Origin of the sequence: Cellulosimicrobium funkei, from assembly GCF_900155925.1 — a bacterium.
Classification (GTDB): Bacteria; Actinomycetota; Actinomycetes; order Actinomycetales; family Cellulomonadaceae; genus Cellulosimicrobium; species Cellulosimicrobium funkei.
The window spans coordinates 114549-171203 of the sequence record NZ_FTMI01000008.1 but is presented as its reverse complement, the minus strand read 5'-3'; the positions used below and the strand labels follow the sequence as shown (position 1 = coordinate 171203).

Sequence of the window (56655 nt, the reverse complement as noted above, 5' to 3'; positions counted from 1 at the left end):
CCCGTGCCCTGCGTCACTCCCCCGCCCCCTCCTGCGCCACGCCGAGCACCGTGCCGTCGGACAGGCGGACCATCGCCGGGTCCTGCGCCTCGACCATGCCGAGCCCGCGCGCGGTCTCCGGCAGCGCCGTCCTCTGCTCGGCGACCTGCAGCTGCAGGCTCTGCGTGTCCTGGGCCACGCGACTCACCTCCCGGCGCAGCTCCGACATCTCGTAGGAGTTGCGCGCCATCGTCGTGTTCACCAGGAGAGCACACAGGAGCGCGGCGCCGAGGATCGACATGCAGACGACGAGGAACGGGACCTTGGACCGCGCCTGCAGCGGCGCCCGGACGAGCTCGAGACGCGAGCGCAGCGCCCGCTCGGACGCGCCGCCCGGCAGGGCGGTCAGCGACGGGCGCGGTGCGGGCGCCGGCCGGGCCGGGCGCGGGAGCGGGCGGGCGGCGGTCGACCTCTGTGCGCTCATCGTGTCGTCTCCCCCGGGTCGTGCGGTCGGTCGGTCGGTCGGTGGCCGGGCGCCGGCGAGCGGCGAACGGCGGACGGGCGGCGGTGCGGCGGTGTCGGGCGGGTGCGCTCGGCGGCACGCAGGCGCACGGACGCGGACCGCGGGTTCGTCTCGCGCTCCCCGGCCGGCGCCTCCTCGGCCCCCCGGGTCAGCAGGCGCAGGTACGGCTCGTCCTGCTCGGGCACGACCGGCAGGCCGGCGGGCGCGCTGATCGTCGCGCCGGCGGCGAGCACGCGCTTGACGATGCGGTCCTCGAGCGAGTGGTACGACTCGACGACGATGCGCCCGCCCACGGCGAGCACGTCCACCGCGGCGGGGACCGCGCGCTCGAGGACCTCGAGCTCGCCGTTCACCTCGATGCGCAGCGCCTGGAACGTGCGCTTGGCGGGGTTGCCGCCCGTCGTTCGGGTGGCCGCCGGGATCGACGCGCGGACGAGGTCGACGAGGTCCGCGCTGCGCTCCCACGGCTGCTGCTCGCGCCGGCGCACCACGGCCCGCGCGATCCGCTGCGCGAACCGCTCCTCGCCGTAGTCGCGCAGGATCCGGGTGAGCGCGCGCTCGTCGTACGTGTTGAGCACGTCCGCGGCCGTGAGGCCCACGGTCGGGTCCATGCGCATGTCGAGCGGTGCGTCGTGCGCGTAGGAGAACCCGCGCTCCGTCTCGTCGATCTGGAGCGAGGAGACGCCGAGGTCCATGAGCACGCCCTGGACCGGTGCGCCGACCACGTCCGCGACGACGTCCTCGATCTCGTCGTACACGGCGTGCACGGCGCGGAAGCGGTCGCCGAACCGGGCGAGCCGGCGCGACGCGCGGTCGATCGCCTCGGGGTCGCGGTCGATGCCGACCACGCGCGCCGTCGGCACCTGCTCCAGGACGGCCTCCGTGTGGCCGCCCATGCCGAGCGTGCAGTCGACGAGCACGGAGCCCGGCTCGCCGAGCGCGGGCGCGAGCAGGTCGACGCAGCGCTGGAGGAGGACCGGGACGTGCCGCTCGGCGGCGTCGTCGGGGGTGCTCGTCACGTCCTCCTCCTCTCCGTGCTGGTCGTCGTGCTGCGGTGCTGCTGCTGGTCGTGCTGTGCTGCGGGCCCCGTACGGTCAGGTCTCCCTCCGCGTCCTTTCTGGCGCCGGGGAAGTGCGCCAGACCGGGCGGGAGGAGGCCTCACCGTGCGGAGCCGGTGGTGCTCGGCCCTAGAAGCGCAGGTCCGGGAACACCTCCTCCGCGGTGTCGGAGTACGCCGACTCCTGCTCCGCGAGGTACGTCTCCCACGCCTGCGCGTCCCAGATCTCGACGCGCGTGCCGGCGCCGATCACGGCGACGTCGCGGTCGAGCCCCGCGTACGCCCGCAGGGGCGCGGGGATCGAGACACGTCCCTGCTTGTCCGGGATCTCGTCGCTCGCCCCCGAGAGGAAGACGCGCAGGTAGTCCCGGGCCTGCTTGCTCGTCACCGGCGCCTGCCGGATCTGGTCGTACATGCGCCGGAACTCGTCCATCGGCAGCAGGAACAGACAGCGCTCCTGCCCCCGCGTCATGACGAGACCCGGTGCGAGCCGCGACCGGAACTTCGCGGGGAGGATGAGCCTCCCCTTGTCGTCCAGACGCGGCGTGAAGGTGCCCAGGAGCAGGCCGGAGGAACCGCCGAGCACGTCGTCCACGAAGCCGGACATGCACCTGGCACCTCCCCTCCTGCTCCCTTCTGCTCCACGGTACTCCACTTCCCTCCACCGCTCTCGGCGAAAGTCCCAGGTTTCACCCGTCTTCGCAGGATCTCCGCAGGTCAGACGGGCTGGAGCGCGGTGGAGGGGAGGACTCCCCAGGGCGCGTCGCGGCCGCGTCCGGCGGGACCGTCGTCGGGGGGCGACCGCTTCCAGGAGCCGTCCGACGGGTCCTGGGCGGCGGCGCCCGGCGCCCGTGGAGGGAGAGGGAGGGGCACGGGTCCGCCGACCCCGGACCGCGCGCCCCCTGGCCGGGGTCGGCGGACCTCCCACCGTCTACTAGGCTCTTCCCACCCGCGGTCTCGCCGGTCCGCGGCCCTGCGCCACCGACGACGGAGGTCCCCGTGCTCCCCGACATCGCCCCTGTCGCGCCCTCCGACGAGCCCGGGTCAGGACGCCTCGCCGGTCTCGACGAGCTGGTCGAGACCACCGGACGGATCCGCTCCGGCATCGAGTCGGTAGTCACCGGGCGACCGGACCTCGTGACCGTCACCGTCGCCGTCCTCCTGGCACAGGGGCACCTTCTCGTCGAGGACGTCCCCGGCGTCGGCAAGACGACGCTCGCCAAGGCGCTGGCGCGCACGATCGACTGCAAGGTCGGCCGCATCCAGTTCACGCCCGACCTCCTGCCGAGCGACCTCACCGGCGTCAACATCTACCGCGCCGCGAACCACGAGTTCGAGTTCCGGCCAGGCCCCGTCTTCTCCAACATCGTCATCGGCGACGAGATCAACCGCGCCTCCCCCAAGACGCAGTCGGCGCTCCTGGAGTGCATGGAGGAGGGCCAGACGACGGTCGACGGCACGACCCACATGCTCCCGAGCCCGTTCCTCGTCGTCGCGACCCAGAACCCGGTCGAGATGGAGGGCACCTACCCGCTCCCCGAGGCCCAGCGCGACCGCTTCATGGCACGGCTCACCGTGGGGTACCCCGACGCCGACGCCGAGCTCCGGATGCTCGACCGCCAGGAGTCGGACAACCCGCTCGCGCACCTGCGGCCCGTGACCACCGGGGCGGACGTGCTGCGGTTCGCCGAGGTCGCGCGCTCGGTCCACGCGTCCACGGCCGTCAAGCGCTACGTCCTCGCGCTGGTCACCGGGACGCGCGAGCACCCGGGCCTGCGCCTCGGCGCCTCCCCCCGCACGACGCTCCAGCTCCTGCGCGCGGCGAAGGCCCTGGCCGCGATGGCGGGGCGCGACCACGTCCTCCCCGACGACGTGCAGTACCTCGCGGTGCCCGTGCTCGCGCACCGGCTCGTCGTCACCACCGAGGCACGGCTCTCGGGCCAGGACGCCGAGGCCGTCGTCGCGTCCCTCGTGGCGCAGACGCCGATCCCCGCCCTGGACGCGACCGAGCGACGCTGACGTGCGCGGACCGTCGTTCCTCGCGCGGCTCCGGCGCAGGACCAGGAGCCTCGCCAGCGCGCGCCCGACCCGCCGCGGCGTCGTGGTCCTCGGTGCGGGCGCCGCGCTCGTGGTGCTCGGCGTCACGCTCGGCCTGCCGGACCTCGTCGGGCTCGGCGCGGCGGGGCTCCTCGCCGTGGGGGCCGCGTGGTGCTGGATGGCGGCCCGGCGCATCGACCGGGGGCGCGGCGCGCTGCACGTGACGCGCCGGGTCCAGCCCAACCCCGCCGTGCGCGGCCAGCTCACGACCGCGCGCCTGACCGTCGCGGCGGCGCGCACGACGTCGTCGACGGCCTCCACGCTCGCACGCCTGCGCATCAGCGAGCAGGCCGCGCACGAGCTGTCCGACCAGGGCTCGCTGCGCGCGCAGGTCGCGACGGTCGGCGACCACATCGCCGTGCGGTACCGCCTGCGGCCGCTGCGCCGCGGCCGGTGGCCGCTCGGCCCGCTCCTCACGACGCGGACCGACCTGTTCGGCCTCGTCAGCGCGACGCAGGAGCTCGGCGACCCGACGGCCGTGGCAGTCTGGCCGCGCACCGTCGAGCTGCCCGTGCGCGGGAGCCGCGCGTTCGGCGACCACGAGCGCTCGGCCTCCGGCGCCCGGCTCGCGTCGAGCGACGACTCGGTCCTGCGCGACTACGTCGCCGGTGACGACCCCCGCCGCGTGCACTGGGTCAGCGCCGCGCGCCGCGGCCAGCTCATGGTGCGCTCCGACGAGAGCGCGGGCCTGCCACCCGTGACCGTGCTCCTCGACCGCGGCCTCCTGCCCCACCCGGAGCTCGCCGCGTCGAGCCCGCGTGCGCTGGCCGACGGCGAGTGGGCCGTCGAGTGCGCGGCGTCGATCGGGGTGTCGCTGCTCCAGGCGGGGCACCCCGTCCGCCTCGTCCCCACGTCGCTCGCCGCGGTGGTCTCCGGCACCGGCTTCCGCGTCAACCGGTCCGGCGAGGGCCCGGCCGACCTGCTCGACGCCACGGTCGACCTGCACGGGCACCAGGTCGTGGCAGACGCCGACCGCTCCGTCGTGACGACCTCCGAGGCGCTGCGACGCGACCGCCGCCCGGGCGAGATCACCGTCGCCGTGCTCGGCCCGCTCGGCTCCGTGGCCCGGCACACCGTCGCCGCGATGGCCGGGGACGGCGTCCACCGCGCGCTCGTGGTGAGCACCCGGCCGTGGGCCCCCGAGCACGCCGACGCCGTCGAGACCGTCGCCGCGCTCCGCTCGACGGGGTGGCATGCCGCGCTCGTCGACCCGTCCGTGTCGCTCGAGCACGCCTGGACCCTGCTCGTGGAGGGCTCACGATGACCGCACCCCGGCCGGGAACCTCGGACTCCGCGGGCCTGCGCGTGCTCGCGACGAGCGCGCTCGTCGCCACCGCGGTCGTCGCGTCGGCGTACGCGCTGGGGAGCGTCGTCGGGCCGGGCGGCTGGACGGGCACGGTCGTGCGCGTCGTCGTCGTCCTCGCGCTCGTCACCGGTCTCAGCCGCTGGGCGCTCGAACGGAGCCACGCGGCGCGCGGCGAGGTGCTCGCCCCGCCGGCGGCGCTCCTGCCGTCGCTCGCGGGGCTCGTCGTCGGGCTGTGGGCCCTGCTCGGGCTGTACGGCGGGCCGACGGACCGGTTCTCGCTCCTCATCGGCCTGTCCAACGTGGACCGCGTCGTGTCCCGCCTGGGCACCGCGCGCGACCTCACGCTCGCGGAGGTCGCCCCGATCGACCCCAGCCTGCCCATCGCTCTCCTGGCGGTCGGCGGCGCGGTCGTGGTGTTCGTCGTCGCCGACCTCATGGCCGGCGGGCTGCGGCTCGGCGCGGGGGTCGCGCTGCCGCTCCTCGCCCTGTGGGTGCCCGGGCTCGTCATCGTCGGCGAGATCCCGCCGCTCGCGTTCGTCGTGACGGTCACCGCCCTCGTGCTCCTCCTCGCGGTGGACAACCCGCACCGCGCCGTCCGCCGCGGGGCGTCCGCGCGACGCCCGGAGGACCGCGCCGCCGGAGGCCTGCGTGCCGCGGGCGCGCTCGTCGTGGCGGTCGCCGTGGCGGTCACCGCGCTCGGCCTCGGGTCGGCGAGCGCCTCGCTCCCCGAGGTGGCGTCGGCGTCGTGGTCGCGCCTGTTCTCCTCGACCGGCCAGACGGTCCGGCTCTCCGACGACCTGGACATGCGGCGCGACCTCGCCGAGCGCTCGGGCGAGGTGGTCCTGCGCTACCGGACCGACGGCGAGGGCGTCGGTCCCCTGCGGGTCTTCACGCTCACCGGCTTCGACGGCACCAACTGGCGCCGTGGCGCGGACCGCGACGGCACCCCCATCGACGGCGGCGAGCAGGTCCTGTGGCCCGACGACCCGGGCGCCACCGGGGACCCGACGTCGCTGCGCGTCACGCTCGAGTCGCTGCGCGACACCAAGCTGCCGCTGCCGACCGAGCCGCGCGCCGTCGGTATCGACGGCGACTGGGCGTACGACGACGTGCGCGACGAGGTGCTCGGCGAGCAGCCGACGGGCGCGGGCACGTCCTACGAGGTCACGGTCTTCCCGCGGCCGCTCGACGCCGACGCGTTGCGCGGCGCCAGCGGCGCGGACCCCGACGACCCCAACTACCTCGACGTGCCCGCGACGGAGCACGAGCAGGACATCCGCGACCTCGCGACGTCCGTCGTCGACGGCGCGACGACGCGCTACGACCAGGCGCTCGCGCTGCAGACCTACTTCCGCGACATCTCGCAGTTCACGTACTCCACCGAGGTGCCGCCGGGCACCTCGGGCGACGCAGTCTGGGACTTCCTCCAGGACCGGACGGGCTACTGCGTCCAGTTCGCGACGTCGATGACGATGATGGCCCGCACGCTCGGCATCCCCGCGCGGCTGGGCGTCGGGTTCCTGCCGGGCGAGCGGGTCGACGAGTCGACCTACCAGGTCACGGGTCGCGACTCCCACGCATGGCCCGAGCTGTACTTCCCGGGCCAGGGCTGGGTGCGTTTCGAGCCGACGCCCGCCCAGCAGACCGGTCCGACGCCGACGTGGGCCACCCCGGTCGCCGTCACGCCCGGCGGCCCGGCAGACCCGGGGAACGTCCCGACGCCGGGCGCCACCACGGCCGCGCCGTCAGCGCCGGCGACGCCGGCACCCACCGCCCCGGGGGCCGGCACGACGGGCGGCACGCAGGAGGACTCCACCTCGTGGCCGCTCGTCGTGGGCGTGGCGCTGCTCGTCGCGGCGGTGCTCGCCGCAGGGCTGTGGTTCGTGCTGCGCCGACGCACCGAGGCGGAGAGCCTGCGGGACGCCGAGGACGCCTGGGCCGAGCTCGTGGCACGGCTCGGTGCGCTGGACGTGCGGTGGCCGTCGTCCACGACGCCGCGCCGCGTGCCCGCCGTCGTCGTCGCGACCCTGCAGGCGCGACGCGGGACCGATGCCGGGGACGAGGACCTGGCCGAGGCGCTCACGGCCCTCGCGGCGGCGCTCGAGGCGGAGCGCTACGCCCCGCGTCCGCGCGAGACGGCCACCCCGGAGCGTCTCCAGGCGCTCGTCGACGCCGCCGTCGAGGGGATCGAGAGGTCGCTCAGCGACCGTCCTGCTCGCGCCGACGGTCCCAGCGCTCTTCGAGTCGGCTGAGGAACGGCTTGCGCGACGTCCTGCTCGCTGCGGCCGGCCGGACGGTGCCGTCGGCCTCGACGGTGCCGACCGGTCCCTTGCGGGAGGCGCGCGGTGCCTGGAAGACCAGCACGACGCCGGCGAACATGAGGACGAAGCCGATGACGCCGAGCCAGGTCTGCGAGAGCGCGGCGCCCAGCACCAGCAGGAGCAGCCCTCCCACGACGCCGACACCGGCCAGGACGTAGCGCAGCGCAGAGCGACGTCGAGGGGCCTGGAGCGTGTTCGCCAACCGCGGATCGTCCGAGGTGAGCGCGCGCTCCATCTGCTCCAAGACCCGCTGCTCGTACTCAGACAGAGGCATGAGCACCCCGATTCTCCACGGTGGTCGTGTGACACCCTCAGGATAGATCGACATCCGCGGGGGTGGTAGTCGAGCGGGCCCGGGCGGGCCCCATCGCGATGGATCTCACCCCGAAACGGCCGCGGACGGCGTCGACGGCCTCCTCCGCGCGCCGTCGGACGGCGTTCGTCCCCACCACGGCCTCCTCGAGCGTGGGCTGGACGACGGCCTCCGCGCGCGGCTCGAGACCTTCCGCACGCACCCCCACGAGCCGGACCGCGAGCCCTCGCAGGTCGACCCCCGCGACGAGCTCGCGCGCGACGAGGTAGATCTCGCGCGCGACGTCCGTCGGGGCGCCGAGCGTGCGGGCGCGCGTGACCGTCCGGAAGTCGCTCGTGCGGACCTTCACGCTCACCGTGCGGGCGACGAGGCCCTGGTGCCGGAGCCGCCCGGCGCACCGGTCGGCGAGCTCGAGCACGCGCGCCTGCACGGCGGCGAGGTCACGCAGGTCGTGCTCGAACGTCGTCTCCGCGCCGACGCTCCGCTCCGAGCGCTCCGGCTGGACGGGGCGCGGGTCACGACCCCACGCGAGGTCGTGCAGGTGCGCCCCGGACACCTTGCCGACCGCCGTCTGCAGGGACGCGACGTCGGTGTCGGCGAGCTCGGCCACCGTCCGGATGCCCCACTGCGCGAGGACGGCCTCCGTGCGCTCGCCCACGCCCCACAGCGCCCCGACCGGCAGGGTGCGCAGGAACGGCACCGTCGCCGCGGCGGGCACGAGCAGCATGCCGTCGGGCTTGGCGTGCGTGGACGCGAGCTTCGCGACGAACTTCGTGGTCGCGATCCCGACCGAGCACGTAATCCCGTGGTCCGCCTGGACCCGACGCCGCAGCGCGGCCGCGATCCGCGTGGGCGGCCCGAGGCGGCGCCGCGCGCCGCTGACGTCGAGGAACGCCTCGTCGACGCTCACCTGCTCCACGAGCGCGGTGATCTCGCCGAGCGCGGCCATGACCGAGCGCGAGACCTCGTGGTACCGCGTGTGCTCCGGCGGCACGACGACCGCCTGCGGGCACAACCGGCGTGCGGTCGTCATGGGCATCGCCGAATGGACGCCGAACGCGCGCGCCTCGTAGGTGGCAGCCAGGACGACTCCCCGCTCGGCAGCGCCGACGATGACCGGTCGCCCGACGAGCTGGGGACGCCGCGCGAGCTCGACCGAGGCGAAGAACGCGTCCATGTCGACGTGCAGGATCGAGCAGCCGCTCTCGTCGTCGCCCCAGTCCCGGCGGACGACGGCACGAGGACCCCGGCTCATCGGGCGCTCACCGTGCCCGCGGGCCGACCGGCCGGGTCGTCACGACGCCACCGTACGCAGCCCGGGGAGCCGGACGAAGCCGGCGTCCGGGTCGACCAGCATCGCGACCTCGTCGCGGAAGTCCTCGGCGCACGCGACGAGCTCGTCGGCGCGACGCGGGTCGACCTCGTCGAACCGCCCGGCGTCCACGGCGGCGCGGACGCGCGCGCCGCTCGCGAAGTACACCGACCACGCGGCGAGCGCGGGCTCGGCGTCCGCGAGCTGCTCCCACACCGAGCGGGCGCGCCCACGGCGCACGGGGCGCGCACGGAGCGCGACGACCGCGGCGGCTGCCCGCAGCGCGCCGAGGTGGGCGTGGACGAACCGCTCCCCCGCGTCCTGCGCGAGCGCCGCCGCGACGAGCTCCGCGTCCGCGCGGGCGAGCAGCCGCCGGACCTCGGCGGGAACCACGACCTGCGCCCTCGCGCCTGCTTCGTTCGACATCGCGCACCTCCTGCTCCACTATCGAACACCTGTTCGATCCTGTCAACGTGCCGGACGCCGACAGCCCGTACCGTGGGCACATGGCTCGCCGTACCTCCCGACGCCCTCCAGGGTCCTCCGCACCACCCACACCGCCCCGGCGTCGGGGCCCCGCGCGTGGTGGGCCTGCGGCGTCCGACCTCCCGGACGAGCCCGTCGCGACCACGACGGGCACCGCGCGCGTCGAGCGCGACCCCGACCGCCCGTCGGCGGTCACCCTCTACGTCAACGGGGTGCCGAGCTCGTACCTCGACCTGGACGACCCCGGGATGCTCGCGTTCGAGTACATGCAGCAGATGGCCGCGGTGGTCGACGAGCTCCACCCCGGGCCCGTGCGTGCGCTGCACCTCGGGGCCGCCGGGTGCAGCCTGCCGCGCTGGGTGGAGCACACCCGCCCTGGCTCGACGCAGCTCGGGGTCGACCTCGACGCGCGCCTCCTGGAGCTCGTGCGCGCCTGGTTCGACCTGCCGCGCTCCCCGCGGCTGCGGCTGCGGCCCGACGACGCCCGGCACGCGGTGGAGGGGCTCGCCGACGCGTCGTTCGACGTCGTGGTCCGGGACGTCTTCCACGGCGACCGCACGCCCGACCACCTCGTGACCCTCGGCATGGCCGAGGAGGTGCGGCGCGTCCTGCGACCGGGGGGCGTCTACCTGGTCAACTGCGCGGACCGGCCGCCCCTCGCGTCGGTGCGGCGCGAGCTGACGACGCTCGCGGCCGCGTTCGGGGAGCGCACGGGCGCCGGCGCCCTGGAGGAGGGGCGCGTCGCGGCGATCGCCGAGCCCGCACAGCTCAAGGGCCGCCGGTACGGGAACGTGGTGCTCGCCGCGGTCGCGCCGGGAGGCGCCGGCCCCGGCCTGGCCGGCCCGGGCCTCGCGCGCGCCGTGCGCTCGCTGGCCGTGCCGGCGCGCGTCCTCGTGGGGGGCGAGCTGCGGACCTTCGTCGGCCCGGCGGCGCCCCTCCTGGACCCCACGCCCGCGGACCCCGGGTCCGCCGACCCCACGTTCGAGGGACCCGCTCCCGGGGACGCCACGACCGCGCGGCCGGCGACCGACGAGCACGCGCGGGCACCGCGCGAGGGCTGACACGCCAGGAGCCGCGCCCCCAGGAGGGGACGCGGCTCCTACGCTGCTGCTACGACCGGGCGACCCGACCGCAGGACGTCGTGGACGTCAGAGCGGGCGGACCTTCTCCGCCTGCGGGCCCTTCGGCCCCTGGGTGATCTCGAACTCGACCCGCTGCGCCTCGTCGAGCGTGCGGTACCCGTTCGACTCGATCGCCGAGTAGTGCACGAAGACGTCGGCACCGCCGCCGTCCTGCGCGATGAAGCCGTAGCCCTTCTCGGCGTTGAACCACTTCACAGAACCCTGCGCCATGCTGTTCCTCTGACCTTCTGTCCATCCGGGGACATCAGCAGGCGGACCCTTCGTCCACCCCCGTGCGCCGCAATGCCATGTCCCACGTCCTTCGCCGGCATCCCGGCCGTGTGCGGCCGGCGAGGCCCGACGTCGGACCGCCCCGCCGGGCGGACCCACGTTCCGGCCCTGTACCGGGTCGTGCGCAAGTACGTCACTGCAACGGGTCACAGTGTGGCATGGACCACGTCAGGTCCGCCATGGAGAACGGGCCCTCTCGTGCCGATTTTTCGGCACATAGTCCCCGGCTCTGCGGAGGGCGCGGTCACTCCCCCGACTGCTGCGCGAGGAAGCGCTCGAACTCCGCGCCGAGCTCGTCGGCCGTGGGGATCGGCGCCGACTCGGCGAGCAGGCTCGTGCGCCCGACCGAGCGGGCGAAGGCGTCGTACTGCTCCTCGAGCGCCCGGACCACCGCCGCGACCTCCTCGGAGTCGCGCACCTGGCGCTCGACCTCGGTCTTCGCGTCCTGGACCGCGTCCGCGAGGCCGCCCGTGGCGAGGTCGAGACCCGTCACGCGCTGGACGTGCTCGAGCGCGACGACCGCCGCGGGCGGGTACGACGACTGGGCGAGGTAGTGCGGCACGTGCACGGTGTAGCCGACGGCGTCGTGGCCCGCGCGCCCGAGCCGCAGCTCGAGCAGCGCGGCGAGGCTCGCCGGGACCTTGACCGTCCCGAACCACGACGTGTGCTCGCCGAGCAGCTCGGGGCGCGTGGCGTGCGCCGTCACCGAGAGCGGCCGCGTGTGCGGGATGCCCATCGGGATGCCGTGGAAGCCCACGACGAGCGAGACGCCCAGGCGCTCGACGACGTCGCGCACCGCGGCGACCACGCGCTCCCACTGGACGTCCGGCTCGGCGCCGTGCAGCAGCAGGAAGCCGGTGCCCTCGGCGTCGCGCACGTGGTCGACGACGAGGTACGGCTCGTCGTAGTCGGACCAGCGGTCCGTGCTGAAGGTCATCGTGGCCCGCTTCGAGCGGTAGTCGATGAGCTGGTCGGCGTCGAACGTCACCAGGCGGGTGACCTCACCGATCTCCAGCAGGTGGTCGACGGCCACCTCTCCCGCGCTGCCCGCGTCGACGAACCCCGCGACCGCGTGCAGCAGCACCGGCCCGGAGCCCGCCTCGGGCGGCGTGGGCCACAGGCGCGCCACGGCCTGCTCGTCGAGCTCGTAGATCCCGCGAGGGTCCAGCATGCATCCTCCTCGTCACGTCCTTCGCCCGTGCGCCGCCGGTGGCGCGCTGCGGGCCTGACGAGGTAACGCGACCCGGGCCGGGGATCATTCCCGGCCGGGCGGTGGCGGCGGTCAGCGACCGGGGAGCCGCACCACGGAGACGAAGAAGTCGTCGATCTGCCGGACGACGTCGATGAAGCGGTCGAAGTCGACGGGCTTGGTCACGTAGGCGTTGGCGTGCAGCGAGTAGCTGCGCACCACGTCCTCCTCGGCCTCCGACGTCGTGAGCACGACGACGGGGATCTTGCGCAGCGCGTCGTCGGCCTTGAGCTCGGCCAGGACCTCGCGCCCGTCCATCCGGGGCAGGTTGAGGTCGAGGAGGATGAGGTCGGGCGTCGGGGCGCCCGCGTGCTCGCCCTCCTTGCGCAGGAACTGCAGCGCGCTCACGCCGTCGGACACCACCGAGAGGCGGTTGGTGACCTTGTGGTCCTCGAACGCCTCACGGGTCATGAGCACGTCGCCCGGGTCGTCCTCCACCAGGAGGACGTCGATCGGCTTGCTGCCGTGGCTCATGCGGGGCTCTCCTCGTCGTCGGGGCGCGCGGGGGCCGGAGCGTCCGGACCGGCGCCGCCGGGGTCGGAGCGAGCGTAGCCGACCTGCGCCTGGACGTAGGCGTGGGCGAGCGTGAAGCGGATGGTCGTGCCGCCCTCGCGCGGCTCGATCCAGATGCGCCCGCCGTGATACTCGACGATGCGCTTGCACAGCGCGAGGCCGATGCCCGTGCCCTCGTACACGTCCTTGGCGTGCAGGCGCTGGAAGATGACGAACACGCGGTCGGCGTACTGCGCGTCGATGCCGATCCCGTTGTCCTCGACCGACAGCTCCCAGTGGGTGTCGCGCGCGAGCACGTCCACGTGCACGGCGGGCGCCCGGTCGGGGTGGCGGAACTTCAGCGCGTTGCCGACGAGGTTCGCGAGGAGCTGGTGCAGGAGCGCCTGCTCTCCCACGACGACGGGGAGCGGGTCGTGCGTGACGCGCGCCCCGGACTCCGCGATCTTCTCGGAGAAGTCCTCGAGCACGCCCCCGAGCTCGTCCTCGAGGTCGACGTCGACGCGCTCGGTGCCCGTCCGGCCGACGCGGGAGAACCCGAGCAGGTCCTGGATGAGGCGCTGCATCCGCTTCGCGCCGTCGACCGCGAAGTCGATGTACTGGTCGGCGCGGTCGTCGAGCTCGCCCCCGTAGCGCTTCTTGAGGAGCTGCGTGAAGCTCGCGACCTTGCGCAGCGGCTCCTGGAGGTCGTGCGAGGCGACGTACGCGAACTGCTCCAGGTCGCGGTTCGAGCGTTCCAGCTCGCGCGCCTGCTCGGCGAGCAGCTCGTGCGAGCGCGCCGCGTCCTCGTGCGACGCCTTGATCTCCGCGACCTGGCTGACGAGCTCGACGCGCATGTGCTCGACGTCCTGCGCGAGGTCCGCGATCTCGGCGGGCCCGGACGTGACGACCGGCTCGTCGAGGCTCCCGGAGCTCACGCGCCGCACGCGGTGCGCGAGCTCGGCCATGGGTTCGGTGACCCAGCGCTTGAGGCAGACCCACAGGATGATGCCGACCGCGAGCGCCGAGCCGACGAGGACGAGGACGCTCCCGAACAGGGCGCGGCTCCACCGGTCGAGCGCGTCGAGGCGTTCGACGCGCTCGTCGCGCAGCTGGTCGACGTACTGCGCGGTGTCGGCGCGCGCCGCCGCGAAGAGCTCGGCGCCGCGCGCCTGGTCGACGGCGCGCACGCGCCCGGGGCCCTGGGCCTCGGTGGTCGCGATGGCGGGCTCGGCCGCGTCGGAGACCCAGGCGCGCACCGAGGACTCGGCCTGGGTGAGCGTTCCGGCGAGCTCGTCGTCGAGGCCGAGGCGGTCGACGAGCGCGGCCTCGGGGACGACGCCCTCGGCGTCGACGCCCACCGCGCGCGTGTAGGCCTCGAGCGCCGTCGCGTCGCCCGTGGCGACGTAGGCGCGCACCGCGACCTCGGCGTCGAGCAGGCCGACGTACGCGCCGTCCGCCTCGCTCACCGCGTCGAAGAACGGCCCGGTCACGTCGGTCTGGAGGGTGAGGACGCGCGACAGCGCGATCGCGGACGTCGCAAGCACGCCGAGGAGGATCACCCCGGCGACGACGAGCGCCCAGCCGAGCCGCCGACGCAGCGTCGGGGCACGACGCTCGCCCGCGCGCCTGCGGTCGCCGGCGGCGCTCACCGGGCCCACTCGTCCGAGTCGGCGAGGGTGGCCGACCGCTCGCCCGGGGAGGTGCCCTTGCCATCCCACCCGAGCACGAGGAGGGCCGCGTCGTCCGCGAGGGGGCCGCCGTGGAGGTCGCGCACGCGACGGAAGACGCGCTCGACGACGCCCTCGACGCCCTGCTCCAGGGCGCTGTCGACGGCGCGGCGCAGGCCGTCGACCCCGACGCGCTCGGGGCGGGTCCGCGCGTCGCCCGCCCCGGCTCCCGCGACGGTCGCCTCGACGAGGCCGTCGGTGTAGAGCATGAGGGCCCAGCGCTCGCCGAGCTCGACCGGCTGCGACGTCCAGCCGCCCGCGACCGGGATGCCCAGGGCGCGGCCGCGCGACGTCGGCGTGATCTCCGACGCCGTGTCGCGCAGCAGCAGCGGCGCGAGGTGGCCCGCGAGGTAGACCTCGGCGCTGCGGCGGTCCGCGGAGACGACGACCTGGCAGAGCGTGACGAACACCTCCGGGCGCGCGCGCTCGGGCACGAGCACGCGCTCGAGCAGCGGCAGGATGGCCTCCGGCTGGGTCTCGCTGAGGACGATGGTGCGCCAGGCCGTGCGCAGCGTCGCGCCGAGCGCGGCCTCGTCCGGGCCGTGCCCCGCGACGTCCCCGATGACGCACAGGACCGTCCCGTCCGGGCGCTCGACCGCGTCGAAGAAGTCGCCGCCCAGCAGGCCGTTGCCGCCCGGCACGTAGCCGACCATGACGTCGAGGCGGTCGTCCTGCACGAGCGGGGTCGGCAGGAGCGCGCGCTCGAGGCGCGCCGTCTCGGCCGCACGGACCTCGCTGCGGTACAGCGCGCGCTGCTGCTCGACGGACATGCGGCGCTGGACCGCGTAGCGCACGGACCGCCCCAGGAGGTCGCCGTCGACCTCCCCCTTGACGAGGTAGTCGTCGGCGCCCGCGGCGACCGCCTGCACGCCGAGGTCGATGCCCGAGTGGCCGGTCAGGACGACGAGCGCCGGCGGCCGCGACCCCGCGCGCACGCGCTCGACGGCGGACAGGCCTACGGAGTCGGGCAGACCCAGGTCCAGCAGCACGCAGTCGACGTCGTGGGAGACGACCATCTCGAGGGCGCCGTCCAGGGTCGTCGCGCGGTGCAGCTCGACCTTGAGGTTGCCGTCGGCCAGCAGCTCCTCGACGAGGATCGCGTCCCCGTCGTCGTCCTCCACGAGCAGGATCCGGAGCTCGTCCGTCGGGGCCAGCACGGCGCGCCCCGGGTGCGCCTGGTCCGGTCCGGCGGCGTCGTCGCCGCGCGCGGAGGGTCGGCCCGGGGCCCGCTGCTCGCTCCCGGTCACGACGCCCGCTCCCCTCTGGTCGCCATGGGCCACGATCCTAGCCGCAGGCCCGCGTCCGGCCCGGTCACGGCGCCGGGACGCGCCGGTCGCCGGTCCCCGGGACGGCCGTCGTACGCCATAATGGACGGCCGCGCGGGCGGCGCGGCGCCGGTCGAGGAAGGGACAGCGTGGGACGCAACGACGAGCTCCGGCTCGAGCAGGAGGTCGTGGACACCCTCTACGCGCGCCTCGACGAGCTGCGGGCGGCCGCCCGGGCACGCCTCGACGAGGTCCGACGGTCCGGCCCGTCGGGCTCGCCGCAGAACCGCAGCGAGCGCGACGCGTTCGCGACGCTGTACGAGGACCGTGTCGCGCAGCTCGACGCGGTCGAGGACCGCCTCGCGTTCGGCCGCCTCGACCTCGACGACGGCACCCTGCGCTACGTCGGGCGCATCGGCCTCACCGACGAAGAGCACTCGAGCCTCCTCACGGACTGGCGCGCGCCCGCCGCCCAGGCGTTCTACCGCGCGACGGCGGCCCACCCGGACGGCGTCGTGCGCCGTCGGCACCTCGTGACGCGCGGTCGTGCCGTGACGGGGCTCGAGGACGAGCTCCTCGACCTCGACGCCCCGGAGGCCGTGACGGGCACGACGCTCTCGGGCGAGGGCGCGCTGCTCGCCGCGATGGCCGCGGGCCGTACGGGACGCATGGGCGACATCGTCGCCACGATCCAGTCGGAGCAGGACGCGATCATCCGCTCCGAGCTCGCGGGAGCGCTCGTCGTCCAGGGCGGGCCCGGCACGGGCAAGACGGCGGTCGCGCTGCACCGCGCGGCCTACCTGCTGTACGCGCACCGACGGCTGCTGGAGCGCTCGGGCGTCCTGCTCGTCGGCCCCAGCCTCTCGTTCCTGCGCTACATCGACCAGGTGCTGCCGTCGCTCGGCGAGACCGGCGTCGTGAGCACGACCATCGCCGACCTCCTGCCCGGCGTCGTCGCCGACGGCGAGGAGGACCCGCGCGTCGCGCGGGTCAAGGGCCGGGCGGTCATGGCCCGTGCGGTGCGCCGGGCCGTGCGCGCCCGCGAGCGCGTGCCCGCGGCCGACGTGCCGGTCCGGCTCGACGGCCACGACCTCGTCATCCGCCGCCGCGACGTGCGCGACGCCATCGCGAAGGCGCGGCGCACCCACAAGCCGCACAACCTCGCGCGGGTCACGTTCGTCCGCGAGATGCTGTCGCGCCTCGTCGAGCAGTACGGGCGCCAGCTCGGCGAGCCGCTCGTCGGCGAGGACCGCGCGCTCGCGCTGGAGGACCTGCGCTCCCACCGCGACGTGCGCGTCGCGCTCAACCTGGCCTGGCTGCCGCTCACGCCCGAGCGCCTCGTCGAGGACCTGTGGACCAAGCCGCACCGGCTCGCCGAGGCCGCGCCCGAGCTCTCCCCCGAGGACCGACGGCTCCTCGAGCGGGCGAAGGGCGCGCCGTGGACCCCCGCGGACGTGCCGCTCCTCGACGAGGCGGCGGAGCTCCTCGGCGAGGACGACCAGGCGGAGCGGGCCGAGGCCGCCGCGCGCGCGGCGCAGCGCGCGCAGGACCTCGAGTACGCGCGGCAGGTGCTCGAGTCGTCCGGTGCGGGCGGCGGGATCGTCGGCGCCGACGTGCTCGCCGAGCGGTTCGCCGCGAGCGGCCCGCGCCTGACCACCGCCGAGCGCGCCGCGCAGGACCGCACGTGGACCTACGGCCACGTCGTGGTCGACGAGGCGCAGGAGCTGTCCGCCATGGCGTGGCGCATGCTCGTGCGCCGGTGCCCGACGCGGTCGTTCACGGTGGTCGGCGACGTCGCCCAGACGTCCTCGCTCGCGGGCGCCCGGTCGTGGAAGGGCATGCTCGACCCGGTCTTCCGCGACGCGTGGCGGCTCGCCGAGCTCACGGTCAACTACCGCACCCCGGCCTCCGTCGCGGACGCGGCCCGACGCGCGGCCGTCGCGGCCGGCCTCCCGGTCTCGCCGCTCACGTCCGCGCGCGACGTCGAGGACGCCCTGCGCGTGGTCGAGGTGGCACCGGGCGCGCTGGAGGCACGTGTCCGGGCCGAGGCCGAGGCCGCGCGCGCCGAGTTCGTCGCCGCGGAGTCCGGCCGCGTCGCCGTCGTCGCGGCCGCGCCCGCGGTCCCCGCGCTGCGGGCCGCGCTCGGGCTCGCCGACGCGGGCGGCGAGGACCCGGTCGTCGTGCTCGACCCGGTGCAGGTCAAGGGGCTGGAGTTCGACGCCGTCGTGCTGGTCGAGCCCGCCGACGTCGCGACCGGGCCGTCGGGCCCGTCCGACCTGTACGTCGCCATGACGCGGCCGACCCAGCGGCTCGTCGTCGTGCACACGCGCGCGCTGCCCGCCGGGGTCGCCCCCGCGCCGTCGGACGACGCACGGGGCGCCGGAGCCTGAGAGCGGTCGGGTCCGGGCGCGGGGTCACCTCGTCCCGAGGGTCAAGACCCGTTTGGTCCGGACCGCGGGACGGGCGCACCATGGGGACGTGCTACGCGCCCTCCTCCTCGAAAACCTGCACCCCCTCGCCGCCTCGAACCTCGAGGCCGCGGGCATCGACGTCACCGTCCGCACCGGGGCCCTCGACGAGTCCGAGCTGATCGAGGCGCTCGACGGCGTCCACCTGCTCGGCATCCGGTCCAAGACGAACGTCACGGCGAACGTGCTCGAGAACGCCCCCGACCTGGTGGCGCTCGGCGCGTTCTGCATCGGCACGAACCAGATCGACCTGCGCTCGGCCGCGACGCAGGGCGTCGCCGTGTTCAACGCGCCGTTCCAGAACACGCGCTCCGTCGTCGAGCTCGCGCTCGCCGAGATCATCGCGCTCACGCGCCGCCTCACCGAGCGCGACCGCGCACTGCACGAGGGTCGCTGGGACAAGTCGGCCGAGGGCGCCCACGAGGTCCGTGGCCGCACGCTCGGCATCGTCGGCTACGGCAACATCGGCACGCAGCTCTCGGTGGTCGCCGAGAACCTCGGCATGTCGGTCGTGTTCTACGACACGGCGGAGAAGCTCGCGCTCGGCAACGCGCGCCGCATGGACACGCTCGACGAGCTGCTCGAGCAGGCCGACGTCGTCACGCTCCACGTCGACGGGCGCCAGGGCAACGCCGGGCTGTTCGGCGCCAAGCAGTTCGCCCGCATGCGCCCGGGCTCGATCTTCCTCAACCTGTCGCGCGGCTTCGTGGTGGACTACGGCGCGCTGCGCGAGGCGATCGTCGAGGGCCGTGTGGCCGGTGCCGCGGTCGACGTCTTCCCGCACGAGCCCAAGCGCAAGGGCGACGCGTTCGACTCCGAGCTGCGCGGCCTGCCGAACGTCATCCTCACGCCGCACATCGGCGGCTCGACGGAGGAGGCGCAGGAGGCGATCGGGCAGTTCGTGTCCGCGAAGCTGCGCGACTACCTCACCACCGGCTCCACGACGCTCAGCGTCAACGTGCCGAACCTCGCGCTCGAGCAGACGACCGGCATCACGCGCATCACGCACCTGCACCGCAACACCCCCGGTGTCCTCGCCGCCGTCAACGCGACCCTCGCCGAGCACGGGACGAACATCGAGGGCCAGCTCCTCGCCACCCGCGGCGAGATCGGCTACGTCGTCACCGACGTCGGCTCGCGCGTGGAGCCCGCCGTCATCGAGGCGCTGGCAGCGATGGAGCAGACGATCGCCCTGCGCATCCTCGACTGACGCAGCCCCGCACCCCGGGACCCTTCGCCGCGCGCGGCCCGTCCGCACGCGGCGAAGGTCCTCGGCGGCCGTGACCTTCGCCGCTGAGCGCCGCTCGCGCGCCGGTGCCACGATGAAGCATGACCGGATACTTGCACGACGCGCCGCAGATCCTCGACGCCGACGCGTCGTGGGACCTCGTGGAGGGGACCCACGTCGCACGCCTCGCCGTGAGCGTGCGGGGCGAGCCGGACATCTACCCCGTCACCGTGCGGGCGCACGAGCGCACGCTCGCGTTCCGCACGGTCCCGGGCACGAAGCTCGCGACGCTCGCGATCAACGAGCGGGTCGCCCTGGAGTGGGACCACGTCGACGACGACGGGGCGTGGAGCGTCGTCGCGCGCGGCACCGCCCACCGCCTGCGCACCGAGCATGAGGTGGATCCCGTCCGGGAGGGTGCGGACCCGCTCGTCCCGACCGTCGACGTCCCGACCGAGGAGTGGGTCGTGGTCGAGGCCCACGAGCTCACCGGGCGACGCTTCGCGCGCGCGGAGCCGTAGACCCCCCGACGCACGACGTCCGGCCGCCCCGCAGGGGACGACCGGACGTCGGAGGTGGCGCTCAGCCGGACTTGCGGCGGAACGTGCGCTGGACCGGTCCGACGGTCTCCGAGCCGTGCACGGAGCCCGTGTTCGACTCGCCGTCCGCCGTGCGGTGGCGCGCGGCGTTCTTCCGGTCGAGCGCCTCCCGGAACTTCGCCTTGGCCTCCTCGGTCGGTGCGGTCTCTGCAGCGGGTCGCTGCGGGTCGGACGCCATGGCGGTCTCCTCGTCGACGGGGAACTCGGTGGGGTACTGCGGTCGGCCCGACGCTGCGGGCACCCCGCCAGCGTCCCCCACCGGGCGGTCCGACGCCACCTGATTTGTCCGCTCGGCCCGGCCGTCCCGGCCCTGCGGGCGGTGGCGCAGGCGAACGCGCTGCGAGCGCCCTCGACCGCGCGGCGAACGCCGTCGGGTAGCGTCGGGACGTGTCGCCCGATCCCACGCCGCAGGCCTCCCCCGCTCCTCCCCACGCCACAGGCGCTCCCGCGCCGGCGCGCGCCGAGCTCCCGCACCGCACGCTCGGCCGGAGCGGCCTGCGCCTGCCGGAGGTCGCGCTCGGGCTCTGGCAGAACTTCGGCGTCGCCGACCCCTTCTCGACGCAGCGCGAGATCGTGCTGCACGCCGTCGACCGTGGCGTGACGCACCTCGACCTCGCGAACAACTACGGACCGCCCGGGGGTGCTGCGGAGGAGTCGCTGGGCCGGCTGCTCGCGCGCGAGCTCCGACCCGTGCGTGACGAGCTGGTCGTGACCACCAAGGCGGGCTACCGCATGGGACCCGGCCCCTACGGCGAGGGCGGGTCCCGGAAGTACCTGCTCTCGTCCCTCGACGCGTCGCTGCGCCGGCTCGGGCTCGACCAGGTCGACATCTTCTACTCGCACCGCTACGACCCGTCCACCCCGCTCGAGGAGACCATCGGTGCGCTGGCGACGGCGGTCCGGTCGGGGCGCGCCCGCTACGCCGGCATCTCGTCGTACTCCGCCCGGCGCACGCGTGAGGCCCTGCGGGTCGCGGCCGACGTCGGGGTCGAGCTCGTCGTCACGCAGGTCTCCTACTCCATGCTCAACCGGTGGATCGAGGCGCCCGACCCGCACGACGAGGCGGGGGCCACCGTGCTCGACGTCGCGGGCGACGAAGGGCTCGGCGTCGTCGCGTTCTCCCCGCTCGCCCAGGGCATGCTCACGGACCGCTACCTCCACGGGGTCCCGGACGGGTCGCGCGCGGCGCGCGGCGGGCCGCTGCGCCCGACGTTCCTCTCGGAGGAGAACCTCGACCGCGTGCGCCACCTCGACGAGCTCGCGCGCGCCCACGGGCGGACGCTCGCGTCCACGGCGATCCGCTGGGCGCTGCGCGACGAGCGCGTCACGTCGGTCCTGCTCGGCGCGAGCTCGACGCGCCAGCTCGACGACAACCTCGCGGCCCTCGACGCCCCCGGCCTCTCCCCCGAGGAGATCGCGGCCGTCGACGACCTCCCCGTGGACACGGGCATCAACATCTGGGCGTCGCGGTCCAGCGACCTGTAGCCGCCTCCGGCTGCGGGGCCCCGCATTCTGGGACCGGAGTCACGAGGCGCGGAATCTCGTGAGCGTCAGGCCTGGGGTGCCGCCTCGCGGTCGGTCGCGGCGTCGTCGGCGGCCTCGGGCGCCGCACGGCCCGCCGCCGCCTCGCGCTCCTCCCGGTCGACGCGCAGCGACGTGATGGCGCTCTCGAAGTCCTCGAGCGAGTCGAACGCCTGGTAGACGCTCGCGAAGCGCAGGTAGGCGACCTCGTCGAGCTCGCGCAGCGGCCCGAGGATCGCGAGGCCGATCTCGTAGGCGTCGAGCTCGGCGCTCCCGCTCGCGCGGATGGTCTCCTCGACGCGCTGCGCGAGGACGGCGAGGTCGTCCTCGTTCACCGGGCGCCCCTGGCAAGCCTTGCGGACGCCGTTGACGATCTTCTCGCGCGAGAAGGGCTCGGTCACCCCGGACCGCTTGACCACGGACAGGCTGGCGGTCTCGATCGTGGTGAAGCGGCGGTTGCACTCCGGGCACTGGCGTCGCCGGCGGATGGAGGCACCGTCGTCGGACGTGCGGGAGTCGACGACGCGGGAGTCCGCGTGACGGCAGAACGGGCAGTGCATGGCGGGGCTCCTCCGCGGGTCGCGCCGACAGGTCGGCGCGACGAACGTATGTCGTCGCGGGCGCGCGGTGCAACACGCCGACGGCGCACCCGACCGTGGACGGCAGAACGGGGGCGGTCGAAGTCGACCGCCCCCGTCGGGACGCCCCCGTCCCCATCTCGCGCGCGACTCGCCTCGCGCGCGGCGACGTGCACAGGAGTCGCGGTTGTCCGCACACTCCTCGCCTCGTCCGCCCAGCCCCCCAGCCGGCGTGTGAGGTGACACTAACTTAGGCGGACCTAACGGAGCGGCGCAACCCTCGGTCGCGACCTGTCGCGCGTCGGCACCGTGTGCTGCGTCACAGGACCTGGGCCACGGCCGAGCGCCGCGTCACCGCTCGGCGACCGGGAGCAGGATCGTCTGGCCGGCCTGCACGCCCGACGACGACAGGCCGTTCAGCTCGACGAGCCCGCTGACCACCTCACGGAGATCCTCGCCCGGGGCCGCGACTCCCTGGGCAAGCTCCCACAGGGTCTCCCCCGTGCTCACGACGTGGACCCGGACCTCGACCGGCTCCCCGGGCCCGCCCGCGACGGCCAGGCCGACGCGCGCCGCGAGGACGAGCACGACGGCCACGAGGAGCACGAGGACCGCACGGCCGCGTCGCGTGAGCCGCAGCGGTGCCTGCGGGCGCACGCCTCGCTCCGCCGCAACGCCCCGCCCGAGCGCGGGCGGCGCTGCCGTCGCCATCGCCACCGTGTCCATGTCCCCTCCGTCCCGGCCCGCGAGCCCGATCGCCTTCCCCGGTCGATCGGACCCGCGTGCCCGTCTCATCTCCACGCCGACCCGCTGCGGTCGAACACCTGTACGTAGAACATCTGTACGAAGGTCTATCACGAACGACCGACAGAGTCGAGACATGCTCGAACAGGTGTTTGATTCGTGTCGCATCCTCCCCTAGCCTGGGCTCAGGTCGGTTCGCCGGACATGTCCGCTCGGACCCGGAGGGGCGACCGAGCTCCCGGGGCGCACGCTCCGGGGAGGGGAGGCCGCAGGCCCGGCTGGCGCCGGCGGCACGCGACGGACGAGGGCGGAGCGACCATGGCGGGACGAGGCACGGACAGGGCACGGGGGCTCGCCGAGGTGCGCGAGCTGCCGGACGGGTCGGCAGGGGGTGACGGGCTCACCCCGCGCCAGCGGCTCGTGCTCGAGACCATCCGCGCGTGCGTCGAGCAGCGCGGCTACCCGCCGAGCATGCGCGAGATCGGCGAGGCCGTCGGGCTCACGAGCCCGTCCTCCGTCAAGCACCAGCTCACCACGCTCGAGCGCAAGGGGTTCCTGCGGCGCGACCCGAACCGTCCGCGCGCCATCGAGGTGGTCCAGCCCGACGACGCCCGCCGCGCGACCCCGCTCGCGCCAGCTGGCACGGCCCCCGAGCCGGCGTACGACGAGGCCCACCCCGCGCCGTCGTACGTCCCCGTCGTCGGCCGTATCGCCGCCGGTGGCCCGATCCTCGCGGAGCAGGTCGTGGAGGACGTCTTCCCGCTGCCGCGCCAGCTCGTCGGCGAGGGAGAGCTCTTCCTCCTGCGCGTGCAGGGCGACTCGATGATCGACGCCGCGATCTGCGACGGCGACTGGGTCGTCGTGCGGCGCCAGCCGGTCGCGGAGAACGGCGAGATCGTGGCCGCGATGATCGACGGCGAGGCCACCGTGAAGAGCCTGCGGCGCGCCGACGGCCACGTCTGGCTCATGCCGCACAACGCCGCGTACGACCCGATCCCCGGCGACGACGCCCAGGTGCTGGGGCGCGTCGTCTCCGTCCTGCGCAGCCTCTGAACGGTCCCCGAGCGGCTCCGGGCGCCCCTGCGGGCAGGCTCCGGACAGCACGAGAGCCGGGCGGTCCCTCGACCGCCCGGCTCTCGTCGTGCCAGGCCCGACGAGCCCGTGGGCTCAGAGCCCGAAGCGTCGCGCGACCGCGCGCAGCGACTCCGCGGACGAGCGCAGGCCCGCGAGCTCGTCGTCCGCGAGCGGGACCTCGACGCGCTCCGTCGCGCCCCGGCGGTCGACGAGCGTCGGGAGCGACAGGCAGACGTCCTCGAGCCCGTAGATGCCGTCGAGGAGCGTCGACACGGGCAGCACCCGGTGCTCGTCGGCGAGCACCGCCTCGATGATCCGGGTGCCCGCGAGCCCGACCGCGTAGTTGGTCGCGCCCTTGCCCTCGATGATCCGGTAGGCCGACTGCACGACCTCCCGCGCGATCTCGTCGCGCACGTCGCCCGTGAGCGGTCCCCGACCGCCGATGCCCTGCCACTCGAGCAGCGGCGCACCGCCGATCGTCGCGGAGCTCCAGAGCGGGATCTCGCTGTCGCCGTGCTCCCCCGCGATGTACGCGTGCACGTTCTGCACCGCGACGCCGCAGTGCTGCGCCACGAGGAACCGCAGCCGCGAGGAGTCGAGCACGGTGCCGCTGCCGAAGAGCTGGGTCGGGGGCAGCCCCGAGAACTTGAGCGCCGCGTACGTGACGATGTCGACCGGGTTGGTCACCATGACGTAGACGGCATCCGGGGCGACCTCCACGAGGCCCGGGAGGATCGTCCGCATGAGCCCGATCGTGCCCTCGGCGAGGTCGAGACGCGTCTGGCCCGGCTTCTGCTTGGCGCCGGCCGTGACCACGACGACGTCGGCGCCCGCGCACACCGCGACGTCGTCGGACCCCTCGACGCGCGCCATGGGCATGAACTGGATGCCGTGCTGGAGGTCGAGGACCTCGGCCTCGACCTTCGCGCGGTTGACGTCGAGGAGCGCCACCGTGCGCGCCGCGCCGCGCATGAGCGCGGCGTAGGCCAGCGTCGAGCCGACGGCACCGGCGCCGACGATCGCGAGCTTCGTGGTCCGCGCTCCCCCTCCCGGACCGCCCGTGGTCGCGTCGCCGGTGCCCTGCGGTGACGTGCTCGTCATGTCGCCTCCGTGAAGTCGCTGGAAAGGGCTCAGCCTAGGGCGGCGAGGCGGCGGAGCGCAGCGGTGGCCACGTCGCGGTCGGTCGTCTGCCAGAACCCTGGCATGGACCGCGTGAGGAACGACCCGTAGCGCGCCGTCACGAGCCGCGGGTCCAGGACCGCGACGACCCCGCGGTCGGCCGTGGACCGCACGAGCCGCCCGGCACCCTGGGCGAGCAGGAGGGCCGCGTGCGTCGCGGAGACCTGCATGAACCCGTTGCCACCCGCGGCCTCGACGGCGCGAGCCCGCGCCGACTTCACCGGGTCGTCCGGGCGCGGGAACGGGATGCGGTCGATGAGCACGAGCTGGCACGACGGCCCAGGCACGTCCACGCCCTGCCACAGCGACAGCGTGCCGAACAAGCACGTCGCCGGGTCCTCGGCGAACTCCCGCACGAGGGTCGGCAGCTGGTCGTCGCCCTGGCACAGGACCGGCACGTCCAGCCGCTCGCGCATCGCCTCCGCCGCGGCCACCGCGGCGCGCCGCGAGGAGAACAGGCCGAGGGTCCGACCGCCGGCGGCCTCGACGAGCGCCGCGATCTCGTCGAGCTGGTGCTCGGTCGACGCCTCGCGGCCGGGCGTCGGCAGGCGCTTCGCGACGTAGAGGATGCCCTGGCGCGGGTAGTCGAACGGGCTCCCGACGTCGAGCCCGCGCCAGCGCGGCGCGTCGCCGTCGCCCGCGTCCGCGGCTCCGCCCGTCGCCGCGGGGCCGAGCCCGAAGGTGCGCGCGACGGCGTCGAAGCTCCCGCCGAGCGCGAGCGTCGCGGACGTGAAGACGCCGGTGCGCTCCGCGAGCAGGTGGGTCCGGATGAGGCCCGCCACGCCGAGCGGGGCGGCGTGCAGGCGGCTCGCGCCGTCGCCGAAGCGGTCGCCGGACCAGCCGCCCTCCCCGGGCCGCGAGCACCACAGCACGTCGTGGCCCGTGGGGTCGGCCGCCATGCGCTCGGCGACCTCGAAGAGCTGCAGCATCGTCGACTGCGCCATCTTCAGGCCCGTGTCCGGCTGGGCCGGCTTGGTCACGCCGGTCTCGGGCTTGAGCGTGGAGAGCACCTCGCGCGCGGCGTCCCGGACCGCCGCGACGGCCGAGCGCGCGGCGTCGGGCAGGCCGTCCGGGAAGCGCTCGGCGGGCAGCGACCCGACGACCGTGCCGAACGCCGCGGACGCGGCGTCGAGCGCGTCCGTCGTGACCCCGCCGTGGCGGCGCGCGAGGCGCGCCGCGCCCTCGATCGCCGGGACCGACAGGTCCACCGTCGCGGCGGCCGTGACGCGGTCGGCGAGCTCGTGCGCCTCGTCGACGACGAGGACGTCGTGCTCGGGCAGCACCCCGGGCGACCCCATGGCCGCGATGCCGAGCATCGCGTGGTTCGTCACGACGACGTCGGCCTCGCGCGCCGCGGCGCGCGCCCGCTCGGGGAAGCACTCGGCGAGCAGCGGGCAGCGCTGGCCCAGGCACTCGAGCGCCGTGACGGAGACCTGCCGCCAGGCCTTGTCGCTCACGCCGGGGACGAGGTCGTCCCGGTCGCCCGTGGGCGTCTCGTCCGCCCACTCCCGCAGGCGCACGACCTGCTCGCCGAGGGCCGCCATGCTCGTCCCTCCGCGCGCGGCGGGGTGGTCGGCGGCGCCCGCCGCCTCGCCGGGGAGGTCGAAGAGCGTGGGCTCGTCCGCGGGGTAGCCGCCCGCGATCTTGTGGACGCACAGGTAGTTGTGCCAGCCCTTGAGGAGCGCGATCGACGCGGGCCGCGGGAGGCGGTCCGCGACGGCGTCGGCCACGAGCGGGAGGTCCCGCGTGATGACCTGGCGCTGGAGGGCGAGGGTCGCCGTCGAGACGACGACGCGCTCGTCGGTCGCGACCGCGTGGCGCACGGCCGGCACGAGGTACCCGAGCGACTTCCCCGTCCCGGTCCCGGCCTGGACCACGAGGTGCTCGGAGCCCTCGATGGCGTCCGTGACGGCACGCGCCATGGTCCGCTGGCCGTCGCGCCGCGCGCCGCCCAGGCGCGTGACCGCGAGGTCGAGGAGCTCCTCGACGGCGGGCACGTCGCCGGACGCCGACGCAGCCGCGTCCGCCCCGGCCCGGCCCGTCGCCTCCGTGTCCGGACGGTCGGGCACGGGTGCGGTTCGGGTGGAGGGGGGCACGCGACGAGTCTACGGTCGGGCGCCCACGCCGCGGGCGAGGGCTGTGGACGCGGCGAAGACGGGACGACCCCGCGCGGCGCAGGCCGCACGGGGTCGTCCACGAGGTCGGACGGCAGGTCCGCGCGAGGTCGGGCCGCCCGGTCCGCCGGCGGTCCCGGCGGGAGGAGCTCAGCTCGCCGCGGAGGCTCCGACGAGCTCCGTCGCGAGCGCCTGGGCGACGCGGCCGCGCAGGAGCGTGCCCTCGGGCGTGTGCTCCTCGTGGTCGATCTCGCCCTCGGTGTGCACGCGGTGCACGAGGTCGCCCCGGTGGTACGGCACGACGACGTCGATCTCCACGTCCGGACGCGGGAGCTCGTGCGCGATGAGCTCGCGCAGGTGCTCGATCCCCTCGCCCGTGTGCGCCGACACGACGACCGTGCGGCGTTCGCGCAGCCGGATGCGCGCGATCGTCTCCGGGTCGGCGAGGTCCGCCTTGTTGAGCACGATCACCTCGGGCACGTCCTCCACGCCCGGGATGTCGGCCAGCACGTGGCGCACCGCCGCGATCTGGCCCTCCGGGTCCGGGTGCGAGGCGTCCACCACGTGCAGCAGCAGGTCGGCGTCGCCGACCTCCTCGAGCGTCGAGCGGAACGCCTCGACGAGCTGGTGCGGCAGCGCGCGCACGAACCCGACGGTGTCGGCGAGCGTGTAGACCCGGCCGTCCTCGGTGCGCGTGCGGCGCACCGTGGGGTCGAGCGTCGCGAACAGCGCGTTCTCGACGAGCACGCCCGCGCCGGTGATGGCGTTGAGCAGGCTCGACTTGCCCGCGTTCGTGTAGCCCGCGATCGCGACGGACGGCACGGCGTGCCGCTTGCGCGACGCACGCTTCGTCTCGCGCCCCGGGGCCATCGCCTGGATCTCGCGGCGCAGCTTGGCCATGCGGTTGCGGATGCGCCGGCGGTCCAGCTCGATCTTCGTCTCACCGGGACCGCGCGACCCCATGCCAGCGCCGGCGCCGCCGACCTGGCCACCGGCCTGGCGGGACATCGACTCGCCCCAGCCGCGCAGGCGCGGGAGGAGGTACTCGAGCTGGGCGAGCTCGACCTGCGCCTTGCCCTCCCGCGACTTGGCGTGCTGGGCGAAGATGTCGAGGATCAGGGCGGTCCGGTCGATCACCTTGACCTTGACGATGTCCTCGAGCGCGCGCCGCTGGGAGGGAGCGAGCTCGCCGTCGATCACGACCGTGTCCGCGCCGCTGGCGGCGACGACGTCGGCGAGCTGCGCGGCCTTGCCGGAGCCCAGGTACGTGCCCGGGTCGGGCTTCGCGCGGCGCTGGATCACGCCGTCGAGCACCTGCGAGCCCGCGGTCTCCGCGAGGGCGGCGAGCTCGCGCAGCGAGATCTCGGCCTCCTCGGCGGACGTGGGCGCGCCGTCCTCGCGCGGGTCGGAGCCGGGGCTCCAGAGCCCGACGAGCACGACCTTCTCGAGGCGCAGCTGCCGGTACTCGACCTCGGTGACGTCCTCGAGCTCGGTCGACAGGCCGACGACGCGGCGCAGCGCGCTGCGCTCCTCGAGCTCGAGCTGCTCGCCGTCGTGCTCCGTGTGGACCGTGCCGCCCTCGGCGCGTGCCGTCCCGGCCCGAGCGAGCACCCGCGCCACGACGTCGCTCGCGATGTCCCGCGTCGCGCCGGTCGGCTCGTCCTGAGCCGAGGTGGGGTTCGGAGTGTTCGCAGGGGTTGGGCTCATGTGCCGCCTTCCGTCGGTGGTGGGCGCTCGTGCGTCCGGGTGTGACAACAAGCGTGGCACGCGAAATCGTCCCGAGGCCAGCGGTTAAGCGCACGACGAGCGGCCCGGGCGCGCCGCGCCGCCTCCCGACTGGGCGCGCCCGCGTAGGATCGGCCGACGTGACCGAGGACCAGGACCCCGCCGTCGACGCCGCGCCCGACGGCGCGGCGGACCACTACTTCACCGCCCGGCCCGCGTCCGCCGCCGAGCGCCGCACGATCTCCGTGCGGCTCGCGGGCCGGGACGTCGAGGTCGAGGTCGCCTCGGGCGTCTTCTCCCCCGGCCGGCTGGACCTCGGCACGCAGGTGCTCCTGCGCACCACCCCGCCGCTCGACGACGTCCTCGCGGCCCGGCCCGACGACGGACCCGCCCACGTCCTCGACCTCGGCTGCGGCTGGGGCCCGGTCGCCCTGACGATGGCCCTGGAGGCGCCGGAGGCGACCGTGTGGGCCGTCGACGTCAACGAGCGCGCGCTCGACCTCGTGCGCCGCAACGCGCAGCGGCTCGGGCTGGACAACGTCCGGGCCGTCCTCCCGGACGACGTGCCCGACGACGTCGCGCTCGCCGCGCTGTGGTCGAACCCGCCGATCCGGGTCGGCAAGGACGTCCTGCACGGGATGCTCCTGCACTGGCTGCCCCGGCTCGCGCCGGGCGCGAGCGCGCACCTCGTGGTGCAGCGCAACCTGGGCTCGGACTCTCTCCAGCGCTGGCTCGCCGAGGCGCTGCCCCCGCTCCTGCCGGGCGCGGTCGTCGAGCGCGCCGCGAGCGCGAAGGGGTTCCGCGTCCTCGAGGTCGTCGCGCCACGCTGAGCCGTCGGTCAGACCGGCGCGCGGTCGCCCTCGGACGCCGCCGCGACCGGCTCGGCGGGCTGGGCGGTCACAGGCCCGTCCGCGCCGTGGTGCGCGTCGTCGTCCGCCGGGCGCGGCGTCGCCGGGACGAGCGCGGCGAGGTCGATCTCCCCCGCGTGGACGAGCACCGCGGGACCTGCGAGCTCGACGCGGCCGCCCGGGAGCGCCCGCACGCGCACCGTGCCGCCCGGGACGTCGACGAGGTAGGTGTCCGGCGCGTCGGGACCGCCCCACACGCGGACCGCGAGCGCCGCCGCGCACGCGCCCGTGCCGCACGACGGCGTCTCCCCGACGCCGCGCTCGTGCACGCGCATGCGCACGTGCCCGACGACGGTGCCGTCGTCCGCGGTCGTCTCGCCGAGGGGCACCACGAGCTCGACGTTCGTCCCGTGGGACGGGTGCGGCTCGACGACGGGCGCCTCGGTGAGGTCGGCGCGCTCGAGCACGTCCTCGCGCGCGACGGCGAGGACGGTGTGGGGGTTGCCGAGGTCGACGCTGAGCGCCGGGCGCGGGACCTCCCAGCCCCGCACGACGACGGTCGCGTCGTAGCCGTCCTGGAGCGCGGGGCGCCCGCCGGGGAGGAACCACGGGCCCATGTCGACGGCGAACCAGCCGTCGTCCTCCTTGCGCACGCGCTTGACGCCCGCGCGCGTGCCGACCGGGACCTCGGTGCCCCCCGCGAAGCTCACGAGCCCGAGGCGCTCGGCGAAGGCCGCGAAGACGCGGACCCCGTTGCCGCACATCTCGGCGACCGAGCCGTCAGCGTTGCGGTAGTCCATGAACCAGATGGCGTGCGGGTCCTCCGCGAGCACGTCGCGCGACTCCGGGACGAGAGCGGTCGGCACGAGGCGGATGACGCCGTCCCCCCCGACGCCGCCGCGGCGGTCGGCGAGCGCGCGCACGAGCTCGGGCGTGAGGTCGAGCTCGCCCTTCGTGTCGGCGAGGAGCACGAAGTCGTTGCGGGTCCCGTGGCCCTTGGTGAAGCGGGTGCGCGTCATGAGCCCAGACTACGGCGCACGGGCGCGCCGCCGTCCGCCTCGTCCGGCCCGACGGCGGTGCCCGGCACGGTCGCGGGCTCGTGCCCGTCCGTGCCCTGCGGGGCAGCGCGCTCGTCCGCCGCGGCGACGAGCGCGAGAGCGTCCTCGACGCGCGTCGACGACTGCGCGTCGAGCCACCCGACGCGCGGGTCCCGGCCGAACCAGCCCATCTGCTTGCGCGCGAGGCGCCGCGTGTTCGCGGTGACGGCCTCGCGCGCGGCGTCCTGCGTGGTCTCGCCGTGGAGCGCGGCGAGCACCTCCGCGTAGCCGACGGCGCGACGGGCCGTGCGGCCCATGCCGTGCGCCTCGACGCGGCGCACCTCGGCCACGAGGCCCTGCTCCCACATCCGCCCGACGCGGACGGCGACCCGCGCGTCGAGCACGGCCCGGTCGCAGTCGAGGCCGATCTGCACGGTCGGGCGGACGTAGACCTGGCGCGGGAGGTTCGCCGTGAACGGCTCGCCGGTGAGCTCCATGACCTCGAGCGCCCGGACGAGCCGGCGGGTGTTGGCCGGGCCGATGCTCGCGGCCGCCGCGGGGTCGCGCCGGAGGAGCTCGTCGTGCAGCGCGCGCGGGCCCTGCTCCTCCGCGCGCGCCTCGAGCGCCGCCCGCACGGCGGGGTCCGTGCCCGGGAACCGCATGTCGTCGAGGAGGGCGCGGACGTACAGCCCGCTGCCGCCCACGACGACGGCACGCGCGCCCCGCGCGGCGATCTCGTCGAGCACGCGGCGGGCCTCGGTCTGGTAGCGGGCCACGGACGCGTCCTCGGCGGGGTCGAGCACGTCGAGGAGGTGGTGGCGCACGCCGCGGCGCTCGGCGACGGGGACCTTCGCGGTCCCGACGTCCATGCCGCGGTAGAGCTGGTAGGCGTCGGCGTTGACGATCTCCGCGGGCGCCCCGGGGACGGACAGGCGCTCGGCGAGGTCGAGAGCGAGGTCGGACTTCCCCGTGGCCGTCGGGCCGACGACGGCGACGACGACGCTCGGGCCGGGCCGGGGCGGGCCGGCGGGGTCGTGCTGGGTTTTCACCCGCGCAACGGTACCGTCCGGGCGGCCGACGGCCCGAGGGGTGTGGGCGGGGATGCGTAGTGTGTCCGTGGTCGGTCCGCCCTCGCGCGTACCGCCGCGTACGACCTCAGCACGACGACCTCTCAGACGACAAGGACTCGAGAACATGGGTTTCTTCACCAAGCCGGACGCCGCACCGACGAGCCAGAACGCGCCGCTGACGCGCGAGCGCGTCGAGGCGTTCCTCACGAGCCGCGAGTGGCGGTACTTCGTCGACTCGGACGGGGACCTGGGCGGCAACTGGGACGGGAAGGTGTTCTTCTTCTTCCTCATGGGTGAGAAGCAGGAGATCCTGCAGGTCCGCGGCCGGTGGAACCGGACCCTCCCGGCGTCGGCCGAGGCGCAGGTCGCGCTCGTCGCCAACGAGTTCAACCGCGACAAGATCTGGCCGAAGGTCTACGCGCGCGTCGAGGACGACCAGCTCGCGGTCTACACCGAGGTGGCGACGGACCTGGAGTTCGGCGTCGCGGACGACCAGCTCGGCCAGCTCATCGAGTGCGGCCTGTTCACGGGCCTGCAGTTCTTCGACGCGCTCGACGCCCGCTTCCCCGACACGGCCGCGCAGACCGTGGCCGAGGGCGGCGCCGACGTCGACGCGCGGTGACCGGCACGCACGAGACCACCGCGGGCCGCACCGCCCCGGGCGGCGGCACCCCGGGCGAGGCGACGACGGCCTTCCAGGTCGACCTGCGGGGCGTCGTCGACCTCCTGGCCCGGCACCTGTACTCGAGCCCGCGCGTCTACCTGCGCGAGCTGCTGCAGAACGGCGTCGACGCGATCACCGCGCGCGCCGGGCTCGAGGGACCGCAGGCGCCGGCGCGGATCCTGCTCCGTCCGCTGCCCGACGGCGGCCTGGAGGTGCACGACTCGGGTGTCGGCCTCACGCGGGACGAGGCGCAGGAGCTGCTCGCGACCATCGGGCGCAGCTCCAAGCGCGACGTCGAGCTCGGGACGGGTCGCGAGGAGTTCCTCGGTCAGTTCGGCATCGGGCTCCTGTCCGCGTTCATGGTCGCCGACGAGATCGAGCTCGTCTCGCGCTCCGCGCGCCCCACGGCGGCGGGCGACGCGCCCGTCCCCGTGCGCTGGCGCGGCCGCGCCGACGGCCGGTACGAGCTCGTCGAGCTCGCGCCGGACGACCCGGCGGCACCCGCCGAGCCCGGGAGCGTCGTCCGGCTGCACCCGCGGCGGGACACCGAGCACTGGCTCGCCCCGGAGTCGGTGGTCGCGCTCGCCCAGGACTTCGGCTCGCTCCTGCCGGTCGAGCTGCTCGTCGAGACGCCTCTCGACGGCGGGCCCGGCGAGGGCCGCGACGACGGCGCGGGGGGCGGCGCCCCGGTCGCGGTGCGCCGGCTCAGCGGGGAGGACCTGCCGTGGCGCGCTGCGCACGCGACGCCCGCGGCCCGCGACGCCGCGCTCGCCGGCTACGCCGAGCGCACGCTCGGCTTCACCCCCCTCGCACGGATCGACCTCGACCTGCCGCTCGCCGGCCTGACGGGCGTCGCGTACGTGCTCCCGGCCGCGGTCGCGCCGACCACGACGTCGCGGCACCGGGTCTACCTCAAGCGCATGCTCCTGGGCAGCGCGGTCGACGACCTGCTGCCCCCCTGGGCGTTCTTCGTGCGGTGCGTGCTGGACGCGTCCGTGCTGCGCCCGACGGCGTCGCGCGAGGGGCTGTACGAGGACGAGGTCCTGCTCGCGACCCGCGACGCGCTCGGGGCGCAGGTGCGCCGGTGGCTGCTGGAGACGCTCGCGACGGACTCTGTCCTCGCGCGGCGCTTCCTCGAGACCCACCACCTCGCCGTGCGCGCGCTCGCGCTCACCGACGACGAGATGCTCGACGTCGCCGCGCGCGTGCTGCCCTTCGAGACGACGGCCGGGACCACGACGCTGGCGGACCTCGCGACGGACCACCCCGACGGGCGCCTGCTGTACACGGCGAGCGTCGAGGAGTTCCGGCGCATCGCGCCCGTCGCGGCGGCGCAGGGGCTCGCGGTCGTCAACGGCGGCTACGTCTACGACGCCGACCTGCTCGAGCGCGTCGCGGCGCGGTTCCCGCAGTGGCGGCTGTCGCCCGTGTCGGCTGCGGACGTCGCGCACGTCCTCACGGAGGTCGAGCCGCTGCGCGAGCTCGAGGTCGCCGACGCGCTCGCGTCGGTCGACGCCGCGCTCGCCGAGCAGGACTGCGACGTCGTGCTGCGCCGGTACGAGCCCGACGCCCTCCCGGCCATGCTCCTGCACGACCGCGAGAGCGACCACGCGCGCGAGGCTGCCCGCGTCGCGGAGACGGACGACCTGTGGGGCGAGATCCTCGCGGGCCTCAGCGCCCCGGCCCGCCCCCGCCGCCTGGTCCTCAACGACGCCAACGCCACGGTGCGCGACCTGCTCGCGAGCCCCGACGCGCAGGTGCGCGCCGCGGGTGCCCGCTCCCTCTACGTCACGGCGGTGCTCGCGTCCGGCAAGGCGCTCCAGCCCGTCGAGGCGACCCTCATGAACGACTCCCTGTCGCTCCTGCTCGCCCGCGCCCTCGCGGCCGGGCAGGACCCCGCCACGGAACCCGATCCCCCTGCCGACGAGGAGAACCGATGACCCGGTCCGTGGACCAGGTGAACGCCGCCCTGTACGACGTCCGCCGCATGCCCTACGGCCTCGCGCGCTCCACGGCCGCCGCGGCCGAGCTCGAGCGCGTCGAGGCCGAGGGCCCCGACGCGGCGCGCGCCTACGCGCTGTTCGTCCTCGTCGAGTCGTACGTGTGGGGCGGCGAGGTGACCAAGGCGTACCTCCCGTTCACCAAGATGCTGCGCTGGTGGGACGAGCACCCCGAGCACTTCGACGCCGAGGACACGCACTCGCTGTTCTGGTCGTTCAAGTGGATGGTCGGGCACCTCATGGAGTTCCCCGACGTCCCCGCCGCGCAGATCGAGCGCACGCTCGACGACATGGCGCACCGGTACGCGCTCGCGGGCAACGGCACCAACGCGGTCGCCCTGGAGCGCTTCGAGTGGGCGCGCGAGCGTGGCGGTGCGGACGTCGAGGACGCGTACCGCGCGTGGGTCGCGACCCCGCGCGACGACTACTCGCAGTGCGAGGCGTGCGAGCCGGGCGACCGCGCGGCGTACCTCTTCGAGACGGGCCGCCACGACGAGGGCATCCGGCTGCTCGAGGGCGTGCTCCAGGGATCGCCGTCGTGCGCCACCGAGCCCGGCGACATGCTGTCCCACCTCCAGCTCGCGTACGTCGAGGTCGGCGACGCGGAGGCCGCTGCGCGCACTCACCGCCGCGGGCTGCGCCACCTCGACACCGGGGTGACGATGACGGGCCCGAAGGGTCGTCACGTGGAGTTCCTCGCCCGGACGGGCAACGCGTCGCGCGCGCTGCGCCTGCTCGTGGAGCACCAGGCGTTCCTCACGGAGGCGGACTCGCCGGGCGACCGGCTCGGCTTCCTCACGAGCGTGAGCGTCGCGACGGGCGTCCTGCGGGCCGACCACGGCGACACCGCGCTCGCCCTGCGGGACGTTCCCGCCACGACGCTCGCCGAGCTCGACGCGTGGGTGCGCGGTGAGGCTGCCGCCCTCGCGCAGTCCTTCGACGCACGCAACGGCACGACGGCGGCGTCCGAGCGGCTGCGCGCCGCGTGGGAGCGCGGCGCGCGCACGCTCCCCGTCGACCTGGCGGTGCTCTCCCTGGACGCCCCGCCTGCGTCGCCGCGGCCCGTCGCCGGGGCCGATGGCGCGCCGAGCGGTCCGTCGGACCTCCCCGCCGGGCTCGCGCCGGAGGAGTCCGCGGTCACCGGCGGAGCCCCGGCGGAGGGCACCGACGAGCCCACCGACGCCGACGGCCTGCTCGCGCTCGCCGACGACGTCGCGGGTGACGACCCGGTCCGGGCGGCACGCCTCCTGCGTCGCGCGTCGTCGCACCTGGAGAGCTCCGGCCACCTCGACCGCGCCGGCTTCGCGCTCGCCGAGGCGGCGCAGCTCGCCGCGCTCGAGGGCGACGACGAGGGCGCCGCGCCCGCGTTCCTGCACGCGCTCGCGCTCCTGCGGGCCGGTGGTGTCGCGCCCCGGTTCGTCGGGCAGGTCGTGCGCGCCTACGCGCGGCTCGAGGCCGGGCGGGGCGACGTGACCGCCGCCCTGGCCCAGGTCGAGCGCACGCTCGACGACCTGTCCGCAGCGGGCGAGGGCACCGACGTCGCACCGGCGCCGCGGGCCGCCGAGCTCGTCGAGCGCGACGCGGCGGCCGACGCGCGCGAGCGTCGCGACCTCGACGACACGCGTGCCCGCCTCCTCGCGACCGCGGGCGACCTCGACGCGGCTGCGACGCTCGCGGAGTCGGTCGCCGAGGAGTTCGCCCGTGCGGGGGACGTCCGCGACGCGGCGCACGCCTTCTGGCTCGCGGGGCGCTCGCGCTACGCGGCGGGGAAGGACACGGACGCGGTGGAGCTGCTCGAGTCGGCCATGGAGGGCTTCGCGATCGTCCACGACGCGGAGTCGCGCGCGATGGTCGGCAACGAGATGGTCGCGGCGCTGCGCCGCCTCGGGCGCGACGACGAGGCGGCCGCCGTCGGGACGGGCCTCAGCGGCTGACGACGGGCCCCGCCGGGCGGGCGGCGGCTGCGGGGGCGCGGACCTCGTACCGCCGGACCGCCACGGCGGGGTCCGGCTCGTCGGCCGTTGCGACCGGCGCGGCCTCGGCGCCCGCCGCGGCGACGAACCCGTCGAGCACGGCCTGCGGCAGGGGCGCACGCGGGTCGTGCACGACGACGAGCCGCGCCCCCTCCCGGGCGAGCTCCGCACCGAGCTCTCGGGCTGCGTCCAGGGCGGTCTCCGTCGCCGCACCCGCCTCCGTGCTCGTCCCCGAGCTCGTCTCCGTACTCGTCTCCGTGCCCGTGCCTGCCGCCGGCCGCGTCGCCGCGCCACCGAGCTCGACGACGTCGACGGGACCGGTCCAGCCCGCACCGGCGAGCGCGAGGAGCGCCACGGAGGCGGCCGTCCCGGCGACGGGTCGGTCGAGCGGTCGCGTGGCGGCCGCCCACGCGGGATCGATCCACCGGTCGGCGACGCCCGCCGCGGCGAGCGAGGCCCGGGCAGGGCCGCGCGTTCCCTCCACGCCCGGGGCGACCACGACCACGGCCGGCGCCGCCGCCACACCGAGCCGGTCCGCCACGAGGTCGGCGAGCGCCGCCAGTGCGGCGTCGCGCACCGGTCCGAGGACCGAGGCGGCGCCGGCCGCTCCCGGGACGAGCAGGACGGTTCCGGGGAGCACGACGGCGCGGACGGTCACCGTCCCACCGTAGTGGTGCCCGCTCCCCCGCCGTCGCCGCGGCCTCCCGACCGGCCCGCGATGCGGCGTCCGCGGGCGCGCGCGAGTACGGTAGGGAGGTGAGGTTCTTCGGGGCGCGGGACGACGACGACCGGCGGGACGGGAATCCCGGCGGGGCGCAGGACGGGGGCCGGTCCGGCGCGGCCCGGCCGGCGGACGACCTGCAGTCGCAGGTCGAGGACCTGCTGGCACGCGAGCTGGGTCAGGTCGCGACCGACGTCCTGCGGCCTCCCACACCGCTCACGCTCTCGCGGGTCGTCGAGTGGATCACCGACAGCGGGTACAGCTACTTCGTCGACTCCGACGGCGACGTCGGCGGGCTGTGGCACGGCCGCCTGTTCTACTTCCTGCTCTTCGGCAACGACGACGAGATCCTCCAGGTGCGCGGCCAGTGGAACCGCGACCTCGCGCTCGAGCGCCTCGAGGAGATCCTCGAGTTCTGCAACGAGTGGAACGCCGACCGGATCTGGCCCAAGACGTACACGCGCGTCCGCGACAACGGGATGATCCAGGTCTTCACCGAGGTCACGGTCGACCTCGAGCACGGCGTGACGGACGACCAGCTCGACCAGCTCCTCCAGTGCGGTCTGAGCACGGGGTCGATGTTCTTCGACGCGCTCGACGAGTTCTACCCCGACCCCGCGAGGCAGGCGCCATGACGCAGGCCCGCACCAACTGGTTCACGCGTCTGTTCGGCAACCGTCGGCCCAAGGCGCCGGACTCGCTGCCCCGCGAGGAGGAGCTGCCCCGCGCGCTGTCGATGGCGCGCATCGGCGACCATCTGACGCGCCGCGGCTACCACTTCCGCGTGGACGACGACGGCGACATCACGGGTACGTGGGACGGGCACCGCTTCTGGTTCCTGCTGCTCGGCGACCGGTCGGAGATCCTCCAGGTCCGCGGTCGCTGGTCGACGACGCTCCCCGTCGAGTCGCGCCTCGTCACGCTCCAGACCGTCAACGACTGGAACCGCGAGCGCATCTGGCCCAAGGTCTACGTGCGCGAGGAGGGCGGACGGCTCGCGCTCTACGCCGAGGTCTCCGTCGACCTCGAGCACGGCGCGACCGACGACCAGCTCGCCCAGACCGTCTCGTGCGGGCTGGGTACGGCCGTGCAGCTCTTCCACGCCATCGGCGCCCAGCTCCCGCCGGGGACCCTGGACGACTGACGTCCTGGCGCCGTCGTGCGCGCCCGCCGTCGGGGTCCTGGACCCCGCCGCTCAGGCGCGGAGCGTCGGGAGCCCCAGGACGACCGGGCCGGACGGCGCGCCGCCGCCGTGGCCGTGGTCGTCGTCGCCCCCGCCCAGGCGGGCGCGCTCGCGCCGCGCCCACGCGTCGCCGGAGCGGGTGCGGCGCACGGCGAACGTGCCGCCCGCGAGCGCCGAGTCCGCGATGAGGTGGTGCGGTGCGGAGCGGGTGACCTCGACCGTGACGACGTCGCCGGGACGCGGCAGGCGGACGTCGAGGTCGTCCGCGAGGCGCGGGTCGACGGACCCGGGCGTACCGGTCCCGTCGGTCGGGGCGTCGTCGGGCGCCCCGGCCACGACGGCCGCGGGGAGCGCGAGGTGGACGAGGCGGTTGTCGGGGGCGCGACCGGTGACGCGGTGCGTCGCGCCGTCCTTGCGCCCTGCGCCCTCGCCGACGAGGACGTCGATCGTCCGGCCCACCTGGCGTGCGGACTCTTCGCCGGCGATCCGCTCCTGAAGCGCCTGGAGCCGCTCGAAGCGCTCCTGGACGACCTCCTTGGGGAGCTGGCCGTCCATCGTCGCGGCGGGCGTCCCGGGGCGCGGGGAGTACTGGAAGATGAACGCGGAGGAGAAGCGCGACGCCTCGACGACCCGCATCGTCTCCGCGAAGTCCTCCTCGGTCTCGCCCGGGAAGCCCACGATGATGTCGGTGGTGATCGCGGCGTCGGGCATGACGGCCCGGACGCGGTCGAGGATCCCGAGGAACCGCTCGGATCGGTAGGAGCGGCGCATCGCACGCAGCACGCGGTCGGAGCCCGACTGGAGCGGCATGTGGAGCTGGGGCATGACGTTCGGCGTCTCGGCCATGGCCGCGATGACGTCGTCGGTGAACGCGGCCGGGTGCGGCGACGTGAACCGCACGCGCTCGAGCCCGTCGATCGTCCCGCACGCGCGCAGGAGCTTGGCGAAGGCGCCGCGGTCGCCGAACTCGACGCCGTAGCTGTTGACGTTCTGGCCGAGCAGCGTCACCTCGATGGCACCGGCCTCGACGAGCGCGCCCACCTCGGCGAGGACCTCGCCCGGACGGCGGTCGCGCTCCTTGCCGCGCAGGTGCGGCACGATGCAGAACGTGCACGTGTTGTTGCAGCCGACGCTGATGGACACCCACCCCGCGTAGACCGACTCGCGCTTCGTCGGCAGCGTCGAGGGGAACACCTGCAGCGACTCGGCGATCTCGACCTGCGCCGCCTCGTTGTGGCGCGCGCGCTCGAGCAGGACGGGCAGGGCGTCGAGGTTGTGGGTGCCGAACACGACGTCGACCCAGGGGGCCTTCTCGACGATGGTGCCGCGGTCCTTCTGCGCGAGGCAGCCGCCGACGGCGATCTGCATGCCGGGTCGCGCGGCCTTCACCGAGGCGAGCTGGCCGAGGTTGCCGTAGAGGCGGGTCGCGGCGTTCTCGCGCACGGCGCACGTGTTGATGACGACGACGTCGGCGCGGTTCGCGGCCTCGTCCTGCGCGCTCGCCCGCGTGTAGCCCGCCTGCTCGAGCATCCCCGCCATGTGCTCGGAGTCGTGGACGTTCATCTGGCACCCGAGGGTGCGCACGACGTAGGTGCGGGGGTGCGCGTCGTCGGCTGGCGCAGCGGCGGTGGCGTGCGGTGCGGGGGCGGCCGGGACGGGGGCGGGGGCGATCGTGGACATCACCGTCCAGGGTACGGCTCCGGGTGCCGTGTTACTGAACTGTTGCCCGGTTGTTGCCGGGTGAGGTGGCACCGTGCAACAGAAGGGACATAGTGTCCAGGAATGGCCGACGAAACCCCTTCGCCGTCCGACGCGCAGCGCAGCGCTCAGGACGCTCAGCCCCTCCCCGCCGAGCAGGTCCTCGGTGAGCCGCTCGTCGAACTGCGCGACGTGAACAAGCACTTCGGCGAGCTGCATGTTCTGCGCGACATCAACCTCACGGTCCGGCGCGGCGAGGTGCTCGTCGTCATCGGGCCCTCCGGCTCGGGCAAGTCGACCCTGTGCCGGGCGATCAACCGGCTCGAGACGATCGACTCGGGCGAGATCCTCGTCGACGGCGAACCGCTCCCCCAGGAGGGCAAGGCGCTCGCGCGGCTGCGCTCCGACGTCGGCATGGTCTTCCAGTCCTTCAACCTCTTCGCGCACAAGACGATCCTCGACAACGTGACGCTCGGGCCCGTCAAGGTGCGGCGCGAGCGGAGCAAGGACGCGAAGGAGCGTGCCCTGGCCCTCCTCGACCGGGTCGGCGTGAAGAACCAGGCGCAGAAGATGCCGGCGCAGCTCTCGGGCGGCCAGCAGCAGCGCGTCGCCATCGCCCGGGCCCTCGCGATGAAGCCCAAGGTCATGCTCTTCGACGAGCCCACGTCGGCGCTCGACCCCGAGATGATCAACGAGGTCCTGGACGTCATGGTCTCCCTCGCCAGGGAGGGCATGACGATGATCGTCGTCACCCACGAGATGGGCTTCGCCCGGAAGGCCGCGAACCGCTTGGTCTTCATGGCGGACGGCCAGATCGTCGAGGAGGCGCACCCCGAGGAGTTCTTCACCGCGCCGAAGAGCGAGCGGGCCAAGGACTTCCTCTCCAAGATCCTCACGCACTGAGGTCCCGGGCCCTCACCACGCACCGACCACCACGGACCGGACCGCCCGGCCCCCCACACCCGGCCGACCGACGAGGCACACCGTCGTCGGACGACCACCACTCACGAAGGGTAGGAACGATGCGCACACGACACGCAGGTGCTGCCGTGCTGGCCGCTCTCACCGCGCTCACGCTCGCAGCGTGCAGCAGCGGCGACGTCGGCGACGACAGCACGACCACGGACCCCGAGCAGTCCGCCGGGGGCAGCGGCGACGGCGGCGGCGAGACGGTCAAGATCGGCATCAAGTTCGACCAGCCCGGCCTGGGGTTCCAGGACGGGTCGTCGTACACGGGGTTCGACGTCGACGTCGCCACCTACGTGGCGGGCGAGCTCGGCTTCTCCGAGGACCAGATCGAGTGGGTCGAGGCCCCGTCCGCGCAGCGCGAGACGATGCTGCAGACCGGGCAGGTCGACATGATCTTCGCGACGTACTCCATCACGGACACGCGCAAGGAGACCGTCGCGTTCGCGGGGCCGTACTTCGTCGCCGGTCAGGACCTGCTCGTCGCCGAGGACAACACCGACATCACCGGCCCGGAGTCGCTCGAGGGCAAGAACCTCTGCTCCGTCACGGGCTCGACGTCGGCGCAGCGCATCAAGGACGAGTACGCCGCGGGCGTGCAGCTCCTCGAGCGCCCCGGGTACGCCGAGTGCGTCACCGCGCTCACGGCCGGCCAGGTCGACGCCGTCACGACTGACGACATCATCCTCGCGGGCCTCGCGGCGCAGCCGCAGAACCAGGGCAAGGTGAAGGTGGTCGGGGCGCCGTTCTCGACCGAGCGCTACGGCGTCGGCCTGCCCCAGGACAACGACGTCTGCGAGGACGTCAACGCCGCGATCGAGAAGATGATCGAGGACGGTTCCTGGGAGGAGTTCGTCAGCAAGAACACCGAGGGCACCGGGTACACGCCGAACGCGAGCGAGAACCCGCCGACGGTCGACCCCTGCGCCTGACCTCTCTGCCGGGGAGTGGAGCGCGGCGTGCCGCGCTCCGCTCCCCGGCCTCGTCCGGTCGGTCCACGACCACGCCCTCCCGGAGGATGACCAACCGTGGGTGACTACCTCTCCCAGTTCACCGAGCTCCTCAGCACCTACGACGTGCTCGGCGCGTTCTGGGTGAACATCCAGCTGACGTTCTGGGCTGCGATCTTCTCCCTGATCCTCGGCACGGCGCTCGCGCTCATGCGGATCTCCCCCGTCTCGAGCCTGCGGTGGGCCGGCTCGACCTACGTGAACCTCCTGCGCAACACGCCGCTGACGATCATCATGACGTTCATGGTCCTCGCGGTGTGGACCCAGCTGCAGATCAGCCTGTCCCCCGACTTCCCGACGAACTTCTTCCGGTTCGCGGTCATCGGCCTGACCGTCTACCACGCCGCCTTCGTGTGCGAGGCGATCCGCTCGGGCGTCAACACGGTGCCGATCGGCCAGGCCGAGGCGGCGCGGGCGATCGGCCTGTCCTTCGCTCCCGCCGCGCGCCTCGTCATCCTCCCGCAGGCGTTCCGCGGCGCCATCGCCCCCCTCGGCAACACCCTCATCGCGCTGCTGAAGAACTCCACCGTGGCGGCCGCCGCGAGCGTCACGACGGAGACGTCGAGCCTCATGCGCACGATGATCGAGTTCAACTCGAACTACATCTACGCGATCTTCCTCACCTTCGCGATCGGCTACGTGATCCTCGTCATCCCGATCGGCCTGCTCACCACCTCGCTCTCGACCCGATTGGCGGTCCGCCGATGAGCGCCCCGCGTCAGTCCGTCCTCTTCGACGCCCCGGGGCCCCGGGCCCGGCGCGCGATCGCCGTCGGCAACGTGATCGGCGCCGTGATCGTGATCGGGATCGCCGTGCTCGTGCTGCTGGAGCTCGGACGCAAGGGCCAGCTCTCGTGGGAGCAGTGGGGTCCTGTCTTCACCGCCAACGCGTGGGAGAACTTCTTCCTGCCGGGCCTCCAGAACACGCTGCGCGCCGCCGGGTTCGCGATCGTCGGTGCCGTGATCTTCGGGCTGGTCTTCGGCTCCGGCCGGCTCTCGCACGTGCGCGCGCTGCGCTGGGCGTGCGGTGTCGTCGTCGAGTTCTTCCGCGCCGTGCCGGTGCTCCTCATGATGATCTTCTTCTGGCTCCTGCTGGGGCTGCAGAAGGTCCCGGACGCCCCGTTCCTCGCGGTCGTGATCTCCCTCGTGCTCTACAACGGCTCGGTGATCGCCGAGCTCGTCCGGTCCGGCGTCGGCAACCTGCCGAAGGGCCAGGGAGAGGCCGGCGTGGCGATCGGCCTGACGCGCGGGCAGACCCTGCGGTCGATCCAGCTCCCGCAGGCGCTCATCGCGATGCTGCCCGCGCTCGTGTCCCAGCTCGTCGTCGTGCTCAAGGACACCGCGCTCGGGCAGATCATCACGTACCCCGAGCTGCTGCGGGCCGCGCAGATCCTCGGCACGGCCTTCGGCAACACCCTGCAGACCCTCACGGTCGCCGCGGTCATCTTCATCGTCATCAACTACGCCCTGACCGCCCTGGCCCAGTGGCTCTCACGCTTCCTCAGCGGGCGCACCGCGGGCGCCACGGCTGCAGGACCGGGCATCGGCAACCCGACAGCCGTCGCGGGCGGTCCCGCGGACGAGGCGCCGGCCGTGTCCACCGCGCGCTGACGCACCCGTCGCCCGCCCGGTCAGTGGCGGGCGGCGGGCCGCTGCCGCCGAGCGGCCCGCCGGTCCGCGACCGGGTCCGCGGGGCGGTCACTCCTCCGCGTCGAGCTCGCGCTGCACGATCTCGAACGCCAGCCCGGGGCTGTACCCCTTGCGGGCGAGCGCGCCGACCGTCCGTCGCATGCGCACGTCGCGGTCGAGGCCGCGGGTCCTGGCGAGACGTGCCCGCGCGAGGGCGAGGGCGGCGTCCGCCTCGGAGTCGTCGTCGACCTGCTCGAGCGCGGCCGCGCCGACCTCGCCGTCGATCCCCCGCCGGCGCAGCTCGGTCGAGATCGCGCGGCGGGACAGCCCCCGCTCGGCGTGCCGCGTGCGGACGATCATCTCCGCGTACTGCGCGTCGTCGACGAGCCCGACCTCCTCGAAGCGGTCGAGGATGGGCAGCACGACGTGCTCCGGGTAGCCCTTGCGCGCGAGCGACTGCGTGAGCTCCGCGCGGCTCTTCGGGGCCGCGGTGAGGATGCGCAGGACGGTCTCGCGGGCACGCTCGGCGAGGTCGGCGTCGCTGATCTCGCCGCGCTCCACGAGCTCGTGCAGCGACGGGCGCGGGCGCCGCCCGGCCTTGCGGCCGGAGCGGCGCCCGTCGTCCTCCGCGGACGGGTCGACGGGCTCGGCGCCCTCGACCCCGTCCTGCTCGCCGATCAGAACGGCGACTTCTTCCCCTTGCCGGCCGCGGCGGTCGCCTTGGCCGGAGCGGCCACGGCGGCGTCGGCCGCGACGGTCACGCCGGCGGCCGGGTCGGCCGGTGCGTCGACCTTGGCCCCGACGCCGAGCTTCTCCTTGATCTTCTTCTCGAGCTCGTTCGCGAGGTCGGGGTTGTCGCGCAGGAACGAGCGCGCGTTCTCCTTGCCCTGCCCGAGCTGGTCGCCGCCGTAGGTGAACCACGACCCGGACTTGCGCACGAACCCGTGCTCCACGCCCATGTCGATGAGGCCACCCTCGCGGGAGATGCCGACCCCGTAGAGGATGTCGAACTCGGCCTGCTTGAACGGCGGCGCCATCTTGTTCTTGACGACCTTCACGCGGGTCCGGTTGCCGACCGCGTCGGTGCCCTCCTTGAGGGTCTCGATGCGGCGGATGTCGAGACGGACCGAGGCGTAGAACTTCAGCGCCTTGCCACCGGTCGTCGTCTCGGGAGAGCCGAAGAACACGCCGATCTTCTCGCGGAGCTGGTTGATGAAGATCGCGGTCGTACCGGACGCGCTGAGCGCACCGGTGATCTTGCGCAGCGCCTGCGACATGAGGCGGGCCTGGAGACCGACGTGGCTGTCGCCCATCTCGCCCTCGATCTCCGCCTTGGGCACGAGGGCCGCGACGGAGTCGATGACGATGATGTCGAGCGCGCCCGAGCGGATCAGCATGTCCGTGATCTCGAGCGCCTGCTCCCCCGTGTCCGGCTGGGAGACGAGCAGGGCGTCGGTGTCGACGCCGAGCTTCTTGGCGTACTCCGGGTCGAGGGCGTGCTCGGCGTCGATGAACGCCGCGATGCCGCCGGCGCGCTGGGCGCTGGCGACGGCGTGGAGCGCCACGGTCGTCTTTCCGGAGGACTCCGGGCCGTACACCTCGATGACGCGCCCGCGCGGCAGGCCGCCGATGCCGAGCGCGATGTCCAGCGCGATGGAGCCCGTGGGGATGACCTCGACGGGGGCACGGCCCTCCTCGCCGAGGCGCATGACGGAGCCCTTGCCGAAGCTCCGGTCGATCTGGGCGAGGGCTGCCTCGAGCGCCTTCTCGCGGTCTGCGGGTGCGGGCATGTCAGTCCACCTTCGGTTCGACGTCCATCTGTTCGTTGTGGCCCGACGTTACGGGCAGCCACCGACACGCGGTGCCGACGAGCCCCGGACCTGGGGACCGTCGTGCCGGACCGGCGTCCTGAGCCCGCCGGAGCGCGCCCTGTGCACAACTCTAGCCGAACACGTGTTCGATCACGGAACCCGCCCCGGCGTGTCCGCGACTCGCGGGCTCACTCGTCGTCGTCCGCGGACCACGACTCGCCGGGCCGCAGCACGACGACCCGCGTCCCGGGCGCCTCGCGCTGCGCGGCCGCCTCGAACGCCGCGCCCGCGTGGTCCATCCAGCCGCGCGGCAGGTGCTGGCCGCCCGGCGCGTGCAGCGTCCCCCAGTGCACCGGTACCGCGACCCGCACCCCGACCTCGGCGCACACCCGCGCGGCCTGCACCGGGCCCAGGTGCCCGCCCGAGAGCCTCGGTCCCCACCCGCCGACCGGCACGAGGGCCACGTCCACCGGACCGCCCGCGAGCGCCGGGAGGTGCGCCATCCCGGGGTGGTGCTCGGTGTCGCCCGCCACCCACACGCGCAGGCCGTCGGGACCGGTGGTCCGCACGAGGTGACCGTTCGCGGCGTTGGGCCGGTGCGGCATCGGCCGGTGCCCGTGCACCGCGGTGACGAGCCGCGTCTCGACCCCGGCCCCCGGCGGGCCCACCGCGTGCCACTCGTCGCCCAGCCCGACGCCGCGCAGCCCCTTGCCGCGCAACCACCGCGCGTTGGCGGGCGCCGTGAGGACCGGCACGTCGCCGAGGAGCCGCAGCGACCGCAGCTCGGCGTGGTCGTGGTGGAGGTGGGACAGCAGGACGGCGTCGCCGCCCCGCCACACCGGGGCCGGCTGCTCGCCGCGCCGGCGCAGCATCCCCGCGTGCCGGTGCAGGAGCGGGTCGGTCACGAGCCGCGCCGTCGGGCCGCCGGCGGTCGCGGCGAGGTCGAGGACCGCGGTCGAGTGGCCGAGCCACGTCACGGTGACGCTCACGCGCCGCTCCCCCGGCCCGACGCGTCCTCGGCCACCGGCGGCCGTACCCCCAGGTCGGTGAGCCACGCGACGAGCCGGCGGTGCACCGCCTCCGCCCCGACGAGCATCGGCGTGCCGTCGACGTCCTCGAGCTCGTCGTCGGGCACCGCGAGGTGCGCGGGGTGCAGCAGCACCGCCTGGTTCTGCGCCCCGCCGAGGCCGCCGTGCGACCCGACCAGGCCCTCGAACGCGTGCACCATCCCGACCTCGTCGACGCTCGAGACGAGCACGAGGTCCCCGGCGTCCTCCAGCCCGGCGACGCGCACGAGGTCCGCCGCCGCACGCGACCCGAACGGCGCGACCGGGTCGGTGCCCACGACCTCGCCCGTCAGCAGGTCGCGCGAGCCGCCCCGGCCGTGCGCCCGGACCTCCCCGCGCGGGCCTCGCTCGACGACGACGCCGACCGCGGGGTTCGCGACGAGCCCCGGGAGCAGCGCGGGCCACCGGGCGCGGACCTCGTCGCCCGTGAGGCGCCGCGGCTCGCGCGGGAACCACACCATCCCGAGGTTGCCCGACCCGACGACCGCGACCTCGGGCAGCTCGGGCAGGGCGGGTGCGGCGTCGGCGCGGCGCTCCGAGCGGTCCGGACCCACGAGCATGCGGCCCGCCTGCGCGTCCGGCTGCCCGGGACGCAGCGCGTTGAGGGCCGTGTTGGCAGGGCCCCACGCCTCGCTGTCCGGGGCCGTCGCCCGACGCCGGCCCTCGCCCCGGGCGGACCCGGCGCCGTCCCGCGCGCGGCCGTCGTCGTCCGCAAGAGCGCCGTCGCCAGGCGGGTCGAGCGCCATGAGGCGTCGCACCTCGTCGAGGAAGGACCGCCCGGTGACCTGCTCGAACGTCGGGCCGAGCGACTGCCCGTGGTCCGAGAGCACGACGACGTCGTAGCGCCGGGGCGCGACGGCCGCGACCTGCTCCCAGAGCCCGACGACGCGGTCCAGGCCCTCGAGCGCGCGCAGCGACTCCGGCCGCAGCGGCCCGGCGTGGTGCGCGATCTCGTCGTAGTCCACGAGGTCGACGCACACGACGGGCGCCCCGCGCACGAGCTGCTCCGCGACGAGCGTCGTGTTGAGGTCGCGCAGCACGACGTTCGTCACGGCGCGCAGCACCGGGTACCAGCCGAGGCGCGAGACGCGGGGCTCGACGCCGCGCACGGCCTGCTGCCAGCCCTGGTACAGCTCCTTGAGCAGCTCGCCGAGCGCGACGACCACGGCGCGCACGAGGACGAACGGGCTCGCGAAGAAGTGCACGAACATCTGCCCGGGCCCCAGGCCCTCGCGCGCCCGGCTCATGACGAGCAGGCTCGTCGCCGCGTCCCCGGAGAACATCGTCGAGACGGCGACGCCGCCGCCCGCGAGCAGACCCGCGCCGTCGCTCGTGCGCGCCTCGACCGCCGCCGCGTCCGCGGGCCGGTTCGTCACGACGAGCCTCCCCAGCGCGCGCGACCACCACCGGAAGGCGGGGACGTGCTCGGTCGACCCGTGCAGGAGCCCGACGGTCGAGGCCGGCGTCGTCGCGGGCACGCGGGCCCACCACGTCGTGAGGTGGTGGCTGCCGTCGCCGAGCCACCGCGCGACCGTCGGGGCCAGGCCGGCCTGGAGGGCGTAGTCGAGCGTGGGGCGCGCGACGCCGTCGAGCAGGACGACGAGCAGGCCCGCCGGGCGCTCCGCGGCGGCGCCCGCGGCGGCTCCACGGGGCACGCCTGCCTGGCGCCGCGCGCGCCGGAGCAGGTCCCCGATCACGTACTCGTTGTCGCTCGCCCCGACGACCCAGCGCCCGAGCGCCATGAGCACGGCCGCGATGACGAGGACGGCGAGGACGTCGGTCCACGTCCCGCTGCGGAACCCCGGGAGGTAGGTGAGCGCCGCCCACGCGACCGCGACCTGGGCGACCACGCCCGACACGAGCGCGCCGACCACGCCGGACCGGCGCGCGACCCCGCGCAGCACCGGGCGCAGCAGCGCGTCGCCCACCGCCACCGCGAGCGCCGCGAGGACGAGCGACCAGGGGTTGGTCACCTCGACCCCGGGGACGACCCAGATCGCGAGCCCCAGCCCGGCCGCCGTCGAGACGAGCGACCAGGCCGCGCCGCGCACGTCGGCGGCGGTGAGGCGCAGCGCGGCGAGCCGACCGCGGGCGGGAACGCTCATGCCGCCATCATCGCGGGACGCGGCAGGGTGCGCCCCTCGGGCGTCCCCGGGTTCCGGGCAGGTCGGGGCAGGTTTGGGCCGCGCAGGTCGGGGCCGGGCCGGTCAGCGGCGCGGCGGCGCCTGGCGGTGGTCGTCGTTCCCCCAGCGCCGCGCGTCGGGCACGTCGAGCGCGTCGCACAGCGCGTGCCAGACGACGCGCGGCTCGACCCCGTCCTCGAGCGCCTGGGCGGCGGTCCGGTCGTCGAGCGCGGACAGCACCTGCTCGCGCACGTAGGCGCGGCCCAGGGCCTCGCCGAACACCTCGTCGACCAGCTCGGAGAACTCGCGGTAGCGCACGGACCAAGCCTTGCACGGATCCGCGGCCGCCCGGTCGCGCGCCGGGACGCGCGGGCCGCACCGCGTCGCCCGGGTTCGCACCCGGTCACCGAGGCGCACGGGCGGGCCGCCGGGGCGCCGGCACGCTGCGGCGGGCGCGTGTGGGTGGGCACCCCCAGAATGGGCGCGTGACCTCGGACCCGCTCGCCCGCTTCGCCGCGCCCACGCGCGCGTGGTTCTCGGGCGCGTTCGACGCGCCGACCGCCGCCCAGGCCGGTGCGTGGGAGGCCGTGTCGAGCGACCGGCACGCGCTCGTGGTCGCCCCGACCGGTTCGGGCAAGACGCTCGCCGCGTTCCTCTGGTCGCTCGACCGGATCCTCGCCGCGCCCCCGGAGGAGGCCCCGGCACGCGAGGCGCGCTGCCGCGTCGTCTACGTCTCGCCGCTCAAGGCGCTCGCCGCGGACGTCGAGCGGAACCTGCGCTCGCCGCTCGCGGGCATCCGCCAGGCCGCGGTGCGGCTCGGGCTCGACGTGCCGGACGTCGTCGTCGGCACGCGCACCGGGGACACCCCCACGAGCGAGCGCCGCCGGCTCGCCACGCACCCGCCGGACATCCTCATCACGACGCCCGAGTCGCTGTTCCTCGTGCTGACGTCGCAGGCGCGCGCGGGGCTCGTGGGCGTCGAGACGGTGATCGTCGACGAGATCCACGCGGTGGCGGGCACCAAGCGGGGCGCTCACCTGGCCGTGTCGCTCGAGCGCCTGGACGCGCTGCTCGAGGCGCACGAGCGGCCCCCGGCGCAGCGCGTCGGGCTCTCGGCCACGGTCCGCCCCGTCGAGGCGGTCGCGACCTTCCTGGGCGGGCACCGGCCCGAGGCCGAGGGCGGGCGCGAGGTCGTCGTCGTGCAGCCGCCGTCGAGCAAGCGCATCGAGGTCGACGTCGTCGTGCCCGTCCCGGACCTCTCGGACCTCGGGACGGCGGCGCTCGTGCCGGACGCCGGGTCGCGGTCGGACGGCGGCCTGCCGCCCCTGCCCCCCGGCGAGCGCGACCTCACTGGCCCGGCGACGTCGCGCCCGACGGGCGCGCCCGACGTCCGGCCGCCGCGCCCGTCGGTCTGGCCGCACGTCGAGGAGCGGGTCGTCGACCTCGTCACCGACCACCGCTCCACGCTGGTCTTCACGAACTCGCGCCGCGGAGCGGAGCGCCTCACGGCGCGCATGAACGAGCTGTGGGCCGAGCGTCAGGGCGAGGACGTGCTCGACCCGGGCACGGTCACCGCGGCGCAGGTGCAGGCGCAGTCGGGCGCGAGCTCGGGCGTCGAGCCCGTCATCGCCCGCGCGCACCACGGGTCGATGAGCCGGGCCGAGCGCACGCGCACGGAGACCGAGCTCAAGGACGGCCGGCTGCCCGCGGTGGTCGCGACGTCGAGCCTCGAGCTCGGCATCGACATGGGCGCGGTGGACCTCGTCGTCCAGGTCGGGGCGCCGCCCTCGGTCGCGTCGGGACTGCAGCGGATCGGGCGCGCGGGCCACCAGGTGGGGGCCGTGTCGCACGGCGTGGTGTTTCCCACGCACCGGGGCGACCTCGTGCCGTCGGCGGTCGTCGCCGAGCGCATGCGCTCCGGAGGCATCGAGGAGCTCCACGTGCTCGCCAACCCGCTCGACGTCCTCGCCCAGCAGGTCGTCGCGATGGTCGCGGTCGACGAGTGGACGGTCGCGGAGCTCGCGACGCTCGTGCGGCGCAGCGAGCCCTACGCGCACCTCGGCGACGCGTCGCTGCACGCCGTCCTCGACATGCTCGCGGGCCGCTACCCGAGCGAGGACTTCGGCGAGCTGCGCGCGCGGATCGTGTGGGACCGCGCGTCGGGCCGGCTGACCGGGCGGCCGGGCGCGCTGCGGCTCGCCGCGACGAGCGGCGGCACGATCCCCGACCGCGGGATGTACGGCGTGTTCCTCGCGACGGACGCCGGGACCGGGACCGTCGCGGGCGACCCGGACACCGCGGGCGGCCGTGCCCCGCGCGGCGGCAAGCGCGTCGGCGAGCTCGACGAGGAGATGGTCTACGAGTCGCGCGTCGGCGACACGTTCACGCTCGGGTCGAGCACGTGGCGCATCGAGGACATCACGCCCGACCGCGTGCTCGTCACGCCCGCGCCGGGCATCCCGGGGCGGCTGCCGTTCTGGAAGGGCGACTCCCCCGGCCGCCCCGCCGAGCTCGGCCGTGCGCTCGGCGCGTGGGTGCGCGAGACGGACGCGCTCGCCGCCACCGACCCCGACGCGGCGACCGACCGGCTCCGCACGGCAGGCCTCGACGCGTGGGCGAGCGACAACCTGCTGGCCTACCTGCGCGAGCAGCGCGACGCGACCGGGCGCGTCCCCGACGACCGCACGGTCGTCGTCGAGCGCTTCCGCGACGAGCTCGGCGACTGGCGCGTCGTCGTGCACTCGCCGTACGGCGCGAAGGTGCACGCGCCGTGGGCGCTCGTGCTCGCCGCGCGCCTGCGCGAGCGCTACGGGGTCGACGCCGCCGCGATGCACGCCGACGACGGCATCGTCCTGCGGCTCCCGGACACCGGGGACTCGTGGCTCGAGGGAGCGACCGACGGCTCGGGCGGCCTCTGCGGGGACGCGCCCGTCGTCGGCGTCGAGGACCTGCTCCTCGACCCCGACGACGTGCTCGACGCGGTGCGCGACGAGCTCGGCGGGTCGGTGATGTTCGCGTCACGGTTCCGCGAGGCCGCCGCCCGCGCGCTCCTGCTGCCCCGGCGTCGTCCGGACCGGCGCCAGCCGCTGTGGCAGCAGCGGCAGCGCTCGGCGCAGCTCCTGTCGGTGGCGTCGGAGTACCCGGAGTTCCCGATCGTCCTCGAGGCGGCGCGCGAGTGCCTGCAGGACGACTTCGACGTCGCGGCGCTCACCGACCTCATGCGCGACCTCGCCGCCGGGCGCGTGCGCCTCGTCGAGGTGACGACCCCGACGCCGTCGCCCTTCGCGCAGTCCCTCCTCTTCGGGTACACCGCCCAGTTCCTCTACGACGGCGACGCCCCGCTCGCGGAGCGCCGCGCCGCCGCGCTGTCGCTCGACCCCACGCTCCTCGCCGAGCTCCTGGGCGGCGACGGCGTCGCGGCCCAGCTCGCCGACCTGCTCGACCCCGCCCAGATCGAGCGGACCGAGGCCGAGCTCGGCGCGCTCGCGCCCGAGCGACAGGCGCGGCACGCCGAGGACGTGTGGGACGTGCTGCGCCGGCTGGGCCCGCTCACCGAGGCCGAGGTCGCGGCGCGGACCCGCGAGGACGTGCGCGCCGACGTCGCGGCCTGGCTGCGCGAGCTCGAGGCCGCGCGCCGCATCATGCCCGTGCGGCTCGCGGGGGTCGCGCCCGAGCGTGCGCAGCAGTGGGCGGTCGTGGAGGACGCCGGCCGCCTGCGCGACGCGCTCGGCGTCGCGCTGCCCGTCGGTATCCCCGAGGTGTTCACCGAGCCCGTCCCCGACCCGCTCGGCGATCTCGTGCGCCGCCACGCCCGCACGCACGGCCCGTTCACGGCCGCCGACCTCGCCGCACGTCTCGGGCTGGGCGTCGCCGTCGTCGTGCAGACGCTCGAGCGGCTCGAGGCGGCCCGGCTCGTCGTGCGCGGGCGGCTGCGGCCGGAGGCGATCGGCGGCACGGGCGACGACTGGTGCGACGCCGAGGTGCTGCGCGTCCTGCGCCGGCGCTCGCTCGCTGCGCTGCGCGCCGAGGTGGAGCCCGTCCCCGCCGAGACGCTGGGCGTCTTCCTCCCGCGTTGGCAGGGTCTCGGCGCGCTGCGCGGCGTCGACGGGCTGCTGCGCGTCGTCGAGCAGCTCTCGGGCGCGGCCGTCCCCGCGTCGGCGCTCGAGACCCTCGTGCTCCCGGCGCGCGTCAGCGACTACACCCCGACGATGCTCGACGAGCTGACGACGACCGGCGAGGTCGTGTGGTGCGGGCACGCCCCGCTGCCCGGTTCGGGCGGCGGCGACGGTCTCGTCAGCCTGCACCTCGCGGAGTGGGCGCCGCTCACGCTGCCCGACCCGGGCCCGGCGCCCCAGACCGGCCTCCATGCCACGCTGCTCGACCTGCTGGAGGGCTCGGGCGGGTACTTCCTCCCGCGGCTGGCCGAGCGCGCGGGCGCGGAGACCGTCCCGACGCTCGAGGCGCTGTGGGACCTCGTGTGGTCGGGCCACGTGACGAACGACGGCCTCGGGTCGCTGCGCGCACGGCTCGGCGCCGCCGGGGGGACCCACCGCGCGCCGCGCGCCCCGGCGCGGGCCCGGCCGCTCGCGCGCGGCCGGTTCGCGGGCCTGCGGCCGCCGACGTCGCCCGAGACGGTCCTGCGCGGCGGCGCCGGGCGGTGGTCGGCGCTGCCGCCACGCGAGCCCGACCCCACCCGCCGGGCGCACGCGCTCGCCCGCGTCCTGCTCGACCGCCACGGCGTGCTCACGCGCGCCGTCGCGCCCGCCGAGGGCGTCGCGGGGTCGTTCCGCGCGGTGTACCGCGTGCTGAGCGAGTTGGAGGCCACGGGTGCGGCGCGGCGCGGGTACTTCGTCGAGCACCTCGGCGGCTCGCAGTTCGCGCTCCCCGGCGCGGTCGACCAGCTCCGGACCGACGCGCAGGACCGCGAGCGCGCGCTCGAGGCCGACGCCGCGGCGGCCGCGACCGACCCGTTCGCCCCGCTCCCCGACGCGCGGACGTCGCGCGGCGGTCCTCGTCCCGGCGCCGTGCTGCTCGCCGCGACGGACCCGGCGAACCCCTACGGCGCGGCGCTGCCGTGGCCCGCCCGCCCGTCGACCGGACCGGGCGCGCCCGGCACGGACGGCACGACCGGGGAGGGCTCGCGCGGTCACCGCCCGGGCCGCAAGGCGGGCGCCGTCGTCGTGCTGAGCGACGGCGACCTCGCGCTCTACGTCGAGCGCGGCGGGCGGTCCGTGCTGTCCTTCGTGGACGGCCCACGCCTCGCCGAGGCGAGCGCGGCGCTGGTCCGCGCCGTGCGGGCGGGCACGCTCGGGAAGATCGTGGTGCAGCGCGTCGACGGCGTCGAGGCCCTCGCGGGCGCCGGCACGACCCGGACCCCGGCGGACGACGCGGTGCGCGCGCTGCTCGACGCCGGCTTCCGCGCGACGCCGCGCGGCCTGCGGGCGGCCTGACGTGCAGCGGTCGTCGCGCGCCCCCGACCACGGAGGGCGGTCGCGTGCCCGAGGGTGACATCCTGCGTCTCGTCTCGGCCCGGCTCGACGAGGCGCTCAAGGACCGGGTGCTGGTCCGCTCGGACCTGCGGTGGCCGAGCGCCGCGGAGATCGACCTGGTCGGGCGGACGGTCGTCGGGAACCAGGCCTACGGGAAGCACCTGTTCACGCGGTTCGACGACGGCCGGTCCCTGCACACGCACCTGCGCATGGAGGGGTCGTGGCGGCTCGCCCGGACGGGCACGCACGACGCGCGCGGGGCGGAGCCGAACGTGCGCGTCGTCCTCGCGAACGAGTGGTGGACGGCGGTCGGGAACCGGATCGGCATGCTGCACGTGCTGCGCACCGCGGACGAGCGCGTGATCGTCGGGCCGCTGGGGCCCGACGTGCTCGGCGACGACTTCCCGGAGACCGGGCTGCCCGAGGCGGCCGCGCGGATGCGGGCCGACGACGCGGCGGGCGGGAGCGGCCCCCGGTACCGGCCGGAGCGGGCCGCAACGGGTGTGCCCGTCGCGGAGGCCCTGCTCGACCAGCACCTCGTCGCCGGCATCGGCACGATCTACACGGCCGAGTCGCTCTTCGCCGAGCACGTCTACCCGTGGACGCCCGTCCGCGACGTCGAGGACCTCGAGGGCCTCCTGCTCACGGCGCGCACGCTCATGCAGCGCACGGTGCGGCACGGGTTCGACCCGCGCGCCGGCGTCGTGCGGCACGTGCACGGGCGCACACGAAAGGCGTGCCACGTGTGCGGCACGCCTGTCGCGGAAGGTACGGCGAACGAGCCCCCGTACGACCGTCCGATCTTCTGGTGTCCGACCTGCCAGGCACCGCCCGCAGCAGGATGACGGCCGGCGTCGCTGCCCCCGCTCCCGGTGCGGCCGGTGCCGGCCCGACCGTCAGCCGACGGGCTGCAGGTCCTCGCGGCGTGCCGTGCCCTCGGGATGCTGGCGACCCAGCACGGCCGTCGCGAAGTCGGCCGGGATGGTGTCGGGGATCAGCAGACCCTCGGCGACGGCGACCCGGTCGCTGACCTCGCGCAGCACCAACGACATCGGGATGTCGAGCGCCTCGCAGATCGAGCCGAGGAGCTCCGACGACGCTTCCTTCTGACCGCGCTCGACCTCGCTGAGGTAGCCCAGCGAGACCCGTGCGGCGGAGGACACCTCTCGCAGGGTGCGCCCCTGTCGCTGGCGAGCGTCTCGCAGCACGTCCCCGATCTCTCGTCGAAGAACAATCATCTGGCGACCCCCTTCCGTGTCCCGTGCGCCCCCGGGAGCCGGAGAGGCCCCCACCCGGGTGCGCGAACTGCTCGTGCCGGTCTTCCTGTTCACTGCCCCGCGTGACGGGGTCGTCCTACCGTACCCCGCCCGCGGGCCGCTCACGTCGCCGGTGCCCCGTGCGGGACGGGGCGCGGGCGCGTTGTCCGTGCGTCCCACCGGTCGGTTGACGGTCCTGTTGGCGATCACGTGCTGTGCAACGTCGCGACGTGGGGTGTTGTTCCCGCGCCGGGCCTCCCGGCCGCTCCCCCGCGGCACGTTCACGACGTCTCCACGACGCCTCCGGCCCGGTCCACGCCCGGCCGGGCGGCCGACGCTCCCGCCGACGATTTCACCCGGCAGGGGGCATCGTCACGCCGTCGGCGGCCGGGGTCCGAACGCCGCGCGCGCGAGCGCCACCGCGGCGGCCACGGTGGCGGCGCGGACGGCCGCGCGGTCGCCCGCCAGGTGCAGCTCTCGCACCTCCGCGCCCCCCGGTCCGCTCGCGGCGACGAAGACGGTGCCCGGATCCTGGCCGTCCTGCGGGTCGGGACCCGCGACGCCCGTGGTCGCGATCCCGACGTCGGCCCCCAGCACGCCGCGCACGCGCTCGGCCATCTGGCGCGCGACCTCCGGGTGCACGGCCCCGTGAGCGGCGAGCAGGCCGCCGTCGACGCCGAGGACCGACTCCTTGACGTCGGTCGCGTACGCGACGACGGCGCCCCGGAGCACGCGCGAGGCGCCGGGCACGTCGACGATCGTCGCGCTGAGCAGGCCGCCCGTGAGCGACTCGGCCGTCGCGAGGGTCCACCCGCGCGCCTCCAGAGCGCCGAGCAGCTCGACGACGTCGGGCCGGACGTCCGGGCCGGTGACCGACGAGCTCCCCGGCGAGACCGGAGCGGCGGTCACGAGACGGGGGCGCCGTCCGCGCTCGGGCCGCGCTCGACGACCCGGGCCGCGCGCACCGCGTCGCGGCGCAGCCGCCAGCCCTGGTACGCGTACTCGAGCCCGGTCACGACGGTGACGAGGATGGCCGCGGCGAGCACGATCCACGCGACGACGCCGACGAACGCCGGCAGGTGCGCGAGCGGGAGCACGAAGAGCGTGATCGCGACGGTCTGCAGGACGGTCTTGAGCTTCCCGCCGCGAGACGCGGGCATGACCGCGTACTTGAGGACGGCGAACCGCAGGAGCGTGACGCCCAGCTCGCGCGCGAGCACGACGACGGGAACCCACCAGGGCAGCTCGCCGAGCGGCCACGCGAGCAGCACGAGGGCGGTGCCCACGAGCAGCTTGTCGGCGATGGGGTCGAGGAGCTTGCCCAGGTCCGTGACGAGGTCGT

Annotated in this window: 50 protein-coding genes (1 of these 50 cut by a window edge); 21 read left to right on the top strand and 29 right to left on the bottom strand. The window is 75.3% G+C overall.

Translation table 11 applies throughout. From position 1 onward, the window contains the following. Positions 1–13: 13 nt before the first annotated feature. From ftsL to mraZ, 3 genes are all read right to left on the bottom strand, one after another. Entirely contained in the window at positions 14–463 is a 450-nt protein-coding gene (gene ftsL, locus BXA05_RS18035) for a cell division protein FtsL (protein WP_061267582.1), read from the bottom strand. Further along, entirely contained in the window at positions 460–1521 is a 1062-nt protein-coding gene (gene rsmH / locus BXA05_RS18030; protein ID WP_076406540.1) for a 16S rRNA (cytosine(1402)-N(4))-methyltransferase RsmH, read from the bottom strand. The genes ftsL and rsmH overlap by 4 nt, the downstream gene beginning before the upstream one ends. A 168-nt stretch (positions 1522–1689) precedes the next feature. Beyond that, entirely contained in the window at positions 1690–2124 is a 435-nt protein-coding gene (gene mraZ, locus BXA05_RS18025) for a division/cell wall cluster transcriptional repressor MraZ (protein WP_031316739.1), read from the bottom strand. Between the two features lie 446 nt (positions 2125–2570). Between mraZ and BXA05_RS18020 the strand changes: the two genes are divergently transcribed. The 3 genes from BXA05_RS18020 to BXA05_RS18010 are packed head-to-tail and all read left to right on the top strand — an operon-like array spanning position 2571 to position 7214. Next, positions 2571–3578, top strand: a complete 1008-nt coding sequence (locus BXA05_RS18020; RefSeq protein ID WP_076406613.1) for an AAA family ATPase — start codon at positions 2571–2573, stop codon at positions 3576–3578. Position 3579: 1 nt separating this feature from the next. Next, positions 3580–4920, top strand: a complete 1341-nt coding sequence (locus tag BXA05_RS18015; protein WP_076406538.1) for a DUF58 domain-containing protein — start codon at positions 3580–3582, stop codon at positions 4918–4920. Continuing rightward, positions 4917–7214 (top strand): transglutaminase TgpA family protein, encoded by a 2298-nt coding sequence (locus BXA05_RS18010; RefSeq protein ID WP_076406536.1) that lies wholly within the window; start codon positions 4917–4919, stop codon positions 7212–7214. The genes BXA05_RS18015 and BXA05_RS18010 overlap by 4 nt, the downstream gene beginning before the upstream one ends. Here BXA05_RS18010 and BXA05_RS18005 read toward each other — a convergent pair. Genes BXA05_RS18005 through BXA05_RS17995 form a run of 3 tightly spaced genes read right to left on the bottom strand, consistent with a single transcriptional unit; the run spans position 7162 to position 9334 of the window. Beyond that, positions 7162–7557, bottom strand: a complete 396-nt coding sequence (locus BXA05_RS18005; RefSeq protein ID WP_031316425.1) for an SCO2097 family morphological protein — start codon at positions 7555–7557, stop codon at positions 7162–7164. The genes BXA05_RS18010 and BXA05_RS18005 overlap by 53 nt on opposite strands. Positions 7558–7594: 37 nt before the next feature. Then, complete coding sequence (dinB, locus tag BXA05_RS18000) at positions 7595–8851, bottom strand: DNA polymerase IV (RefSeq protein ID WP_076406534.1); 1257 nt, start codon at positions 8849–8851, stop codon at positions 7595–7597. Between the two features lie 39 nt (positions 8852–8890). After that, on the bottom strand, positions 8891–9334 hold the full coding sequence (locus BXA05_RS17995; protein WP_034655077.1) for an SAV_6107 family HEPN domain-containing protein: 444 nt from the start codon (positions 9332–9334) through the stop codon (positions 8891–8893). 80 nt (positions 9335–9414) lie between these two features. Between BXA05_RS17995 and BXA05_RS17990 the strand changes: the two genes are divergently transcribed. After that, positions 9415–10455, top strand: a complete 1041-nt coding sequence (locus BXA05_RS17990) for a spermidine synthase (protein WP_083712012.1) — start codon at positions 9415–9417, stop codon at positions 10453–10455. Between the two features lie 87 nt (positions 10456–10542). Here the strand turns inward: BXA05_RS17990 and BXA05_RS17985 are convergent, their stop codons facing one another. The 5 genes from BXA05_RS17985 to BXA05_RS17965 all read right to left on the bottom strand — a co-directional run bounded on the left by BXA05_RS17985 (position 10543) and on the right by BXA05_RS17965 (position 15521). Beyond that, positions 10543–10746, bottom strand: a complete 204-nt coding sequence (locus BXA05_RS17985) for a cold-shock protein (protein WP_034655075.1) — start codon at positions 10744–10746, stop codon at positions 10543–10545. Between the two features lie 304 nt (positions 10747–11050). Further along, positions 11051–11977, bottom strand: a complete 927-nt coding sequence (locus tag BXA05_RS17980) for a proteasome assembly chaperone family protein (protein ID WP_021482349.1) — start codon at positions 11975–11977, stop codon at positions 11051–11053. Positions 11978–12088: 111 nt separating this feature from the next. Next, positions 12089–12529: a response regulator gene (locus BXA05_RS17975; protein WP_021482350.1), complete on the bottom strand. Its 441-nt coding sequence runs from the start codon at positions 12527–12529 to the stop codon at positions 12089–12091. Then, entirely contained in the window at positions 12526–14196 is a 1671-nt protein-coding gene (locus tag BXA05_RS17970; protein ID WP_076406611.1) for a sensor histidine kinase, read from the bottom strand. Before BXA05_RS17970 ends, BXA05_RS17975 begins: the two co-directional genes overlap by 4 nt. Further along, positions 14193–15521: a PP2C family protein-serine/threonine phosphatase gene (locus tag BXA05_RS17965; RefSeq protein WP_306303307.1), complete on the bottom strand. Its 1329-nt coding sequence runs from the start codon at positions 15519–15521 to the stop codon at positions 14193–14195. The genes BXA05_RS17970 and BXA05_RS17965 overlap by 4 nt, the downstream gene beginning before the upstream one ends. Positions 15522–15688: 167 nt before the next feature. On the opposite strand from BXA05_RS17965, the gene BXA05_RS17960 reads away from it, so the two are divergent. From BXA05_RS17960 to BXA05_RS17950, 3 genes are all read left to right on the top strand, one after another. Beyond that, on the top strand, positions 15689–17929 hold the full coding sequence (locus BXA05_RS17960) for a HelD family protein (RefSeq protein ID WP_076406530.1): 2241 nt from the start codon (positions 15689–15691) through the stop codon (positions 17927–17929). 88 nt (positions 17930–18017) lie between these two features. Next, entirely contained in the window at positions 18018–19217 is a 1200-nt protein-coding gene (gene serA, locus BXA05_RS17955) for a phosphoglycerate dehydrogenase (RefSeq protein ID WP_021482809.1), read from the top strand. Positions 19218–19336: 119 nt separating this feature from the next. Next, on the top strand, positions 19337–19756 hold the full coding sequence (locus BXA05_RS17950) for a pyridoxamine 5'-phosphate oxidase family protein (RefSeq protein ID WP_021482810.1): 420 nt from the start codon (positions 19337–19339) through the stop codon (positions 19754–19756). 61 nt (positions 19757–19817) lie between these two features. Here BXA05_RS17950 and BXA05_RS17945 read toward each other — a convergent pair whose 3' ends face one another. Next, on the bottom strand, positions 19818–20075 hold the full coding sequence (locus tag BXA05_RS17945; protein ID WP_308200584.1) for a DUF5302 domain-containing protein: 258 nt from the start codon (positions 20073–20075) through the stop codon (positions 19818–19820). 146 nt (positions 20076–20221) lie between these two features. Here BXA05_RS17945 and BXA05_RS17940 point away from each other — a divergent pair, with 146 nt between their 5' ends. After that, positions 20222–21319 carry an aldo/keto reductase gene (locus BXA05_RS17940; protein ID WP_076406528.1) on the top strand — a complete coding sequence of 366 codons (1098 nt, stop codon included), beginning with the start codon at positions 20222–20224 and terminating at the stop codon, positions 21317–21319. Between the two features lie 65 nt (positions 21320–21384). On the opposite strand, the gene nrdR is transcribed toward BXA05_RS17940, so the two are convergent. Next, the gene (gene nrdR, locus BXA05_RS17935; protein ID WP_076406527.1) at positions 21385–21915 is read right to left on the bottom strand and encodes a transcriptional regulator NrdR; all 531 of its coding nucleotides are present in this window, start codon (positions 21913–21915) and stop codon (positions 21385–21387) included. A gap of 369 nt (positions 21916–22284) precedes the next feature. After that, positions 22285–22659, bottom strand: coding sequence for a LysM peptidoglycan-binding domain-containing protein (locus BXA05_RS17930; protein WP_076406525.1), 375 nt, complete (start codon positions 22657–22659; stop codon positions 22285–22287). Positions 22660–22995: 336 nt separating this feature from the next. On the opposite strand from BXA05_RS17930, the gene lexA reads away from it, so the two are divergent. Further along, on the top strand, positions 22996–23730 hold the full coding sequence (gene lexA / locus BXA05_RS17925; protein ID WP_031315073.1) for a transcriptional repressor LexA: 735 nt from the start codon (positions 22996–22998) through the stop codon (positions 23728–23730). Positions 23731–23844: 114 nt separating this feature from the next. Here the strand turns inward: lexA and BXA05_RS17920 are convergent, their stop codons facing one another. The 3 genes from BXA05_RS17920 to hflX all read right to left on the bottom strand — a co-directional run bounded on the left by BXA05_RS17920 (position 23845) and on the right by hflX (position 28751). Further along, on the bottom strand, positions 23845–24852 hold the full coding sequence (locus tag BXA05_RS17920) for an L-lactate dehydrogenase (RefSeq protein ID WP_021479748.1): 1008 nt from the start codon (positions 24850–24852) through the stop codon (positions 23845–23847). A 29-nt stretch (positions 24853–24881) separates the two neighbouring features. Then, entirely contained in the window at positions 24882–27026 is a 2145-nt protein-coding gene (locus BXA05_RS17915; protein WP_425291928.1) for an ATP-dependent DNA helicase, read from the bottom strand. A 168-nt stretch (positions 27027–27194) separates the two neighbouring features. Continuing rightward, positions 27195–28751: a GTPase HflX gene (gene hflX / locus BXA05_RS17910; RefSeq protein ID WP_061267572.1), complete on the bottom strand. Its 1557-nt coding sequence runs from the start codon at positions 28749–28751 to the stop codon at positions 27195–27197. A 158-nt stretch (positions 28752–28909) separates the two neighbouring features. Between hflX and BXA05_RS17905 the strand changes: the two genes are divergently transcribed. After that, positions 28910–29599 carry a class I SAM-dependent methyltransferase gene (locus BXA05_RS17905; RefSeq protein ID WP_076406521.1) on the top strand — a complete coding sequence of 230 codons (690 nt, stop codon included), beginning with the start codon at positions 28910–28912 and terminating at the stop codon, positions 29597–29599. A gap of 8 nt (positions 29600–29607) precedes the next feature. Here BXA05_RS17905 and dapF read toward each other — a convergent pair whose 3' ends face one another. Further along, complete coding sequence (dapF, locus tag BXA05_RS17900; protein ID WP_083712010.1) at positions 29608–30636, bottom strand: diaminopimelate epimerase; 1029 nt, start codon at positions 30634–30636, stop codon at positions 29608–29610. Next, complete coding sequence (gene miaA, locus BXA05_RS17895; protein ID WP_244550510.1) at positions 30633–31703, bottom strand: tRNA (adenosine(37)-N6)-dimethylallyltransferase MiaA; 1071 nt, start codon at positions 31701–31703, stop codon at positions 30633–30635. The genes dapF and miaA overlap by 4 nt, the downstream gene beginning before the upstream one ends. 145 nt (positions 31704–31848) lie before the next feature. Between miaA and BXA05_RS17890 the strand changes: the two genes are divergently transcribed. The 3 genes from BXA05_RS17890 to BXA05_RS17880 are packed head-to-tail and all read left to right on the top strand — an operon-like array spanning position 31849 to position 36322. After that, the gene (locus BXA05_RS17890; protein WP_021483506.1) at positions 31849–32346 is read left to right on the top strand and encodes a type III secretion system chaperone family protein; all 498 of its coding nucleotides are present in this window, start codon (positions 31849–31851) and stop codon (positions 32344–32346) included. Then, the gene (locus BXA05_RS17885) at positions 32343–34328 is read left to right on the top strand and encodes an HSP90 family protein (RefSeq protein WP_076406520.1); all 1986 of its coding nucleotides are present in this window, start codon (positions 32343–32345) and stop codon (positions 34326–34328) included. The genes BXA05_RS17890 and BXA05_RS17885 overlap by 4 nt, the downstream gene beginning before the upstream one ends. After that, positions 34325–36322 (top strand): hypothetical protein, encoded by a 1998-nt coding sequence (locus tag BXA05_RS17880; protein WP_076406518.1) that lies wholly within the window; start codon positions 34325–34327, stop codon positions 36320–36322. The genes BXA05_RS17885 and BXA05_RS17880 overlap by 4 nt, the downstream gene beginning before the upstream one ends. Here BXA05_RS17880 and BXA05_RS17875 read toward each other — a convergent pair. Further along, positions 36312–37019: a hypothetical protein gene (locus tag BXA05_RS17875; protein ID WP_076406516.1), complete on the bottom strand. Its 708-nt coding sequence runs from the start codon at positions 37017–37019 to the stop codon at positions 36312–36314. The two genes, BXA05_RS17880 and BXA05_RS17875, sit on opposite strands and share 11 nt — an antisense overlap. A gap of 98 nt (positions 37020–37117) precedes the next feature. Here BXA05_RS17875 and BXA05_RS17870 point away from each other — a divergent pair, with 98 nt between their 5' ends. Then, positions 37118–37717, top strand: a complete 600-nt coding sequence (locus BXA05_RS17870; protein ID WP_081599986.1) for a type III secretion system chaperone family protein — start codon at positions 37118–37120, stop codon at positions 37715–37717. Then, on the top strand, positions 37714–38226 hold the full coding sequence (locus BXA05_RS17865) for a type III secretion system chaperone family protein (RefSeq protein ID WP_021483660.1): 513 nt from the start codon (positions 37714–37716) through the stop codon (positions 38224–38226). The genes BXA05_RS17870 and BXA05_RS17865 overlap by 4 nt, the downstream gene beginning before the upstream one ends. 51 nt (positions 38227–38277) lie before the next feature. Here BXA05_RS17865 and miaB read toward each other — a convergent pair whose 3' ends face one another. Then, positions 38278–39945, bottom strand: coding sequence for a tRNA (N6-isopentenyl adenosine(37)-C2)-methylthiotransferase MiaB (gene miaB, locus BXA05_RS17860; protein WP_076406514.1), 1668 nt, complete (start codon positions 39943–39945; stop codon positions 38278–38280). A 102-nt stretch (positions 39946–40047) separates the two neighbouring features. Between miaB and BXA05_RS17855 the strand changes: the two genes are divergently transcribed. From BXA05_RS17855 to BXA05_RS17840, 4 genes are all read left to right on the top strand, one after another. Continuing rightward, the gene (locus tag BXA05_RS17855) at positions 40048–40866 is read left to right on the top strand and encodes an amino acid ABC transporter ATP-binding protein (RefSeq protein WP_083712008.1); all 819 of its coding nucleotides are present in this window, start codon (positions 40048–40050) and stop codon (positions 40864–40866) included. Positions 40867–40985: 119 nt separating this feature from the next. After that, the gene (locus BXA05_RS17850) at positions 40986–41861 is read left to right on the top strand and encodes a glutamate ABC transporter substrate-binding protein (protein ID WP_021482423.1); all 876 of its coding nucleotides are present in this window, start codon (positions 40986–40988) and stop codon (positions 41859–41861) included. A gap of 96 nt (positions 41862–41957) precedes the next feature. Then, positions 41958–42647 (top strand): amino acid ABC transporter permease, encoded by a 690-nt coding sequence (locus tag BXA05_RS17845; RefSeq protein ID WP_021482422.1) that lies wholly within the window; start codon positions 41958–41960, stop codon positions 42645–42647. Then, positions 42644–43549 carry an amino acid ABC transporter permease gene (locus BXA05_RS17840; protein WP_076406512.1) on the top strand — a complete coding sequence of 302 codons (906 nt, stop codon included), beginning with the start codon at positions 42644–42646 and terminating at the stop codon, positions 43547–43549. Before BXA05_RS17845 ends, BXA05_RS17840 begins: the two co-directional genes overlap by 4 nt. An 87-nt stretch (positions 43550–43636) precedes the next feature. Here the strand turns inward: BXA05_RS17840 and BXA05_RS17835 are convergent, their stop codons facing one another. The 5 genes from BXA05_RS17835 to BXA05_RS17815 form a co-directional block, all read right to left on the bottom strand. Beyond that, positions 43637–44128 carry a regulatory protein RecX gene (locus tag BXA05_RS17835; protein WP_244550509.1) on the bottom strand — a complete coding sequence of 164 codons (492 nt, stop codon included), beginning with the start codon at positions 44126–44128 and terminating at the stop codon, positions 43637–43639. Positions 44129–44244: 116 nt separating this feature from the next. Continuing rightward, positions 44245–45357, bottom strand: a complete 1113-nt coding sequence (gene recA / locus BXA05_RS17830; RefSeq protein WP_034655657.1) for a recombinase RecA — start codon at positions 45355–45357, stop codon at positions 44245–44247. A gap of 209 nt (positions 45358–45566) precedes the next feature. Then, entirely contained in the window at positions 45567–46367 is an 801-nt protein-coding gene (locus BXA05_RS17825) for an MBL fold metallo-hydrolase (RefSeq protein WP_076406510.1), read from the bottom strand. Next, positions 46364–48550 (bottom strand): alkaline phosphatase family protein, encoded by a 2187-nt coding sequence (locus BXA05_RS17820; RefSeq protein ID WP_076406508.1) that lies wholly within the window; start codon positions 48548–48550, stop codon positions 46364–46366. Before BXA05_RS17820 ends, BXA05_RS17825 begins: the two co-directional genes overlap by 4 nt. A gap of 102 nt (positions 48551–48652) precedes the next feature. Then, a complete protein-coding gene (locus BXA05_RS17815) occupies positions 48653–48886 on the bottom strand; it encodes a DUF3046 domain-containing protein (protein ID WP_076406506.1) in 234 nt (77 codons plus the stop codon). Between the two features lie 167 nt (positions 48887–49053). Between BXA05_RS17815 and BXA05_RS17810 the strand changes: the two genes are divergently transcribed. Beyond that, positions 49054–54018: an Lhr family helicase gene (locus BXA05_RS17810; protein WP_076406504.1), complete on the top strand. Its 4965-nt coding sequence runs from the start codon at positions 49054–49056 to the stop codon at positions 54016–54018. A 44-nt stretch (positions 54019–54062) separates the two neighbouring features. Next, a complete protein-coding gene (locus tag BXA05_RS17805) occupies positions 54063–54902 on the top strand; it encodes a DNA-formamidopyrimidine glycosylase family protein (protein WP_061267560.1) in 840 nt (279 codons plus the stop codon). A gap of 51 nt (positions 54903–54953) precedes the next feature. On the opposite strand, the gene BXA05_RS17800 is transcribed toward BXA05_RS17805, so the two are convergent. The 3 genes from BXA05_RS17800 to pgsA form a co-directional block, all read right to left on the bottom strand. Continuing rightward, positions 54954–55295, bottom strand: coding sequence for a helix-turn-helix domain-containing protein (locus tag BXA05_RS17800; protein ID WP_021483863.1), 342 nt, complete (start codon positions 55293–55295; stop codon positions 54954–54956). Between the two features lie 390 nt (positions 55296–55685). Next, positions 55686–56222: a CinA family protein gene (locus BXA05_RS17795; RefSeq protein ID WP_076406503.1), complete on the bottom strand. Its 537-nt coding sequence runs from the start codon at positions 56220–56222 to the stop codon at positions 55686–55688. After that, on the bottom strand, positions 56219–56655 hold the 3' portion of the coding sequence (pgsA, locus tag BXA05_RS17790) for a CDP-diacylglycerol--glycerol-3-phosphate 3-phosphatidyltransferase (RefSeq protein WP_076406501.1). It continues 193 nt past the right edge of the window; 437 of the gene's 630 nt are visible here — the last part of the coding sequence; its start codon lies off the right edge, out of view; the stop codon is at positions 56219–56221. The genes BXA05_RS17795 and pgsA overlap by 4 nt, the downstream gene beginning before the upstream one ends.

Bases quoted from the DNA above. Each gene is read 5' to 3' on its own strand.
- BXA05_RS17800 (WP_021483863.1), bottom strand. From the start codon at position 55,295: ATGATTGTTCTTCGACGAGAGATCGGGGACGTGCTGCGAGACGCTCGC.
- BXA05_RS17995 (WP_034655077.1), bottom strand. From the start codon at position 9,334: ATGTCGAACGAAGCAGGCGCGAGGGCGCAGGTCGTGGTTCCCGCCGAG.
- miaB (WP_076406514.1), bottom strand. From the start codon at position 39,945: ATGTCCACGATCGCCCCCGCCCCCGTCCCGGCCGCCCCCGCACCGCAC.
- BXA05_RS17820 (WP_076406508.1), bottom strand. From the start codon at position 48,550: ATGAGCGTTCCCGCCCGCGGTCGGCTCGCCGCGCTGCGCCTCACCGCC.
- ftsL (WP_061267582.1), bottom strand. From the start codon at position 463: ATGAGCGCACAGAGGTCGACCGCCGCCCGCCCGCTCCCGCGCCCGGCC.
- hflX (WP_061267572.1), bottom strand. From the start codon at position 28,751: ATGAGCCCAACCCCTGCGAACACTCCGAACCCCACCTCGGCTCAGGAC.
- BXA05_RS17880 (WP_076406518.1), top strand. From the start codon at position 34,325: ATGACCCGGTCCGTGGACCAGGTGAACGCCGCCCTGTACGACGTCCGC.
- BXA05_RS17855 (WP_083712008.1), top strand. From the start codon at position 40,048: ATGGCCGACGAAACCCCTTCGCCGTCCGACGCGCAGCGCAGCGCTCAG.
- BXA05_RS17990 (WP_083712012.1), top strand. From the start codon at position 9,415: ATGGCTCGCCGTACCTCCCGACGCCCTCCAGGGTCCTCCGCACCACCC.
- dinB (WP_076406534.1), bottom strand. From the start codon at position 8,851: ATGAGCCGGGGTCCTCGTGCCGTCGTCCGCCGGGACTGGGGCGACGAC.
- BXA05_RS18005 (WP_031316425.1), bottom strand. From the start codon at position 7,557: ATGCCTCTGTCTGAGTACGAGCAGCGGGTCTTGGAGCAGATGGAGCGC.
- nrdR (WP_076406527.1), bottom strand. From the start codon at position 21,915: ATGCACTGCCCGTTCTGCCGTCACGCGGACTCCCGCGTCGTCGACTCC.
- BXA05_RS17920 (WP_021479748.1), bottom strand. From the start codon at position 24,852: ATGACGAGCACGTCACCGCAGGGCACCGGCGACGCGACCACGGGCGGT.
- BXA05_RS17850 (WP_021482423.1), top strand. From the start codon at position 40,986: ATGCGCACACGACACGCAGGTGCTGCCGTGCTGGCCGCTCTCACCGCG.
- BXA05_RS17980 (WP_021482349.1), bottom strand. From the start codon at position 11,977: ATGCTGGACCCTCGCGGGATCTACGAGCTCGACGAGCAGGCCGTGGCG.
- BXA05_RS18010 (WP_076406536.1), top strand. From the start codon at position 4,917: ATGACCGCACCCCGGCCGGGAACCTCGGACTCCGCGGGCCTGCGCGTG.
- recA (WP_034655657.1), bottom strand. From the start codon at position 45,357: ATGCCCGCACCCGCAGACCGCGAGAAGGCGCTCGAGGCAGCCCTCGCC.
- BXA05_RS17985 (WP_034655075.1), bottom strand. From the start codon at position 10,746: ATGGCGCAGGGTTCTGTGAAGTGGTTCAACGCCGAGAAGGGCTACGGC.
- BXA05_RS17890 (WP_021483506.1), top strand. From the start codon at position 31,849: ATGGGTTTCTTCACCAAGCCGGACGCCGCACCGACGAGCCAGAACGCG.
- BXA05_RS17840 (WP_076406512.1), top strand. From the start codon at position 42,644: ATGAGCGCCCCGCGTCAGTCCGTCCTCTTCGACGCCCCGGGGCCCCGG.
- BXA05_RS17975 (WP_021482350.1), bottom strand. From the start codon at position 12,529: ATGAGCCACGGCAGCAAGCCGATCGACGTCCTCCTGGTGGAGGACGAC.
- BXA05_RS17950 (WP_021482810.1), top strand. From the start codon at position 19,337: ATGACCGGATACTTGCACGACGCGCCGCAGATCCTCGACGCCGACGCG.
- lexA (WP_031315073.1), top strand. From the start codon at position 22,996: ATGGCGGGACGAGGCACGGACAGGGCACGGGGGCTCGCCGAGGTGCGC.
- BXA05_RS17865 (WP_021483660.1), top strand. From the start codon at position 37,714: ATGACGCAGGCCCGCACCAACTGGTTCACGCGTCTGTTCGGCAACCGT.
- BXA05_RS17930 (WP_076406525.1), bottom strand. From the start codon at position 22,659: ATGGACACGGTGGCGATGGCGACGGCAGCGCCGCCCGCGCTCGGGCGG.
- dapF (WP_083712010.1), bottom strand. From the start codon at position 30,636: ATGACGCGCACCCGCTTCACCAAGGGCCACGGGACCCGCAACGACTTC.